The following is a 57,531-nucleotide window of genomic DNA, read 5'->3' as shown; positions in this document are numbered from 1 at the left end:
GACCCGTGCCCCCAGCGCGCCCAGCCGCGGGTCCGTGTACGCGACCCCTCCGGCGAAGGCCCGGGCGGCGCCGGGCTCGTCCGGCAGGCCGAGCCGCGCCAGGGCCGCGGGGCCGAACGCGGCGGCGACGAGATGGTCGTCGCCGCGGTCCTCCAGGGCGACCTTGGAGCGCAGCTTGTACATCTTGAGGCGGCGCATCAGGTCGCCGCGGCGCGGCGCCTCGACGTCCAGCAGCACGGCGTCCGGCGCCGCGATCACGAAGAAGTCGTGGAGGTACTTGCCCTGGGCCGTGAGGAACAGGGTGTAGAGCGCCCGTTCCGGCCCGGCGGCGCGGACGTCGTTGGACACCAGCCCCTGGAGGAAGGTCACCCGGTCCTCGCCGGTCACGGCCACCAGCCCGCGCTCCTCCAGCACCGTCCACACCGCCGTTCCGTCACCCATGCCGGCCTCCATCCCGATCGTCGCGTCGTTCGTGGTAGAAGGTGTGCGGGTCGCGACGTCGGGGCAAGGGTGATTGCATCCGGCCGCCGCCGCGGCGCCGCTTTCCGGTGCGCAATGGGGGCTTCCCTTTTCCCGGGGGATCGCGGCAGAGTGCGCCCGCGACACCGCAGACGTCACGGATCCGCCAGCACCATGCCCCCCGCATCGAGCGCACACCGCCCCATCGTTCCGGTCCTCCTTTCCGGCGGCTCCGGCTCCCGCCTGTGGCCGATGTCGCGGGAGCTCTATCCCAAGCAGCTCCTGCCCCTGTGCTCCGACCGCTCGATGCTCCAGGACACGGTGCGCCGGGTCGCCGACGCGGACCGCTACGCGCCGCCCCTGGTGGTGTGCAACCACGAGCACCGCTTCGTCATCGCCGAGCAGCTGCGCCAGATCGGCGTCGCTCCCGGTGCCATCGTGCTGGAGCCGGTGGGGCGCAACACCGCCGCTGCCTGCGCGGTGGCGGCGCTGGCCGTCACCGACCCCGAGGCGCTGCTCCTGGTGCTGCCGGCCGACCACCTGATCCAGGACACCGCCGCCTTCGCCGAGGCCGTGGACCGCGCCGCGGCCGCCGCCGGCGATGGCCTCCTCGTCACCTTCGGCATCACCCCGACGGCGCCGGAGACGGGCTACGGCTACATCCGGCGCGGCGCGGCGCTGGACGGTCACGCCGGGGTGTTCCGCGTCGACGCCTTCGTCGAGAAGCCCGCGCTCGAACGCGCGCAGGCCTTCGTCGCCGACGGCGCGCACGCCTGGAACAGCGGCATGTTCCTGTTTCCCGCCAAGCGCCTGATCGAGGAGCTGGAACGCCACGCCCCGGCGATCCTCGCCGCCGCCCGCCGGGCGCTGGAGGGCGGGGCGCGCGACCTCGACTTCCTGCGCCTGGAGTCCGCGGCCTTCGCCGCCGCGCCGTCGCTGTCGATCGACTACGCCGTGATGGAAAAGACGGCGGCGGCGGCGGTGGTGCCCTGCGACCTCGGCTGGACCGACGTCGGCGCCTGGTCGGCGCTGTGGGAGATCGGCGCCAAGGACGGCCAGGGCAACGTCGCGGTGGGCGACGTCATCACCGAGGACGCCCGCAACTGCTACGTCCGCTCCGACAACCATCTGACGGCGGTGGTCGGGCTCGACGACGCGGTCGTCGTCGTCACCGACGACGCCGTCCTGGTGGCCAGCCGGGAGCGCGTGCAGGAGGTCAAGGCGGTGGTCGAACGCCTGAAGGCGGCCGGCCGGCCGGAGCCGGTCAGCCATCGCACCGTGCACCGTCCCTGGGGCACCTACCGCTCGCTGGACACCGGCCATCGCTTCCAGGTGAAGTGCCTGACCATCGCCCCGGGGGCGCGGCTGTCCCTGCAGATGCACCACCACCGCGCCGAGCACTGGGTCGTGGTTCAGGGCACCGCCCTGGTGACCCGGGGCGAGGAGACGCTGATGGTCTACGAGAACCAGTCCATCTACATCCCCATGGGGACCGTCCACCGCCTCGAGAACCCGGGCAAGCTGCCGCTCTCGATCATCGAGGTGCAATCCGGCGCGTACCTCGGCGAGGACGACATCGTGCGTCTGGAGGACACCTACGGCCGCGGCTGACGACGCCGCGAAAAGCGGCATATGCCCGTGAGTCGTGCGGCGCCGGGGATGTTGACGGGGGGCATGGGCGCCGGACTACTGTACCGCTGACGCTGGCACGACGCTGGCATTGCCGGGTCGCCCTCCGGCCCCACCCCCACGCCAGGACCGTGCCGCCCTTGTCCCCCGAGCCTCCCCATTCCGGGCCATCACCCGCCGACCCGCCAGCCGTCCCTCCGGCCCCCCCGGCGGCCCCCCCGGCGGCCCCCCCGCCGGCCGCCGCGTTGCCGCCCGCGGCGCCGATCCCGCGCCTTGCCCTGCGGGGCATCACCAAGCGGTTCCCCGGCTGCCTCGCCAACGACTCGGTCGACCTGACCCTGCTGCCGGGCGAGATCCACGCGCTGCTGGGCGAGAACGGGGCGGGCAAGAGCACGCTGGTCAAGATCATCTACGGCGTGCTGCACGCCGACGCCGGTGGCATGGCGTGGGAGGGCGACGAGGTCGCGGTGGCCGACCCGGCGGCGGCGCGGGGCCTGGGCATCGGCATGGTGTTCCAGCACTTCTCCCTGTTCGACACGCTGACGGTGGCGGAGAACGTGGCGCTGGGCCTCGACGGCGCCGGGCCGATGAAGGCGCTGGAGGAGCGCATCCGCAGCGTGTCCGAGCGCTACGGCCTGGCGCTCGACCCGCGGCGCCACGTCTTCGACCTGTCGGTGGGGGAGCGCCAGCGGGTGGAGATCGTGCGCTGCCTGCTGCAGGACCCCCGGCTGCTGATCATGGACGAGCCGACCTCGGTGCTGACGCCCCAGGAGGTGCAGCGGCTGTTCGAGACGCTGCGCCGGCTGGCCGCCGAGGGCCGCACCATCCTCTACATCTCGCACAAGCTGGAGGAGATCCGCACGCTGTGCGACCGCGCCACGGTGCTGCGCGGCGGCCGCGTGGTCGCGGCCTGCGACCCCCGCGCCCGCAGCGCGCGCGAGCTGGCGGAGATGATGATCGGCGCCGAGCTGTCATCGCCGGAGCGCGCGCCCTTCGTCGCCGACGGGGCGGGGGCGGCGCCGCGGCTGGAGGTGCGCCATCTCGCCACCACCTCCGACAACCCGTTCGCCACCAACCTCAAGGACGTCGGATTCTCGGTCCGTGCGGGGGAGATCTTCGGCATCGCCGGGGTGGCGGGCAACGGCCAGGCGGAGCTGCTGGCGGCGCTGAGCGGCGAGGCCCTGGTGGCCGACGAGGGGGCGGTGCGCATCGACGGCCGCGCCGTCGGCCATCTCGGTCCGCGCGGCCGGCGCGAGCTGGGCCTCGCCTTCGTGCCGGAGGAGCGGCTGGGCCGCGGCGCCGTGCCGGAGCTGAGCCTGTCGGAGAACGCGCTGCTGTCGGGCTACGCCCGCGAGCCGCTGGTGCGCCGCGGCATGGTGCATTTCGGGCGGGCCCGCGGCTACGCCGAACGCATCATCGAGCTGTTCGACGTGGTCGCCCATGGCCACCGCGCCGAGGCGCGGTCGCTGTCGGGCGGCAACCTGCAGAAATTCATCATCGGCCGCGAGATCCTGCAGAAGCCGCGGCTTCTGGTGGTCGGCCAGCCGACCTGGGGGGTCGACGCCGGGGCCGCGGCGGCGATCCACCAGGCGCTGATCGACCTGGCGCGGGGCGGGGCAGCGGTGCTGGTGGTCAGCCAGGACCTCGACGAGCTGTTCGTGTTGAGCGACCGCATCGCCGTGCTGTTCCACGGCCGCCTGTCGGAGAGCCGGCCGACCCACGCCACCAGCGTCGAGGAGATCGGGCTGCTCATGGGCGGCCTGTTCGGCGGGACGGACCACGGGAGCGAGCCATGAGGGTGGGGGGGTGTCGGCGATGAGTCTGGTCCGACTGGAGGCGCGCGGCCAGGCCTCGCCGCTCATGGTCTATCTCACGCCGCTGCTGGCCGTCGGGCTGACGCTGGCCAGTGGCTTCCTGCTGTTCCTTGTGATGGGGTTCGACCCGCTGGACGCGCTGCACGCGTTCTTCATCCAGCCGGTGAGCAGCCTGCGCGGCGTGGGCGAGCTGGTGGTCAAGGCGACGCCACTGGTGCTGATCGCCGTCGGCCTGGCCATCGGCTTCCGTGCCAATGTCTGGAACATCGGGGCGGAGGGGCAGCTCACGCTGGGCGCCATCACCGGGGGCGGGCTGGCGCTGGCCTTCTACGGCGAGGGCGGCTGGTGGCTGCTGCCCCTGATGATCCTGGGCGGCATCGCCGGCGGCATGCTGTGGGCGGCCATTCCGGCCTTCCTGCGCACCCGGTTCAACGCCAGCGAGATCCTGACCAGCCTGATGCTGACCTATGTGGCGGTGCTGCTGCTGCAGTACCTCGCCCATGGCCTGTACCGCGACCCGGACGGCTACTCCTTCCCGGAGTCCCGCCTGTTCGAGGACGACGCGCTGCTGCCGGTGATCGTCACCGGCACCCGGGTCCACCTCGGCGCCCTGTTCGCCCTGCTGGCGGTCGCCGCGGGCTGGGTGCTGATCGCCCGCACCTTCATCGGCTTCCAGATCCGCGTCATCGGCCTGACGCCGGCGGCCGCCGGCTACGCCGGGTTCAAGGAAAAGCGGATCATCTGGCTGAGCCTGCTGATCTCGGGCGGGCTGGCCGGGCTGGCCGGGCTGGGCGAGGTCGCCGGGCCGATCGGCCAGATCAACCCGACCGTCTCCCCCGGCTACGGCTTCACCGCCATCATCGTGGCCTTTCTCGGCCGCCTGCACCCGGTCGGCATCCTGCTGGCCGGGCTGCTGATGGCCCTGTCCTTCATCGGCGGCGAGGCGGCGCAGATCGCGCTCGGCCTGCCCAAGGCGATCACCGGGGTGTTCCAGGGCATGCTGCTGTTCTTCCTGCTGGGCTGCGACGTGCTGATCCGCTACCGCCTGCGGCTGGGCCGGCGGAGGGTGGCGGCATGACCGACCTGCTCATCCTCGGACCGGTCCTGGCCTCCATGGTGGTCGCGGCGACCCCGCTCCTGTTCGCGGCGCTGGGGGAGCTGGTGGTGGAGAAGTCCGGGGTGCTGAACCTGGGCGTCGAGGGGCTGATGCTGACCGGCGCGGTGTGCGGCTTCGCCGCCGCCTATGGCAGCGGCAGCGTCACCGTGGGGGTGATCGGCGGGGCGGCGGCGGGGGCGGCGCTGGCGGCGCTGTTCGGCGTCCTGGTGCTGCACCTGATGACCAACCAGGTGGCGACCGGCCTGGCGCTGACCCTGTTCGGGGTCGGCCTGTCGGCGCTGATCGGGCAGGATTTCGTCGGCATCCCCCTGGACAAGGCGGCGGAGATCCGCGTGCCGCTGCTGGCCGACATCCCGGTCCTCGGCCCGGCCCTGTTCGAGCACGACGCGCTGGTCTACCTCGGCCTGCTGGCGGTGCCGGCGGTGGCGTGGTTCCTCTACGGCACGCGGTCCGGCCTGGTGCTGCGCGCGGTGGGCGAGAGCCACACCGCGGCCCACGCGCTGGGCTACAAGGTGCTGCGCATCCGCTTCCTGGCGATCCTCTTCGGCGGCGCCATGTGCGGCGTCGCCGGCGCCTACCTGTCCTTGATGTACACGCCGATGTGGGCGGAGAACATGACCGCCGGGCGCGGCTGGATCGCGCTGGCCCTGGTGGTCTTCGCGACGTGGCGGCCGGCGCGGGTGCTGCTCGGCGCCTGGCTGTTCGGCGGCGTGACCATCATCCAGCTGCACGTCCAGGGGCTGGGCTTCGACGTGCCGTCGCAACTCTTGTCGATGCTGCCATATCTGGCTACCGTCGTCGTTCTGGTGGTGATCTCGCGCGATGCCACACGCATCCGCCTGAACGCCCCGGCCAGTCTCGGCAAGGTGTTCCATCCCGACGCTTGACGGCCCGCCCCGCGGGGGCCGGCGCCACAGTGCATCCATCCCGCAGACCTAACAGGGAGCAATCACGTGAAGAGACGGACGTTCGGGACGGCGGTCCTCGGGCTCGCGGCGGCGGCGGTCGCGCTGCCGATGGGCGTTGCCGGCTTCGCCGGCGCGGTGGCCGCGCAGGAGAAGGAGAAGCTGAAGGTCGGCTTCGTCTATGTCGGGCCGGTCAGCGACCACGGCTACAGCTACCAGCACGACCTCGGCCGCCGCGCCCTGGAGAAGGCGCTGGGCGACCAGGTCACCACGACCTTCGTCGAGAACGTGCCGGAGGGGGCCGACGCCGAGCGGGTGATCGACCAGCTCGCCGCCAGCGGCCACGGGCTGATCTTCACGACCTCGTTCGGCTTCATGAACCCCACCCTCAAGGTGGCCAAGCGCTACCCCGATGTGAAGTTCGAGCACGCCACCGGCTACAAGCGCGCCGACAACGTCGCCACCTACTCCGCCCGCTTCTACGAGGGCCGCACGGTGGTCGGCGAGATCGCCGCCAAGATGACCAAGAGCAACGTCATCGGCTACATCGCGTCCTTCCCCATCCCCGAGGTGGTCAGCGGCATCAACGCCTTCACCACCGCGCTGCGGCGCATCAACCCGCAGGCCGAGGTCCGGGTGGTGTGGGTCAACTCCTGGTACGATCCGCCCAAGGAGGCGGAGGCCGCCAAGGCGCTGATCGACCAGGGCGCCGACGTCATCGTCCAGCACACCGACAGCCCGGCGCCGATCCAGGTGGCGCAGGAGGCCGGCAAGTGGGCGGTCGGCCAGTCGTCGGACATGACCCGCTTCGGGCCGAAGGCGCACCTCACCGCCATCGTCGACGAGTGGGACGTCTACTACATCGAGCGTGCCAAGGCCGTGCTCGCCGGCACCTGGGAGCCGATCGACACCTGGGGCGGGCTCAAGGACAAGATGCTCTACCTCGCCCCCTACAACCCGGCGATTCCCAAGGACGTGGTGGAGATGGCGGAGAAGACCCGCATCGACATCATGGAGGGGCGCCGCCATTCCTTCGAAGGCCCGATCAAGGACCAGTCGGGCAAGGTGATGATCGCCGAGGGCAAGCACGCCACCGACGAGGAGATCCTGAAGATGGACTGGTTCACCGAGGGCGTGGTCGGCAAGCTGCCGAAGTGACGGCGGCCGGGGGAGGCGGCTGCGCCTCCCCCGCGCGTTCAACGGTGCCATGCGGCACCGGCCCGGAACGGCCGGTGGTTCCCACGGTTGGAGACGCGACACCAACCGAAGGAGGCGCTGCCATGGCAGCCGAACTGGACAAGCGCACCGTCGCCGTGCTGGCGACCGACGGGGTCGAGCAGGTGGAGCTGACCGAGCCGGTCAAGGCCCTCCGGCAAGCCGGCGCGACGGTGCACGTGGTGGCCCCCGCGGCGGGGACCATCCAGGGATTCAACCACCACGACAAGGGCGACGCGATCCCGGTGGACGCCACCGTCGGCTCCGCCGACGCGGCGGCCTACGACGCGCTGGTGCTGCCGGGCGGGGTGATCAACCCGGACGCCCTGCGCCTGGTGCCGGAGGCGGTCGCCTTCGTCCGGGCCTTCGCCCAGGCCGGCAAGCCGATCGCCGCGATCTGCCACGGGCCGTGGACGCTGATCGACGCCGGCGCCGTGACGGGCCGCCGCATGACCTCCTGGCCGTCGCTCAGGACCGATCTCGCCAACGCCGGGGCGACCTGGGTGGACGAGACGGTGGTCACCGACAACGGCCTCGTCACCTCCCGCAAGCCCGACGACCTCCCGGCCTTCTGCCGCAAGATGGTCGAGGAGTTCCGCGAAGGCCGGCACGCCGGCCCTGCTGCTGCGGAGTGAGCCGCGGCGCGTGACGCCTACACCCGGCGCAGCACCAGGTAGAGGGCGAGCCACAGCCCGCCCAGCGCCGCCAGGGCGGCGCCGGTCAGCAGCAGCGGCCCGGCGGTGAGCCGGCCCGCCGGCAGCACCAGCCAGGCCACCTCGACGGCCCGCGCCAGCAACACCCCGGCGGCGATCGTCTTGAGCGCCGCCGGGCTGTTCTGGACCGGCCGCCACGGCAGGGCCAGCACGGGCACCACCCCCTGGAGCACGGCGACGGTCCAGAACGCCAACTCCCACCCGCCGTCCTGGCGCGCCAGGTACCACGCCGCGCCGTCCGGCAGGTTGCCCGACCACACCACCAGATACTGCATGTAGGCGAGATAGCTCCACGCCAGCGCCCCGGCCAGCAGCAGCCCGGCCAGGGAGCGGAGCTGGTGCGGCGTGGCGTGGTCGAGACGGGCCACCACCATGGCGAAGGCGAAGGCGGACAGCAGCTGGTGGACGATGAAGCACAGCGCGAATTCCGAGGAATTGAAGGCCGGGTCGCGCGACAGCAGCCAATCCACGCCGGCGAAGGACGCCGCCAGGGCGTAGAGCACGAGGCCGGCGGCGGCCGGTGTGCGGCCGGCGTCGCGGCGCAGCCAGACCAGGCCGCCCAGCCACACGAGCACGATGGCGACGGCGCGCAACGCGAAGAACGGCTCGTTCAAGTAGGCCGTGCGCAGCGGGTTGGCCTCGGCCCACGCCGCGGCCGTCCAGGGATAGATCCGGTCGGCCAGCACCACCAGGGGTACGAACAGCAGCGCCGTCGGCAGCAGCGTGCGCGCGGCGTCCGCCAAGGGGCGGTCCACCACCAGCACCCAGCGCCCGTTGAACAGGCGCGCCGCCATCAGCATTGCCACGGCGCCCGCGGGCAGCGCGCTGAACGCGGCCAGCGCCGCCAGGTACGCCGCCGCCGCCGTGGCCGGGGCGGCGACCCCCAGCGTCACCAGGACGCCGCCGCCGCCCAGGCCGACGGCCAGCGCCGCCGCCGCCGCCCAGCCCGCGCCCCCCGGCAGCCGCGCCGTGCCCCCGCTCACCGCGGCACCTCGCCGATCCACACCGCGCCCAGCGCGTCGAGGCGGGCGTGCGTGGCGCTGCGGTCGTAGCGCGCGTCGGTGGCCGCCACGGCGATCAGGAACCCGCTGCCGGCCGCACCGGCGAAACGGTCCATCGCGAACAGGGGGTGGTGGTAGCGGGGCAGCCGGCACAGCACCAGCAGGGCGAGCAGCGCGCACACCGTGGCGCTGGCCACCCCGACCAGAATGCCGGGCAGGGCGAAGGCGGTCCAGGCGGCCAGGGCGCGGCCACCGACGTTCAGGGGGTAGTCGACGGCGTTGGCGTACCATTGCACCGTCAGCCCCAGCGCGCCGCCCAGCACGCCGCCGGCCGCGGTGATGGCGCCCAGCGGTGGGGTGGCCAGGCCCAGGGGGGCCGCCAGCTCCTCGACGGGGAAGGGGGTGAAGGCGTCGACGGCGCGGTAGCCGTCCTGCCGCAGGGCGGTGGCCGCCCGCACCAGCGGTTCGGGGCCCGGGAACTCGGCCAGCAGGCCCCAGGCGCCGCCGGGGGCGCCAGAGTGGGGGGCGGCGGTGGCGTGGGCGGCGGTGGGGACGGTGGCCATCGACGGACCTCGCGGCAGGGAGGTGGGCAGGGAGAACGCGCACCGGGACGTCAGCACAACGCCGACGGCGGCCCGAGGTTTCCCCGTTCCGTGCGGGCGCCGCGCTGGCGCGGCCCTGTCCGAGCGCCGCGCTGGCGCGGCCCTGTCCGAGCGCCGCGCCCGGCGCGGCCCTGCTACCGCCGCGCCAGCGCGGCCGCGCCGAGCATCAGGCCGCCGACCACCAGGGCCCCGGTGGCGGCCAGGGCGGCGCGGGCCGCGACCGCGGGCGCCGCATGGCCGGGCAGGGTGTCGCGAAACGGCCCGTCCACCGCGTGCACCCCCGGCACCGGGTCGAACAGGTTGTCGCGGTAGCCGGCCGGCAGGGGCTCGCGCCGGAACTGTCCGTCCCAGGCGCGCCCTGCGAGGATGCGGTCCATCAGCGACGGCGCCACCATCTGGCCGAGGATGGTCTGGAAGGTGGAGCGGCCGACCCACAGCTCCCGCGGGCCGTGCTCGGCCGCCCGCACGATGGCCCGGGCGGCGCGTTCCGGCGCCAGGGTCGGACCGGCCGGGGCGGGGCGGCGGTGGAAGCGGGTGCGGGCCCACTGGAATTGGGGCGTGTTCATCGCCGGCATGTGGACCACCGTCAGCCGCACGGCGCTGTTGTCGTGCCGCAGTTCGCAGCGCAGGCTGTCGGTGAAGCCGACGATGGCGTGCTTGGCGGCGCAATAGGCGGATTGCAGGGGGATGCCGCGGTAGGCGAGGGCGGAGCCGACCTGGACGATGGCGCCGCGGTTGCGCGGCCCCATCCGGCGCAGCGCCGCCATGGTGCCGTGGACACAGCCGAAGTAGGTCACCGCGGTGACCCGGTGCAGCTCGTGGGCGGCCAGCGCGTGGACCGGCGAGAAGACGGTGGTCATGGCGTTGTTGACCCACACGTCGATCGGGCCGAACGCGGCCTCCACCGCATCCGCGGCGCCGTCCACGGCGCCGAAATCGGCGACGTCGGTCGGCAGCGCCAGGGCGCGCGCGCCCAGCCGCTCGACCTCGCGGGCGGTGTCGGTCAGGGCGCCGGGGTGGCGCGCCAGCAGGCCGACCCGCGCGCCGCGCCGGGCGAAGGCGTGCGCGGCGGCGCGCCCGACGCCGGCCGAGGCGCCGGTGATGACGACGGTCGGGGTGTGCTTCATGGTTCCTGCCGCTCCCTTCCTCGTGGCGGCCCGCAGGCGCGGACCCTGCCAGGGATAACGGGCCGCGGCGCCGCCCGTTGCCGGCGGAACCGCGGGAGCGCCCCGCCGGTTGTCGGGCTGCGGCACCGCCGGTGCCGCCGACACGCAAGGAGGACCCCCATGCCCGGACCGATCGGCAAGACGCGCTGGGCCATCGCCGAGGGTTACATTCCCGGCTGGAGCCACGGACCGGCGCCGGCCATGGAAAGCCACGAGGCGGTGTGCATCCTCAACGCCGGCGACGAGGAGGCCCATGTGCGGATCACCGTCTTCTACGCCGACCGCGAGCCGGCGGGACCCTACCGGGTGACGGTCCCCGGCCGGCGCACCCGTCACATCCGGTTCAACGAGCTGTCCGATCCCGAACCGATCCCGCGCGAGACCTCCTACGCCAGCGTCGTGGAGTCCGACCGGCCGATCGTGGTGCAGCACACCCGCCTCGACAGCCGCCAGGCGGAGAACGCCCTGCTCAGCACCCTGGCCTTCGCCGCCGAGTAGGGATGCCGCCGCCCCCGGGGGGGAGGGGGGCGGGCGGCGCGGTCATTCGCAGCGGTAGGCCGCGACGTGATCCTCGGCCGGGGCCAGGGGGTCCGCGCCGAAGCCGATGAGGCCGCTGCCGGACAGCTTGGTGGCGTCGCGTTTCAGCACCAGCGGCAGCGAGGCGCCGGTGCGCACGAAGGTGCCGTTGGTCGACTGGTCGGTGAGCAGAAAGCTCTCCCGGCTGAAGTCGATGGTGGCATGGTGGCGTGACGTCTGGCGCGACGGGATGCGCAGGGTGCAGGCGTCGCCGCGCCCCACGGTCAGCCGCGGCTGCTCGCGGTCGACGACGAGCCGCTGGCCCTTGTAGTCGAGGTGCAGCCGCATGGCCGCCGCAGCCGGCAATCCCACACCGGTCATCGTCAGGCCGATGGTGGTGCTGTCCATCGGCTCCTCCTCCGCCGCCCGGGCGTCGCGCAGCTGGTGGATGCGCAGCGGCGCCGTGCGGCCCTTGACGGAGACGGCGTTGAGCAGCTTCGCGCGCTGCCGCAGGCGGGGCTCGAGGAGCTCGACGAAGGCCTCGGTCGCCAGCACCTCGCCCGGGCGGGCCAGCCCCTCGACCCGGGCGGCGACGTTGCAGGCGTCGCCGTAGAGATCCTCCGGGCGCCGCACCACCGGCCCGTAGTGCAGCCCGATGCGCAGGCGCAGGCCCAGCGTCTGCTGGAACTCCATCATCGAGCCGGCGGCCCAACCGGCGTCGTCGGCGCTGGGGAAGGCGCCCAGAAGGCCGTCGCCCAGCAGCTTGACCACCGTTCCGCGATGGCCATCGATGGCGGTGCGCAGCAGCAGCAGCATCTTCTGGGTCAACGCCGCCGCGCGCGTGTTGCCGATCCGCTCGTAGAGCTGCGTCGAATCGGCGATGTCGACGAACAGGATGGCGAGGGGCGTTTCCATGATGGGCGTGTGGCGGCCGGCGGGGCTGGGCGACGCTCCGCCCAGCCCCGGTGATACCACAGCGCCGGTGATCCGGTCACGCCGTTGGCGGCCGGGGTCTCAAAAGCGCTTGATCTCGATGTTGTGCTTGCGCAGGGCGTAGCTGACCTGGCGGGTGGTCATGCCCAGCAGGCGGGCCGCCTTGGCCTGCACCCACCCGGTGCGGTCCATCGCCCAGATGAGCCGCTCGCGCAGGGTCCCCGACTCGGGTTCGCCGGCGTCGTTCAGCGCCAGATCGTCACCGCCGTCCTCGGCTGCCGCGGGGGTCGCCGCGGGGGTCGCCGCGGCCCCCGGCCCGGCGGCGGGGTGGGCGGCCGCCGGCTGCGCGGCCGCGGGTTGGATGGTGGCGGGCTGGATGGTGGCGGGCTGGACGGCGGCCGACTGGCAGGGCTGTCCGGGACCAGCCCCACAGGTGGAACAGCCCGCCGGCGGGGCGACGTGCGGGGCGCCCGCTGGGACGGCGTGCGGTCCGGTCGGGCCGGCGCCGGGGGTGTGCACGGCCGGGGCGAGGCCGCCCACCGCCATGCCGGCGGTCCGGTACTGCAGCAGGACGGACGAATTGCAGAGGTTCTGGGTGCAGGACAGGTCGGCGATGCCGATGGTGCCGGACCGGCACTGGGTCGCCGCACGCTCGATGCAGTTCTCCAGTTCGCGCACGTTGCCGGGCCAGGTGCAGCGCGACAGCACCTCCAGGGCGGCTTCGTCCATGCTGACGTTGAGGCCGTTGTCCTTGGCGAACTTGGCGACGAAATACCGGGCCAGCGGCGCGATGTCGCTGCGCCGCTCGCGCAAGGGCGGCAGGAAGACGCTGACCACGTTGATCCGGAAGTAGAGATCGGCGCGGAACTTGCCGTGGCCCACCGCCTCCTCGAGATTGAGATTGGTGGCGCAGATCAGCCGGACGTCGGTCTTGATCGTCTTGGTGCCGCCGATCCGCTCGAACTCCTGCTCTTGCAGGACGCGCAGCAGCTTGGCCTGGAAGTTGGACGAGATGTCGCCGATCTCGTCGAGGAAGAGCGTGCCGCTGGAGGCCAGCTCGAACCGGCCCTTGTGGTCCTTCTGGGCGCCGGTGAAGGCCCCCTTCTCGTGGCCGAACAGCTCCGACTCCAGCAGCGATTCCGGCAACGCGGCGCAGTTGACGCGGATGAACGGGGCGTCCTTGCGCGGCGACAGGTTGTGGATGGCGCGGGCGATCAGCTCCTTGCCGGTGCCGCTCTCGCCGCGGATCAGCACGCTCGACTTGAAGGGGGCGACCCGGTGCACCTGGGCCAGCACGTCCATCATGTTGGGGCTGGAGCACACGATGTCGGCGATCGGCTGCGGCGGCCGCGTCTCCTTCTGGATGCGGAAGGTCTCGCGCATCATGTGCCGCCGCTCGTCGGCCACGGTGCGGTGCAGGCGCACCGTCTGGCCGATCAGGTTGGCGACCATGGTGAGGAAGCGCACGTCGCTGCCGAAATGGGTCGTCGGTCCGTCGTCGCTGACGCGGTCGATGGTCAGCACGCCCACCACGCTGCCGGCCACCTTGACGGGCACGCCCACCAGGGACGCCACGACCTCGTCAAGGTCGTCGCGACCACCCGTGCGGTTCTGGAACAGGGGCTCCTCGGCCAGGTTGGGCACGACGGCGGGCATGCCCGTCTTGACGATGCGCCCGATGATCCCTTCGCCCTCGCGAAACTCCACCGGGGCGCGGTCGTCGACCGCATGGCCGGTCTTGGCCACCAAGCGCATGACGGTGTCCTCGCCCAGAAGCCACACACGCCCGCGGTGCATCTGGAGCTGATAGGACAGAACCCGCAGAACCTCCCGCAGTGTCTGCTGAAGATCGAGCGACGAGCCGAGAATCTTGCTGACCTCGTAGATCGCCAGCAGTTCCAGGTTGGACGTGGCATGGCGCGACGCTGCGGGCATCCGTGTCACCTCACTCTATCCACCCAATCGCCAAGACCGGATCGCCGTGACCGACGATCCACCCTGCCGCCGCACCGAGGCGGCGGTCGCCTGTTTCCCGAGCGGACTCCTGCCCTTCACATCGGACGCCCGGCCCCGCGCCGTGGGGCCGGGACCGCGCATCTGCATCGTCCCTGCGATGCCTGGCCCCGGTGGGCGGCGCGTGCCGTTCCGAGGTCCCGATGCCGCCCCGACGGCGCCGGCCCGGCGTGCGGACCTGACCGTCGTCGAACGTCGGGTCAAATACCCTTTGAGCGGACGGGGGGAATTTTCCGAGACATCGCGTGCGAACGCAAGTGCTTTTACAAAAGATTGACGCAGCGCAATATTGCCGCACCTCCTCCTGCGATTCCAGGATCTTGGCACAGAGGCGGGCGGTGCGGCGGCGGGCCTGGCGCACCCGCCGCCGGGGCGTCTCAGCGGGTCAGGCCGATCAACGCCTGGACGGCGTTGGCGGCACCGTCGGCGATCTGCGAGACGGAGGCATCGAGCATGTAGCAGGGCGACGTGACCAGCTTGTGGGCACGGTCCACCACCACCTCGCAATGGGTGGTCGCGGTGTGGCGGGCGCCCATCGCCTCCAGGGCGCCGGCGGTCTCGGCGTCGGAGCCGATGGTCAGCTCGACCCCGTCGCGGCCGAGCAGGCGGGCCAGGATGGCCGGGGCGATGCACAGGGCGCCGATCGGCTTGTCCGCCGCGCGCATCGCCCGGACCGCCGCCTCGACGGTGGGCTGGACCACGCAGTCCGCGCCCTTGAAGGCGAAGTCGCAGAGGTTCTTGGCAGCCCCGAAGCCGCCGGGGAAGATCAGCGCGTCGACGTCGTCGGCGGAGAAGGTGGCGAGGTCGACGATCCTGCCGCGGGCGATGCGCGCCGCCTCGGCGAGGACGTTGCGGCGCTCCGCCATGACCTCGCCGCTGAGATGGTTGATCACATGGGCCTGGTCGATGTCGGGGGCGTAGCACGCGGCCTCGGCGCCGGCCCGGTCGATGGCCAGCAGCGTGCAGACCGCCTCGTGGATCTCCGCGCCGTCGAACACGCCGCAACCGGCGAGCACGACGCCGAACCGGAGCGTCCTGTCAGCCATGGGTCCCTCCTCCCGGTGGTTTGAGCAGCCGTCGTGGGCCGAAGCGTAGCGCACGCCCCGGCCCCGGTCACGGGAGAAGCGGCCCGACTCAGGCGGTCGCCAGCCCGCCGGCGCGGGCGCGCATGATCGCCCAGACCGCGCTGATGCCGGCGAGCTTGGAGGCCAGCGCCACCGCCCACACCTCCGGTGCCCAGATGCCGATCATGCCGAAGAAGATGGCGGTGTCGACCGGCACCGAGAGGGAGGAGCTGATCCACAGGCGGTCGCGCAGCGGCCGGCGGGTGACCGAGAAGACGCCCCAGTCGATCAGCTCCGACACCGCGAAGGCGGTGACGCTCGCCAGGGCGACGTAGGGATCAGCCAGGGCGTAGGAGGCGGCGCAGGCCACCACCATCGCGGCCAGCGACCAGTGGCCATAGCGGACCTGCACCATGTCGCGCAGGATGAAGATGAGACCGGCCCAGCAGGACCACAGGATGTCGAGGTGGGGGGCGGCGCTGAACGCGATGTTGATCGCGACGACGCTGCCGATGTAGGCGGCGATCCAAAGCATGTCCGAGTTCCTCGTTGCCACCCGCCTGAACGCGGGCGCGACACGTCAAGATGGGGCGGGCCCGCCTGATCGCGGGTGCCCCGGCGACACCCGCCGCCCCCGGATCGGGGCGGCGGGACTTCCTACGACCGCTTCCAGGTGGTGCCCTGCGGCCCGTCCTCCAGGACGATTCCCTGCTCCGCCAGCTCCCGGCGCACCCGGTCGGCGGTGGCGAAGTCCTTCGCCTTGCGGGCCGCCCGGCGCTCCTCGATCCGGCGCTCGATGTCGGCGTCGGTGAGCCCGGCGGCGGCACCCCTGGGGGCCCAGCGGAACCACGCCTCGGGGTCCTGCTCCAGCAGGCCCAGCAGCCCGCCCGCCGCCAGCAGCGCCCCCTTGGCCGCCGCCTTGGCGCCCAGGGTGTCGGCCTTGTGGACGGCCGAGGCCAGCTCGTGCAGGTGGGCCACCGCCAGCGGCGTGTTGAGGTCGTCCTCCAGCGCCGCCAGCACGTCGAAGGGCACCCCGGCCGCCGCAGGCTCGGGGTCGCCGCGCAGCGCCTGGTACCAGCGGTCCAGCGTCGCCTTGGCGTGGCGCAGCCCGTCGCGGGTGAAGTCCAGGGGCTGGCGGTAGTGGGCCGACAGCAGGGTCAGGCGGATCGCCTCGCCGGGGTGATCGTCCAGCAACTCGTGCACGGTGAAGAAGTTGCCGAGCGACTTCGACATCTTGTCGCCCTCGACGGTGACGAAGCCGTTGTGCACCCAGTAGCGCGCCAGCGGCGCCCCGGCGTGGGCGCAGCGGCTCTGGGCGATCTCGTTCTCGTGGTGGGGGAAGATCAGGTCGAGACCGCCGCCGTGGATGTCGAAGGTGGCGCCGAGGTGGCGCTCCGACATGGCCGAGCACTCGATGTGCCAGCCCGGCCGGCCGCGGCCCCACGGGCTGTCCCAGCCCGGCACGTCGTCGGCGCTGGGCTTCCACAGCACGAAGTCCTGGGGGTCGCGCTTGTACGGCGCGACGTCGATCCGGGCGCCGGCGAGCAGCTCGTCCGCGGCGCGGCGCGACAATTGCCCGTACTCGGGCATCGACGGCACGGAGAACAGGACATGGCCTTCCGCCGCGTACGCGTGCCCGGTGTCGATCAGCCGGGCGATCATGGCGACCATCTCGCCGATGTGGTGGGTCGCCCGCGGCTCGACGTCGGGCCGCAGCGCGTTCAGGGCGTCCATGTCCGCGTGGTAGAGCCGGGTCGTCCGTTCGGTGAGCGCGGCGATGGACTCGCCGGAGTCGCGCGAGCGGTCGATGATCTTGTCGTCGACGTCGGTGATGTTGCGCACATAGGTGACCGTCGGGTACAGGCGCAGGAGCAGCCGGTACAGCACGTCGAACACAACCACCGGGCGGGCGTTGCCGATGTGGGCCGTGTCGTACACCGTCGGACCACACACATACATGCCCACCGCGTCCGGGGTCAGCGGCTCGAACCGCTCCTTGCGACGGGTCAGCGTGTTGAAGAGGTCCAGCGGCATCGGTGCGGCTCCGTTCCGGAAGGGGCCATCGGGCGATTCGGCCAAGCGGCGCAAGGCGCCCAGGGGTAGCAGGTTCGGCCGTGGCGGTCCAGTTCGCGGGCGCGCCGCGCTCAGCCCGCCGACGGGTCGGCGGCGAAGCCGGGGTCCTCCAGCCGGTGCAGGCGTCCGGCGGCGGCCAGCGCCGCGCGCAGCACCAGCGTGCGCCGTCGCGCCGCGGCGAGCCTGGTCACCGGCGCATCGCGCAGCAGGGCCGCGCCGAACGCGTCGGCGACGAACAGCCCGCAGTCGTCCGGCAGCATCGCCGTCGGGAACGCCTCGTCCACGGCGAAGTAGAAGGCATCGCACCAGTCCCGGTACTCCGGCCATTTCTGGTCGGAGCGGAAGTCGGCGACGCCGCTCTTGACCTCGACGATCACGACCGTGCCGGACGGGTCCACCGCCAGCACATCGGCCCGCCGCCCGGTGGCGAGGCGGAATTCGGTCAGGGTGGCGAAGCCGCGCTGGGCCAGCGCGCGGCGCACCCCCCGCGTGATGGCGGCGGCACCCGCCACGGCGGCGGGGGAGGGGGGCGCGGTGTCGGGCGGCACGGACATGACGGGGAACATGGGCGGCGCCGGCCGGCGCCGCCAGGGGCTGGCGCCGCCGGCGGGCCGGACTCGGTCGAAGGCCAGGGTTGCGGAATCGCCCCAGATCCATAGGGTTGCTGGACGCGCGATCAACTTCGGGGACACGGAGGCGGAGCGGGTGCACGGGGCAGACGGCAAGGACGACGGCGCCACCCACGGACCATCGGCGGGCGGAGCCCCGCGGGACGCCGCCGGATCGGCCGGCAGCGGCGGCGCGCCCGGCGTGCTGGTGTTCGACCGCGACGGGCGGCTCAGCGCGTGGAACGGCGCGGCGGCGGCGCTGCCGGCCTTGGCGGGGGCGCTCCATACTGGAGCGGGGCGGGCCATGCTGATCGCCCGCCTGGCCGGCGCGGTGACGGCGGAGAGCGCGCTGGGCAACGGCCAGACCGTGTGCGTGGTCGGCGCTGGCGCTGGTGCTGGTGCTGGCGGCGGCGGCGGCCTGTCGGCGGAACGCGGCAGCCGCCTGTTCGCGGCGGCCAGCCATGATCTCCGCCAACCGCTGGCGGCCCTGTCGCTTCTGGTCGGCGCCCTCGACGGGCGGGTCCGCGAGGCCGCCGCCCGCGAGGTGCTGCAGGCCATGGCGGGGGCGATCCAGTCCATGAAGACGATGGTGGACGGCCATTTCGACCTCGCCCGTCTGGAGGCCGGCCTGATCGAGCCCGAGCCGGCGGTCAGCGCGGTGAACGGCATTCTCACCCGCCTCGCGCTGGAGTTCGCCCCGCGCTTCGAGGCGCGCCGCGTGCGCTTCACCGTGATGCCGTGCTCCGCGATGATCCGGTGCGACGCGGTGCTGCTGGAGCGCCTGCTCCAGGCGCTTCTGGCGCACACGCTGCGCCATCTCGGGCGGGGCCGTGTGCTTCTGGGATGCCGGCGCCACGGCGACGGGGTGCGCATCGGCGTCTGGGACAGCGGCCGCGGCCTGCCCCCGGCCGAGGTGCTGGCGCTGCGCGCGGCGATGGAGCGGCCGTCGCTGGCCGACGCTGGAGGGCGGACCCTGGGCCTCGGCCTGACCCTGGCGGGCCGGCTGGCCGAGCGCCTCGGCCTGGTCCCCGTGGTGGAATCCGCGCCGGGGCGCGGCTCCCTGTTCGCCGTGGTGGTGCCGCGGGCGAGCGAGGCGCCGGCCGAGGCCGAGGCGGCGTTCACCGCCGCGCCGCCGCCCGAGGCCGATGTCAGCCGTGCCCGCGTTCTGGTGATCGAGGACGACCGCATGGTGCTCGACGCGCTCACCGTCCTCCTGGGGCAGTGGGGCTGCGCGGTGGTCGGCGCGGACTCCTACGACGCGGCCATGGAGCGGCTGGGCCCGAACCCCATGGCCCCCGACCTGATCGTCGCCGACCTGCGCCTCAAGGGGGCCGCGAACGGCATCGTCGCCATCCGCCAGATCGCCAAGGCGGTCGACGCCACCATCCCCGGCCTGGTGCTGACCGGCGACACGGACCCGACCCGTCTGCGCGAGGCGCGCTTGAGCGGATACCCGGTCCTGCACAAGCCGGTGTCGCCGCTGGCGTTGCGTGCGCTGTTGGGCAAGCTGCTGGGGCGCGGCCGTCTCGGGCCGTGACCGCGGGATTCGATCATTCTCCCCCTGGCAAATCGAACCGCGGCGCGGCTTTCTTCGCAGGCACATGAATTCAAGTGCTGTTGTGTGATATGCGAGAAATCACTCGTCGCCGCACCGCCGTCGTGGTCGCGCCGGCGCCGTGGTCCGTGGAAACTTGTTCGCCGGGAACGGCCGTTCTGGTAGAATACGACACCCGACACTGGTGAGTTTTGCGGAGGACGAGCCGAATCATGCCATTCGGTGGGCTTCGCAGGCGGACCGGATCACTGGCCATTCCCGCGTTGGTGACAACGGGGGCGATCCTATCGGCGGCGTTGTTCGTGTTTCTGCAGGTGCAGGCGCGCGACGCGACCCGAACCCTGCTGGAACGGACGGCGGTGCAGTACCGGCAGGCTCTGCAGGAGCGTCTCGACGACGCGGTGTTCCTGCTGACCGCGTTGCACGGCGTGGTGGTGCGGACGCCTGCGCTGACGCAGGGGGTCCTCGCCGCGGCGGCCGACCCCTTGCTGTCCCTGTCGCCCGGCCTGACGGCCGTCGGATGGGCGCCCCGCGCCGCGCCCGGCGGCGGCTTCGCGCTGGCGATTCGGCATGCCCCGGGGGGCGACGGGGCGGCGCCCGGCGACGCCGACTCCACCGAAAGCGCCACCGGCCGGGACGCGGTGGGGGGCGCCATCGGCGCTCGCCCGGGCGAGCGCGACGCCATCGGCCGCTCCTGCGCCACCGGGACCGTCGCCGCCGCCCTGCCGGACGGCGACCGCCTCCGGCTCTTCCTGCCGGTGCACCGGGCGGCGTCCGCCCCGGACGATTCGGCGCGCTGCGCCACCGTCGACGGCGTGCTGATGGCGGAGGTGTCGGTGCCGCGCATGGCGGCGCTGGCGATGACCGCACTGCCGGCGCCGCGGCCGGACGTGCTGCTGCTGGGGGGCGCCGCCGACGGCGGGCGCCGGGTGCTGGCGTCCAGCGCTCCGGCGCTTGCCGCGGCGGGCGACGCCGAGGAGCGGGTCGATGGGCGGGCGATGGTCACGCGGGTGCTGCCGGTCGGCGGCCAGCGGTGGGAGGTCGCCGTCCCCTTCCCCGGCGGGCCGCTGCTGCCGGGGGCTGGCGCGGCGTGGGGCTCGCTGGGCATCGGGCTGCTGCTGACCGGGCTGCTGGCCGTGCATCTGCTGCGCGAGGAGCGGGCGCGCGCCATGCTCCAGGCGGAGGCGCGCGCCCGTGCGGCGATGGCGCGGATGCTGCGCGAAAGCGAGGAGCGGTTCCGCCTGGCGTTGCGCTACTCCCACGTCTCGGTGTTCAGCCAGGACCACGAGCTGCGCTACGTCTGGGTCTACAACCCCCAGCTCCCGGTGCCGGCGGAGCGGTTCATCGGCCGCCGCCACGCCGAGATCTTCACGCCGGACGAGGCGGCGAGCCTGGACGCGATCAAGTGCCGGGCGATGGCGTCGGGGGTCGGCGCGCGCCAGGAGGTGGCGCTCACCGCCGGCGGGCGCGAGGTGGTGGTCGACCTGGTGGTGGAGCCGCTGCGCGACGACACCGGCGCGGTCACCGGGGTGATCTGCGCCTCCATCGACATCACCGAGAGCACCCGCATCAAGAAGGCGCTGGCCGAGGCCCGCGCCGAGGCGGAGCGCGCCGACCGCGCCAAGAGCCGGTTCCTCGCCGCGGCCAGCCACGACCTGCGCCAGCCGTTCCAGGCCATGAGCCTGTTCCACCACATCCTGATGGCCAAGCTGACGGATGACGGCCAGCGCGAGATCGCCGACAAGCTGGGCGAGGCGCTGGGCGCCGGCAACGCCCTGCTGACGGCGCTGCTGGACACCTCCGCGCTGGAGGTGGGGAACGTCACGCCGCGCCTCGTCACCTTCCCCTTCAGCGCCATCGCCGAGCGGCTCGCCAACGAGTTCGCCGACCAGGCCGCCCAGAAGGGCCTGCGCTTCCACCTCGCCGTCGCCGATGCGGCGGTGCGCAGCGACCCCGTGCTGCTGGAGCGCATCCTGCGCAATCTCCTTGTCAACGCCCTTCGCTACACCCGCCGCGGCGGCATCCTGCTGGGCTGCCGCCGGCGCGGTGGCCGGCTCAGCGTGGAGGTCTGGGACACCGGCCCCGGCATCCCGCCCGACCAGATGGAGAGCATCTTCGAGGATTTCTACCGCGGCACCGCCGACCGCGCCGACGGCGGCCGCGGCCTCGGCCTCGGCCTCTCCATCGTCCGCCGCACCGCCCAGATCCTCGACCACCCCGTGGCGGTGCGCTCGCGGGTCGGCCGCGGCACCGTGTTCACGGTGTCGGTGCCGATAGCCTCGCCGGACCATGCCGCGGAGTCGGCGGTGCCCGGGGACACCGCGGCCCCGCCGCGGCTGGTCGACGCCGCGGCGCCCCGTGCGGAGAGCAAGCTGGCGACGTGAAACCGGCCCCGCCTCCGCCCCGCGGCGCGATCCCGCCCGCCGCCCGGGCGTTCGACGCCCGCCGATTGACCTGCATCAACACGGACCCGGGCCGGCGGCGGTACACACGTCCTGCCACGTCCCGGAGCGCCCGCTCCGACCTGGCGGCCCCCCGGCCCCGGTGTCCAGACCGGCGCCCCGGAGTCGGGGGGGCGCCGCCAGGCCCTCATCCGTGCACAGGCGTCGTGCGCCGCGCCGGCGGTTCGTCCGGCGTGGGGCCCGGCCGTGACGCGCACGGGCGGGTTCGGGATCGGCCGGGATGCCGTCCGGGGGTGTCACGCCGGTGTCATCGTGCTTCTGTAGGACAGGGGCATGCCGGGGCGGCCGGGCCCCACCCGCGGCTTCGGCCGCACCGCGCCACCGCGCGCCCACGCCTGCCGGCGTGGTGGCGCGGCGGACGCCAAGAAACAGAACGCGCCACCGGCGCCGTCCCCCGTGCCGCGCCGCCGGCGCATCGCGGGGGCGGGCCGGCGGAGGGGAGGATACGGCCAGGACGACCCGAGCCGCATCCCGAGGAGCACGGACGCCATGGACATCGCCATCGACACCGGCAAGGCCGGATCCGCCGCCATGATTGAGAACCTTACCTTCGACGAGATCGAGATCGGCCGGTCGGCGAGCCTGTCGCGCCGGCTGACCATGTCGGACATCGAGCTCTTCGCCACCGTGTCGGGGGACATCAATCCCGCCCACCTGGACGAGGAGTATGCCGCCGACAGCCTGTTCCACAAGGTGATCGGCCATGGCATGTGGTCGGGCGCCCTGATCTCGGCGGTGCTGGGCACCCTGCTGCCGGGGCCGGGGACGATCTACAAGGGCCAGGACCTGCGGTTCCACCGTCCGGTCGGCGTCGGCGACATCATCACCGCGACGGTGACGGCCAAGGCCAAGCACACGGGCAAGAACGTCGTCGTGTTCGATTGCCTGTGCGTCAACCAGGACGGCGCCGAGGTGGTGTCCGGCTCCGCCGAGGTGATCGCCCCGACCACCAAGGTGCGGCGGGCCGCCCATGAGCTGCCCCAGGTCCAGTTCCTGCGCCACGACAAGCACGAGTTGCTGCTGAAGAAATGCGAGGCCCTTCCGCCGGTGCCCACCGCCGTGGTCCACCCCTGCGACGAGAGCTCGCTGAAGGGTGCGGTCGAGGCGGCCCAGGCCGGCCTGATCGACCCGGTCCTGGTGGGGCCGGAGGCGAAGATTCGCGCGCTGGCCGAGTCCTTCGGCCTCGACCTCGCGCCCTACCGCATCGTCGACACGCCCCATTCCCACGCCGCGGCCGAGGCCGGAGTGGCACTCGCCCGCAGCGGCGCGGCTGAGGCGGTCATGAAGGGGTCCCTGCACACCGATGAGCTGATGGGCGAGGTGGTGCGCAAGGAGACCGGGCTGCGCACCGCGCGCCGCCTCAGCCACGTCTTCGTCATGAACGTGGCGACCTACCCCAAGGCCCTGATGATCACCGACGCGGCGATCAACATCTATCCGACCCTGGAGGACAAGGTCCACATCGTCCAGAACGCCATCGACCTCGCCAGGGTGCTGGGGGTCGAGACGCCCAAGGTGGCGATCCTGTCGGCGGTGGAGACGGTCAACCCCAAGATCGCCTCGACCCTGGAGGCCGCGGCCCTGTGCAAGATGGCCGACCGCGGCCAGATCAAGGGCGGCATCCTCGACGGACCGCTGGCCTTCGACAACGCCATCTCGGCGGAAGCCGCGCGCACCAAGGGCATCGTCTCCGCCGTTCCCGGCCAGGCCGATATCCTGCTGGTGCCCGACCTGGAGGCCGGCAACATGCTGGCCAAGCAGCTGTCCTTCCTGGCCAACGCCGACGCCGCCGGAATCGTGCTGGGGGCGCGGGTGCCGATCATCCTGACCAGCCGCGCCGACAACGTGCGCACCCGGCTGGCGTCCTGCGCGCTGGCGGTGCTGATGGCCGCCGCCCGCCGCCGCGGGGCGGCCGGCTCGGCCGCGGAGTGACGGCCATGCAGATGTCGACCGACCAGGCGATCCTCGTCGTCAACGCCGGCTCCTCCAGCCTGAAGTTCTCGGTGTTCCGGGGGGCGGGGGAGGATCTGGCGGCCGCCCTCAACGGCCAGATATCCGGCATCGGCACCCAGCCGCGGTTCGAGGCCAGGGACACCGCGAAGGCGCCGCTCGCCGACCGCGCCTGGGCTCCGGGGGAGGCCACCGACCGCACCGCCCTGCTGTCGTTCCTGCTGGACTGGATCGAGGACCATCTCGACGGGGCGCGGCTGATCGCCGCCGGTCACCGGGTCGTGCACGGCGGCGCGGTCCACTCCGCGCCGACGCTGATCGACGACGCGGTGCTGGCGGAGCTGGAGCGCTTCGTGCCGCTGGCGCCGCTGCACCAGCCGCACAACCTGGCGGCCATCCGGGCGCTGGCCCAGGCCCATCCGGAGCTGCCGCAGGTCGCCTGCTTCGACACCGCCTTCCACCGCAGCCAGCCGTGGCAGGCCCAGACCTTCGCCCTGCCGCGCGCCATGACCGAGGAGGGCATCCGCCGCTACGGCTTCCACGGGCTGTCCTACGAGTACATCGCCCGGCGCCTGGCCCAGGTGGCGCCAGAGCTGGCCGCCGGCCGCGCCGTCGTCTGCCATCTTGGCAGCGGGGCCAGCATGTGCGCGATCCATGACGGCGCCAGCGTCGACAGCACCATGGGGTTCACCGCCGTCGACGGCCTGCCCATGGGCACGCGCACCGGCACCCTCGACCCCGGCGTGTTGATCTACCTGATGCGCGAGAAGGGGATGGACGCCGACGCGCTGGAGGCGCTGCTCTACCACAAGTCCGGTCTGCTGGGCGTGTCCGGGATCTCCAACGACATGCGGGTGCTGCTGGAGTCCGGCGATCCCCACGCCGCCGAGGCGGTGGAGCTGTTCTGCTTCCGCGTCGCCAAGGAGACCGGCGCGCTGGCCGCGTCCATGGGCGGGATCGACGCCCTGGTGTTCACCGCCGGCATCGGCGAGCGCTCGGCGCCGGTGCGGGCGCGCGTCGGCGAGAAGCTGGCCTGGCTCGGCGTCGCCATCGACCCCGCCGCCAACGCGGCGAACGCCATGCGGATCAGCAGCGATGACAGCCGGCTGCCGGTGTGGGTGATCCCGACCGACGAGGAGCGGATGATCGCGCTGCACACCCATGGGCTGATGGGCGCACGGCCCTGACCGCCCGGCGCGGCGGCGGCCGGCGCTACTCCGTCGGCGTGAGCCGCACGTTGAGCGCCTGCCCGTCGCCGAGCAGGACCGACCCGTCGGCCAGGAGGAGCGCGAACGCGTCCCCCTCGAGGGAGCCCTCCGCCGCCAGGTGGACTCCCCGCGGCGGCGCGGCGGGCGTGACCGGCGGCGTCAGCGCGCGCGCGGCGGCCAAGGTCTCCTGCGCCACCGGATCGAATCCGTCGGTGACCTCCAGCGGCAGGCAAGCGCCGGCCCCGTCGGCGCACAGCCGATCCGCGGTGATGGTCAGGCGTCCGCCGGGCTGGCGGACCGGGAAGCGGCTGAACGGCGGCAGGTCGGCCGGCCCCCCCGTCCACCGCCACCGGCCGTGCAGCCACGGCGGGACGCGGGTGTCCGTCTGCAGCTCCACATGCTCTTCGATGAACGGCACGGCGGTCGCGAAATAGGCGCCGGCCGCCCCCCGCGCCACCGCCGCCGCGTCGGCCGGCGCCAGGCCGTGGCGGCTGATCAGTGTCGCCTCCCAATCCCGCAGCGCCCGGGCGAGCGCCGCCTGGAACCGTGCGGGCCAGGCGGTGCCGACCCAGTAGGGGTTGCTCCAGGACCCGATGGCCGCGGTGGTGGTGGCGAAGCCGCCATCGTCGCGAAGGCCAAGCGGGTCGACCGCCGCCTGGAGGCGGGTGACCTCCAGCGACCGTCCGACGGCCGACCGGTAGGTTCCGGTGCGGCCGTAGGCGGTCATCAGCATGGGATCGAGCAGGGCCTGCACGGCCTGCCACGCCGGCGCGTCCAGCAGGCCGGGGTCGGGGGGGCAGTCGGGCATCGGCGTCGCCCCGTCGGCCGAGGAGCCGTACATCGCCCCGACCGCCGCCCATCCCGCGGCGCCGTGGCGCATCACCACGAAGCATGGCATCGCCATGTCGTGGATGTCGTTCACCAGCCGCAGGGCGCTCAGAAATCCGGCGTCGGTGGCGAGGGGCTCGCTGGCGGCGATCTCCGCCGCGAAGCTGCTGTCCAACGTGGCGATGGCGTTGGACAGGATGAGGTTGGCCGCCGCGGGGTCCGGCCGCCCCGTGTAGCGCCGGGCGTAGGCGAGCCACGCCTGGCCGAGCGGGCCGCGCCGTTCGGCCAGGGACCGGGTCGCCGCGTCGGGGGTGTCGGCCAGGCCACGGACCACGTCCGCCACCGCCTGCCGGGCCGGCGCGACGCTCGCGTCCAGGCTCTGCGCCCGTTCCTCCATCACGCCGGTCAGGCACGCCCCCGGCGCCGGATGACGGGCGCAGCCGTTGCGGACGGTGGTGAGCCAGGCCTTCTGATCGGCGCGGGCGCGCCCGCGCCCGGCGTCGTCGGCGAGGCCGAGCAACTCCCCGTAGGCGTCGGCGATGCGCTGGTCGCGGTCCGCAAGGGCGGGATCGGCGCAGATCGCCCGCTCCACCGGGGTCGACGCCGCCCGGCAGTCGAAGGACGGCGCGCCCGCGGCCGGCCCGGCCAGCAGCCCCGCGACGCTCGCGGCGGCAACCGCGACACCGATCATCCGCACGACGCGCACCTTTCCCACAAAGCCGCCGCCCGCCGTGCCGGGCGATCCCTGCCGACGGACCGCGCCGCCGCGGTCAGCCGCTTCCGCTCTGCAGGTACTCCAGCAGCTTGCGGCCGTAGAACGGCTGCGGCGACTGGTAGCGGGCCACCAGCCCGTGCTCCTCGTCCTGGCGCACCACGATGCCGCGGCACTGGAAATCCACGGTCTCCTCGCCGGACTGGAAGGCAATGCGGAAATCGAACATCTGCCGGGCGATCAGGTCCCCTTCGTAGGGGCGGATGCGGAACGACCCCATGGCGAACTCCGCCGCCTGATACTCGTGCCGGTCGATGATGATGCGCGGCAGCGGCGCCGAACCGGCTTTCCGGGTGACGGCCCCCGGGGCGGCAGCTTTGTTCCGTCCGCGAAACTTCGAAAGCAACGACATGGAGACTCGACCTCGTGAGCCTGACGGCGGTTCAACCATGAACCAATGATCGCAGTGTCCATGCCTTTGGGTTGAGCAACCGTTAACGACGCGCGCCGATTGTCGGGTTGCGCGAGAATACGCATGCGAACGCCCGGCCACCGGCGGGGATCGCGGCGAATTTGTCGCATGCCGTGCCGGCATGCCGTCCATGCCGGCCGCGACACGCGGCGCCCTCGTCGTCTCCGGTCAAAGGGACTAGGATTGCCAGTCAAGGCGTCCAGTCCCCGCGGCATCCGTGCAAGACGATCCGCGGTCGCCCGCCGCTGCCACCCCGTGTTCCGGTTGGGGCGGAAGGTGGCGTGCGGCGTGAAACCCGACGAGGTCGCCGCATTTCAACGCTTGCATTTAGGGAAGCCGCCGGTGCGGCCGGTCGCGGCACGTCCCGGCCAAGCAAAGGAGAGCCGCCATGTTGCACCGCAACGTCGGGGATCTGCTGGACAGCCAGCGCGTCGTCACCCTGCCGCCCCGCGCCACCGTTCGCCAGGCCGCCCAACAGATGGCCGCGGCGCACGTCGCGTCGGTGGTCGTCGCCGCCGCCGAGGCGGGCGGACCGGAGGGCATCTTCACGGAACGCGACCTGACCGAGCGGGTGGTGGCCAGCGGCCTCGATCCCGACGCCACCCCTCTGGCGACGGTCATGACGCCCCGGCCCATCACGGTCGACCGGGCCACGACCCTGCACGACGCCCTGCGCCGGATGGCCCGCAACGGCTTGCGGCACCTGCCGGTGGTCGAGGCGGGACGGGTGGTCGGGGTGCTGTCGATGCGTGACGTCATGGCCGACGAACTGGCCCGCCTCGACCGCGAGAAGGAGCTGGAGGACAGCCTGACCGAAGTGCCGTGACGGGCGAGTCCGGGCCGGAGCGGAGGCCGAGCCCGGGGCGGGGCGCCCCGGGCGTCACCGCCCGAAGGCGCGGCGGCGCGCCTCGACCTCGTCGTCGGGCACGATCTCCATGCCGATGGGCCAGAGGGCCAGCCCGGCCAGCTTCAGGTGGGCCCAGGCAAAGGGCAGCCCGATGATCGTCAGCGCCAGGGCGATGGCCGTGAAGAGGTGCCCCAGCGCCAGCCACCAGCCGGCGAAGACGAACCACAGGATGTTGCCGATGGCGCCGAGCGCCCCGGTGCCGAGGTCCTCGCGCCCGCGATGGTCGTCGCGGCGCACCGCCTGCTGGCCGAACGGCAGCAGGGTGTACCAGGCGATCGTGAAGGCCGAGCGGGCCCAGGGAATGCCGATGATGGTCACGACCATGACCACGCCGGCGATCAGCCACCCGACCGCCATCCAGATCCCGCCGGTCAGCACCCACAGGACGTTCAACACCAAGCTCAGCAAGGACATGTCTTCACCTCCCGTTTGCCCCACATGTGGGGAGGCGGCGGGCGCGGAACCAGACCCCGCCCGGGGGGAGGACGCATGAACGGCAACGAAACCGGGATCCCCGACGCGGCGGCGGCGCGAAGTCTGTGGCGGCTGGGCGACGGCGTGGCCTACCTCAACCACGGCGGGTTCGGGGCGACGCCGGGGGCGGTGCTCGACGCCCAGCAGGCCCTGCGCGACCGGATCGAGGCGGCACCGGGCCCGTTCCTCACCCACGAGTACCCCGATCTGCTGCGCGCCGCGGCCGGCGTGGTGGCCGCCTGGCTGGGCGCCCGCGGCGACGACCTGGTCTTCGTCGACAACGCGACCGCCGGGATCAACGCCGTCCTGCGCTCCTTTCCCCTGCGGCCCGGCGACGACGTGCTGGTGACCACCACCTCCTACGGTGCCGTGCGCAACGCCGCCCGCGCCGCGGCGGCGGCGGCGGGAAGCCGCGTCGTCACGGCGGCCCTGCCGTTTCCCCCGACCGGCCCGGAGGCGGTGGTGGCGGCGCTGGAGGCGGCCGTCACGCCGCGCACCCGCCTCGCCGTGATCGATCACATCGTTTCCGAAACGGCCCTTGTCCTGCCGGTTGCGGCGATCGCCGCACGCCTCAAGGCGCGCGGCGTCACCGTGCTGGTGGACGGCGCCCACGCGCCCGGCCAGGTGCCGGTTTGCCTCGACGCGCTCGGCGTGGACTGGTACGCGGGCAATCTGCACAAATGGGCGTTCGCGCCGCGGTCCTGCGGTGTCCTGTGGGCGGCGCCGGGGCGCCAGGATGGGCTCCGTCCCACCGTGGTGTCGTGGGGGTACGGCCATGGCTTCACGGCGGAATTCGCCTGGATGGGCACCCGCGACCCGACCCCGTGGCTGGCCGCGCCGGCCGGCATCGCCGTCCACGAGCGGCTCGGCGGGCCCCGCCTCATGGCCGCGAACCGGAGTCGGGTGCTGGCCGCCGCCGCCGTGCTGGAGGAGGCGTGGAGCGTGCGCGCGCCGGCACCGCCGGGCATGACCGCGTCCATGCGCCTGGTGCCCCTTCCGGGCGAGCCCCCGGCCGACCCGGAGGCGGCCGCGGCGGCGGCCGGGGCGCTGCGCCGCAGCCTGTGGCACGGCGACCGGATCGAGGTGCCGGTGCTGGCGCTGGAGGGGCGGCTGTGGGTGCGTCTGTCCGCCCAGGCCTACACCACCGCGGCGGATGCGCGGCGGCTCGCCGGCGCGATCGCCGACCGGCGCGGCGGGGCCCGATGATTGCACGACAAACGGTGCAAATTTATTGAAGACTTGTCTCGAACTCCCTACCTTCGGTAGGTGGATGCCGTCACCGCATACAAGAAGAACGACGGCCGTTCGGGGGGGCGTGCGGATGCGCGGGGTCGTCGACGCGGGCCAGGGGCCGGCGCCAGCCAGGAGTGCGGCCGGGCGGGAGGCCGGGCGGGAGGCCGGGCGGGAGGGCGGTCAGGAGGCTGGCTGGACGCCGGGGTCCGCTCCCGCCGTGCCGCCCAGCCGCTGGATGCTCAACCTTCTGCAGAGCCTGCCAGTGGCCACGTTCGTGATCGACGCCGATCACCGGGTCACCCATTGGAACGCGGCGTGCGAGGTGCTGGTGGGGGTCCCGTCGGCCCGCATGATCGGCACCCGCGACCAGTGGCGCGCCTTCTATCCCGAACCGCGCCCGGTGCTGGCCGACCTGATCGTCGACGGCCTGACCATGGGCGGTCCCGCCGATCGCCCTGTAGACCGCCCTGCCGACCGCGCCGGCGACGCCCTCATGACCGCCCATTACGCCGACCGCTGGACCCGCTCGTCCCTGATCGAGGGGGCCTACGAGGCGGAAGGGTATTTTCCCCACGTTCCCGGTGGTGGCCGCTGGCTGTCCTTCACCGCCGCCCCCCTGCGCGGCGGCGACGGCCGCATCGTCGGCGCCATCGAGACCGTGCAGGACATCACCGCCCGCAAGCGGGCCGAGGCGATGGAGCGCGAGCGCGACGCCGACCTGCGTCTGGCGGAGGTGGTCCGGAGCAACCCGTTCCCGACCTTCGTCATCGACACCGACCACCGCGTGGTGCTGTGGAACCGCGCCTGCGAGGCGGTTCTGGGCGTGGCGGCGGCGGAGGTCGTCGGCACCCGGGGCCATTGGCGGGCCTTTTACGCCGTCGAGCGGCCGGCCCTGGCGGACCTCGTGCTCGACGGGGTGGCGGAGGCGGCGGTCGCCGCCCACTACCCCGGCAAGTGGCGACGCTCGCGGGTCATCGACGGGGCCTACGACGCCGAGGACTTCTTCGCCAGCTGCCCCGGCGGTGGCCGCTGGCTGTCGTTCACCGCCGCGCCGATCCACGACGCGGACGGGCGGGTCGTCGGGGCCATCGAGACCCTGCACGACGTGACCGAGGCGCGGCGCGCCTCGGAGTCCCTGCGGCTCTACCAGCGCGCGGTGGAATCGACCAACAACGGGATCATCATCTCCGACCTGCGGGCCCCCGACAACCCGGTGGTCTACGCCAACCCAGCCTTCGAGCGGATGACCGGCTACGCCGCCGCCGAGGTGATCGGGCGCAACGCCCGCTTCCTGCTGGCCGGGGATCGCGACCAGAACGACCTGGAGGCGATCCGGTCGGCGCTGCGCCAGCGCCGTCCCGGCAGCGGCGTGCTGCGCAACTACCGCCGGGACGGATCGCTGTTCTGGAACGAGCTGTTCGTGGCCCCGGTCCGCGACGGCGCGGGGGAGGCCACTCATTTCGTCAGCGTAATGTCTGACATCACCGAGCGCCGGCGGTACGAGCAGGCGCTGGAGCACCAGGCGAACCACGACGCCCTCACCGGGCTGGCCAACCGCAACCTGATGATGGACCGGCTGGAGCACGCGTTGGTGTGGGCCCAGCGCTCGCACGGCACCGTGGCCACGCTGTTCGTCGACCTCGACAACTTCAAGACCATCAACGACACCCTGGGTCACGCCGTCGGCGACCGCCTGGTGCAGGCGGTCGCCGGGCGGCTGGTCGCCTGCCTGCGCGACGTCGATACGGTCGCCCGCATCGGCGGCGACGAATTCGTCATCATCGTCGACGCCCCCCGTAACGAAGACGAAACGACCCAGGTGATCCGCTCCCTCATGGACAGCCTCGGCGCCCCGTTCCGGATCGACGCGGCCGAGTTGCACGTCACCTGCTCGATCGGCGCCGCCCTCTACCCGCGCGATGGCGGCGACGTCGCGACCCTGCTCAAGCACGCCGACGCCGCCATGTACCGGGCCAAGGAGAAGGGCCGCGCCGGCTTCCAGTTCTTCACCCGCGAGATCAACGAACGGGTGTCGGAGCGGATGGCCATCGAACGCGAGCTGCACGGGGCGATCGCCCGGGGCGAGCTGAGCCTGGAGTACCAGCCGCAGGTGGACGTGCGCAGCGGGGTCATCCTGGGGGCCGAGGCGCTGCTGCGCTGGCGCAACCCGCGGCTGGGGCAGGTGTCCCCCGGCCGTTTCATTCCGGTTGCGGAAGAAAGCGGATTGATCCTGGCCATCGGCCAGTGGGTGCTGGAGACGGCGTGCCGCGAGTCCCGCCATTGGATCGACGGCGGATGGGCCGCGGCGCGGCTCTCGGTGAACCTGTCGGCCCGCCAGTTCCGCCAGCCCGACCTCTACCGCCACATCGCCGAGCTGCTTCAGGACGCCCGCCTCTCCAGCCTGGTGCTGGAGCTGGAGCTGACCGAGAGCATGGTGATGCAGAACCCGGAGGCGGCGATCGGCACCATGCGCGCCCTGAAGGACATCGGCCTGCGCCTGGCCATCGACGATTTCGGCACGGGCTATTCGTCGCTCAGCCACCTCCGCCACTTTCCCCTGGACATCCTCAAGGTCGACCAGAGCTTCGTGCGCGACATCTCCGCCCACGCCGACGGCGAGGCGATCGCCGCCGCGGTGGTCTCCATCGGCCATGCGCTGGGCAAGAAGGTGGTGGCGGAGGGGGTGGAGCAGGACGCCCAGCTCGCCTTCCTGCGCCAGCACGGGTGCGACGAGTACCAGGGATTCCTCTACAGCCGCCCTGTCGGCGCCGACCGCTTCCGCACGCTCCTGCGGGACAACGGGCGCCTGGCACCGGCCGGGTAGCGCCGGGCGGGGGTCTGTCGCCCCGCACCGGCGCCGTCAGCCTGCCGGGTCGCCGGCCGGCCGGGGGAGGGGCGGGGGCGCCGCCCCCTCGTCCTTGAGGCCGACGCCGGTCAGCCCCAGCCGCCGCGCCCCGTTCATCAGGCGGAGCAGGGTGTCGGCCGCCTCCTCGTGGCCCAGGCCGTCGGGGGGATGGATGTTGGAGATGCAGTTGCGCTCGGCGTCGCTGCGCCCGGGACGGGGCGCCCAGGTGAGATAGATGCCCAGGCTGTCGGCGGCGCTGAGCCCCGGCCGCTCGCCGATCAGCACCGCCACCATGGCCGCCCCCAGCCGCGCGCCCACGGCGTCGCCCAGGGCGACGCGCGCCTGGCGTGCCAGCACCACCGGGGCGACCCGCCAGCCGGCGAGGCGGCGCAGCGCGGCCGTCAGCACCGCCGCGGCGTGGTCGTGCACGGCCGCCGCCGACAGGCCGTCGCCGATCACGAAGGCCACGTCCCAGGCGCCCGGACGGAGCGCCGCCGCGCTGTCCGGCGCCAGCCGGCGGCCGAGGTCGGGGCGCTGCAGGTAGGTGGCACGGTCGGGGGCGGCGCTCGCCACCTCCACCACCTCGAGGCCGCCCAGGGCGGCGGCCACCGCCGCCATGTCGAAGGGGGTGTGGACGGCGTCGCGGGCGCGGGCGTGGGCGAGCTGGAAGTCGAGCAGCGCCTCCGTCGGCAGGCCGTCGCCGCTGCGTCCCAGGCCGATGCGGGCGCGGGTGGCGGGGCGCAGGCGGGCCCAGGGATCGCTGGTGGGGAGCGCCATCACGCGGCCCCGGCGCTGCTGAGCAGGGCCTGGAGCTGGGGCGGCGGCAGCTCGCGCACCCGGCCGTCCGCTCCCAGCAGCCCCATGCCGTCGAGCCAGGCCTCGAACTCCGGGGCCGGGCGCAGCCCCAGCGCGCTGCGCAGGTAGAGGGCGTCATGGAACGACGTGCTCTGGTAGTTCAGCATGACGTCGTCGGCCCCCGGCACCCCCATGATGAAGGTGACGCCGGCGACCCCCAGCAGGGTGAGCAGGCTGTCCATGTCGTCCTGGTCGGCCTCGGCGTGGTTGGTGTAGCAGACGTCGACCCCCATGGGCAGGCCCAGCAGCTTGCCGCAGAAATGATCCTCCAGCCCGGCGCGGGTGATCTGCTTGCCGTCGTAGAGGTATTCCGGGCCGATGAAGCCGACCACCGTGTTGACCAGCAGCGGGTGGAAGGCGCGGGCGACAGCGTAGGCGCGGGCCTCGCAGGTCTGCTGGTCGACGCCGTGGTGGGCGTCGGCGGACAGCGCCGAGCCCTGGCCGGTCTCGAAATACATGACGTTGTCGCCGACCGTGTGGCGGCCCAGCGACAGCGCGGCGTCGCGCCCCTCCTTCAGCACGGCGAGGTCGATGCCGAAGGCGCGGTTGGCGGCCTCGGTCCCGGCGACGGACTGGAACACCAGGTCGACCGGGGCGCCGCGCTCGATGCAGGCCAGGGTGTTGGTGACGTGGGTCAGGACGCAGGACTGGGTGGGGATGGCGTAGCGCCGCCGCACCTCGTCGATCAGGACCAGCAGGTCGGTGGCGGCGGCGACGCTGTCGGTGGCGGGGTTGATGCCGATGACGGCGTCGCCGCAGCCCATCACCAGCCCGTCGAGGATCGAGGCGGCGACGCCGCGCGGGTCGTCGGTGGGGTGGTTGGGCTGGACGCGCACCGACAGCCGGCCGGGCAGGCCGAGCGTGTTGCGGAAGGCGCTGGTCACCCGGATCTTGCGGGCGACCGCGATGAGGTCCTGGTTGCGCATCAGCTTCGACACCGCCGCCGCCATCTCCGGGGTCAGCCCGGGGGCCAGCGCGTGCAGCGCGGGGCCGTCGGCCGCATCCGACAGCAACCAGTCGCGGAACGCGCCGACCGTGAGGGCGGCCACCGGCGCGAAGGCCGCGCGGTCGTGGCTGTCGACGATGAGGCGGGTGACCTCGTCGTCCTCGTAGGGCACCACCGCCTCGACCAGGAAGGTGGCCAGCGGCAGGTCGGCCAGGACGCGCCGCGCGGCGATGCGCCGCTCGTCGCTTTCGGCGGCGACCCCGGCCAGCGCGTCGCCGGAGCGGAACGGCGTGGCCGCGGCCAGCACGGCCTTGAGGTCGGTGAAACGGTGCCGGGTGTGGCCGAGGGTGGCGGCGTACATGGCTCAGTCCCCGCGGCCGGAACGGCGCTGCGCGCGGCCGATCCCGATCCCGTTCCCCGGCTGGTGGTCCATCCCCGCCTCCCCTCCGGATTGCGCAGTGCACACAGGGAGTGTGGCGGCGTCGGCGCCGTCTGTAAAGCCCGCGGCCGCCGCCGTCAGGGCGCCGCCGCCCCGGCGATGCCGTGCTTGTGCAGCTTGGCGTAGAGGTTGGTGCGCGACAGGCCGAGCGCCCTGGCCGCCGCCAGCTTGTTGCCGCCGGCCTCGTCCAGGGCGGCCAGGATCAGCGAGCGCTCCAGGGCGTCCATCGCCGCCGCCAGCGGCCGGGCACGGCCGGGCCGCGGCGCCGCCGGCGCGTCGGGGAGGATGCCGGCCAGGTCCTCCGCCGCGATCCGCGGCCCGTCGGTGCGGGCGTAGGCCTGCTCGATCACGTTGGCGAGCTCGCGCACGTTGCCGGGCCAGTCGTGGCCGCGCAGCGCCTCCAGCGCTGCGGGCGCGAGGTCGCGGATGGGCTGGTCGAGGGCCGCCGCGGTGCGTTCCGACAGCGCCGCGGCGAGGATCTCCAGGTCCTCCTTGCGCTCGCGCAGGGGCGGAAGGTGGACGGGGAAGACGTTGAGCCGGTAGTAGAGGTCGGCGCGGAAGGCGCCGGCCCGGACCATGTCGGCCAGCGGCCGGCTGGTCGCGGCGACGATGCGCACGTCCACCCGGACGAGCTGGTTGGAGCCGAGCGGCTCGACCTCGCGCTCCTGCAGCACGCGCAGCAGCTTGGCCTGGAGCGGCAGCGGCATGTCGCCGATCTCGTCGAGGAACAGGGTGCCGCCGTCGGCGAGCTGGAACTTGCCCGGGCGCGGCTGGCGCGCCGCGCCGGTGTAGGCGCCCGGCGCCACGCCGAAGAATTCGGCCTCCAGCAGGGTCTCCGGGACGGCGGCGACGTTGATGCCGACGAAGGGGCGGTCGACCCGGTCCGACGCGGCGTGGATGGCGTGGGCCACCACCTCCTTGCCCGTGCCGGTCTCGCCCAGCAGCAGGACCGCCGAGGTGATCTGCCCGGCCTTGCGCACCAGGCGCTTGACCTCGCGCATCGCCGGGCTGAAGCCGACCAGGTTCTCCACCGTGTGCTTGGCGGTGCGCCGGGCGGCGACCTCGCGCTCCATCCGCGCCAGGCGGGATTGCAGCTTGCTGAAGCGCTCGGCGATGGGGCGCAGGTAGGTCAGGCTGTTCTTCAGGGCGAAGGCCAGCGCGCCGATGATCGTCCCGTCCTCGTCGCGCAGGGGCAGCCGGCTCACCAGCAGCGTGTGCTCCCCGTACTGCATGATGTCCAGGGGGAGCGGGCGTCCGGTTTCGACCACCTCGCGCATCCGGCTGTGCGGGATCACCCGCTCCACCGGCCGCCCCACCAGGTCCGCCGAGGACCGCAGGCCGAGCAGCGCCATCCGCTTGTCGGTGAACCAGACGTGCTTGTCGTTGGACCAGATGATCCGCGCGTCCGCATCCACCAGGACGGCGCCGTCGATCATCTCGTCGATCATCACCATCAGCGCCCGTGCCGTCGCGAACCGCTCCTCCCGCCCCGTCACCTTATCCCGGTCCATCCCCGCATCGCCCCTCGTGTCACGAAATCGTACACACGTTGTCAGAAATCGGGACATGCCGCCAGCCCGCAAATCCGCGCCCGTCGCCTTCCGGCCGGGTCGTCGCTGTCCGGAATATTGACACAGCCCCCGGGCGGCGGCTGAGCGGACAAAATCTAACACACTGAAAACAAAGACAACGCCTGAATGGCACGGTGCTTGCTAACTGCGGGATCACCAAAATGCGGGCGCCGCCGACAATTGGCGCCACCGCCCACAGGCGGACAAGAACCGGGGGGAGCGACGCGCGGCATGGCACATCACCGCATCGGCATCATCGGCGCCGGCCTCATGGGCCGCGGCATGGCCCAGGCCTTTGCCGCCGCCGGCCATCCCGTCGCCGTCCAGGAGCCGGATCCCGGCCGCCGCGCCGGCATCGTCGAGCGGGTCCGCGACAGCCTGCGGTCCCTCGGGGCGGATCCGGCGGCGGCCGGGCGAATCCACCCGTGCGGCACGCTGGAGGACGCGGTTGCCGAGGCCGACGTGGTGATCGAGGCGGTGCCCGAGGATCTCGAGCTCAAGCGCCGCATCTTCGTCGCGGTGGAGGCGATGGCGCCGCCCCACGCCCTGCTGGCGAGCAACACATCGGCGATCCCGATCGGCCGCATCATGGAGCCGTTGCGCAACCGCAGCCGGGCGTTGGGCACCCACTGGTGGAACCCGCCCCACCTCGTGCCGCTGGTGGAGGTCGTGCAGGCGGCGGAGACCGACGATGCGGCGGTCGCGGCGATGATCGCGCTGCTGTCGTCCATCGGCAAGACCGCGGTGCACGTGCGCAAGGACGTCCCCGGCTTCATCGGCAACCGTCTGCAGCACGCCCTGTGGCGCGAGGCCATCGCCCTGGTCGCCGACGGGGTGTGCGACGCCGCCACGGTGGACACCGTGGTGAAGTCCGGCTTCGGGCGGCGCCTCGCCGTGCTCGGCCCCCTGGAGAACGCCGACCTCGTGGGCACCGACCTGACGCTGGCGGTCCACGAGGAGCTGTTGCCCGACCTCGATCGCACCCCCGGTCCCTCCCCCCTGCTGCGCGACCTGGTGGCGTCGGGCCGGCTGGGCATGGCGAGCGGCTCCGGCTTCCACACCTGGGCCGCGGGAGAGGCCGAGGCGGTGCACCGCCGCCTTGCCGACCACCTCCGCCGGATCGCCGACACCGCGCCCGTCTGATCGTCGCCACCAAGGAGAGCCAGGCATGGCCGCACCGTCGAAGAAGGTCATCATCAGTTGCGCGCTCACCGGGTCGGTCCACACCCCGACCATGTCCGACGCGCTGCCGGTCACCCCCGACGAGATCGTCGAGCAGGGGATCGGCGCCGCCGAGGCCGGGGCGGCCATCCTGCATCTGCACGCCCGCGACCCCGCCACCGGGCGGCCGACGCCCGATCCGGCGACGTTCATGGCGTTCCTGCCGCGCCTCAAGCAGGCGACCGACGCCGTGCTCAACATCACCACCGGCGGCTCGTTGAACATGACCGTCGAGGAGCGGCTCGCCGCTCCGCTGCTGGCCCGGCCGGAGATGTGCTCGCTCAACATGGGTTCGATGAACTTCGGCATCTTCCCCATGGCCGACCGCTACCGCGACTGGAAGCACGACTGGGAGGAGCCGTACCTGCGCGGCACCGACGACTTCATCTTCCGCAACACCTTCCGCGACATCGCCCGCATCCTCCAGAGCCTGGGGGAGGGCTGCGGCACCCGCTTCGAGTTCGAGTGCTACGACGTCGGCCATCTCTACACGCTCGCCCATTTCCTCGACCGCAAGCTGGTGACGCCGCCGCTGTTCGTGCAGACGATCTTCGGCATCCTCGGCGGCATCGGCGCCGAGACCCGCAACATGGTCTTCATGCGCGACACCGCCGACCGCCTGTTCGGCGACGCCTACGAGTGGTCGGTGCTGGCCGCCGGGCGTCACCAGATGCCCTTCGTCACCACCGCCGCCGGCATGGGCGGCAACGTCCGCGTCGGGTTGGAGGACAGCCTCCACCTCGCCAAGGGCCGGCCCGCCCGCAGCAACGCCGAGCAGGTGGCGAAGATCCGCCGCATCGTCGAGGAGCTGTCGCTGGAGATCGCCACCCCGGCCGAGGCGCGCGCCCGCCTCGCCCTCAAGGGCGCCGACCAGGTCGCGTTCTGATCCCCCGGAGACCCCAGACATGAGCCATCGAACCGCCGTCGTCACCGGCGCCACCAGCGGCATCGGCCTGGCCGCCGCCCGCGCCCTCGCCGCCCGCGGCTGCCACGTCATGCTGAACGGGCTGGGCGACCGCGTCGAGATCGAGCGCACCTGCGCCGCGATCGCCGCCGAAACCGGCACCCGCGTGGTCCACTCCCCCGCCGACCTCAGCCGGCCCGAGGAGGCCCGGGCGCTGATCGCGGACGCGGCCCGGCTGCTGGGGCCGGTCGACATCCTGGTCAACAACGCCGGGGTGCAGCACGTGGCGGCGCTGCACGACTTCCCCGACGACAAATGGGACCTGGTGCTGGCCGTCAACCTCTCCGCCGCCTTCCACACCATCAAGGCGGCGCTGCCGGCGATGATGGAGCGGCGCTGGGGCCGCATCGTCAACACCTCCTCGGTGCTCGGCATGGTCGGGGCACCGCACAAGCCGGCCTACGTCGCCGCCAAGCATGGGCTGATCGGCCTGACCAAGGCGGTCGCCATCGAGGTGGCGGAGCACGCCATCACCTGCAACGCGGTGTGCCCCGGCACGGTGATGACCCCGATCATCGAACGCCAGATCGCCCAGCAGGCCGCGGTCACCGGCCTGCCCGAGGACCAGGTCCTGAAGACCGTGTTCCTGCAGCGGATGCCGCTCGGCCGCGCCGTGGCCTGCGAGGAGGTCGCCGAGGCCATCGCCTTCCTGTGCTCCGACGCCGCCGGCGCCATCACCGGCGCCACCATCCCCGTCGACGGCGGCTACACCACCCACTGAGCGCCGCCGCCCCGTCCGCCCAACCCACCAGAAACCACCAACAAAACCGGGAGAGAAACATGCGCACCATCCTGCTCGCCGGCGCCGCCATGGCCGCGGTCGCCGCCGCCGCCCCGTCCGGCCCCGCCCACGCCCAGATGACCGACGGCGTCATCAAGATCGGCATGCTGTCCGACCGCTCCGGCATCTACGCCGACATCAACGGCGAGGGCTCGGCCATCGCCGCGCGCCTCGCCGCCGAGGAGTTCGGCAACACCATCAACGGCACGCCCGTCGAGATCATCGTCGGCGACCACCAGAACAAGGCCGACATCGCCGCCAGCCTGGCGCGCCAATGGATCGACACCGAGGCGGTGGACGTCGTCGCCGACGTGCCCAACTCCGCCGCCGCCCTGGCGGTGCAGGAGATCACCCGGGACAAGAAGCGGATCTTCCTGATGTCCGGGCCGGGGTCGCCCGACCTCACCGGCAGCAAGTGCAGCCCCTACGGCTTCCACTGGACCTGGGACAACCACGCGGTCGCCACCGCGACCGCCCGCGCGCTGGTCGAACAGGGCCGGACGAGCTGGTTCTTCATCACCGCCGACTACGCCTTCGGCCACTCCCTGGAGGCGGAGGCCGCCACCACCGTGAAGGCGCTGGGTGGCACGGTTGCCGGCAGCGTGCGCCATCCCCTGGCGACGCCCGATTTCTCGTCCTTCCTGCTGCAGGCCCAGGGCTCGGGCGCCCAGGTCGTCGGCTTCGCCAACGCCGGCGGCGACACCTCGAACGCCATCAAGCAGTCGGCCGAGTTCGGCCTGCCCCAGGGTGGCCAGACCCTCGCCGCCCTGCTGCTGAACATCAACGACATCCACGCCCTCGGTCTGGAGGCCGCCCAGGGGCTGACCTTCGCCAACTCCTTCTACTGGGACATGAACGAGGAGACCCGGGCGTGGTCGGCGCGCTTCGAGGAGCGGACCGGCCGCAAGCCGTCAATGAACCAGGCCGGCGTCTACTCCTCGGTCAAGCACTATCTGGGGGCGGTCAAGGCCGCCGGCACCGACGATCCCGACGCGGTCGCCGCCCAGATGCGCAAGACGCCGGTCAACGACATGATGATGAAGGACGCGGCCATCGGCGCCAACGGCCGCGTTTTCAACACCATGTACCTCCTGCAGGTGAAGACACCGGCGCAGGCCAAGCATCCCTGGGACTACGCCGAGATCATCAAGACGATCCCGGGCGACCAGGCCTACATCGCCGTCGCCGACAGCGGCTGCCCGCTGGCCAAGTAAGGCCGGCCGCACCGGACGGGACGGCGGTGCCGTCCCGTCCCCCGCCCCCGCGCACCGCAACGGACCTGCGAACATGGACGACACGATCCTGGAGGCCCGGGGACTCACCAAGGAGTTCCAGGGATTCATGGCGGTGCGGGAGGTCGACCTCCGCATCCGCCGCGGTACCATCCACGCCCTGATCGGCCCCAACGGGGCGGGCAAGAGCACCGTCTTCAACCTGCTGACCAAGTTCCTGGCCCCGACCCGCGGGACCATCCACTTCAAGGGTCGCGACATCACCGACCGGAAGCCGGCCGACGTGGCGCTGCTGGGCCTGGTGCGCTCCTTCCAGATCTCGGCGGTGTTCCCGCACCTCAGCGTGCTGGAGAACGTCCGTGTGGCGCTGCAGCGCCCGCGCGGCACCAGCTTTCACTTCTGGAAGCCGGAAGCCAGCCTGCACGACCTGCACGGCCGCGCGCTGGAGCTGATCGAGGCGGTCAACCTCGGCCCCTGGGCGCACCGCGTCGCCGCCGAGCTGCCCTACGGCCGCAAACGCGCCCTGGAGATCGCCACCACCCTGGCGCTCGACCCCGAGGTGATGCTGCTGGACGAACCGCTGGCCGGGATGGGCCACGAGGACATCGCCGGCACCGCCGCGCTGATCCGTCGCGTCGCCGCCGAGCGCACCGTGGTGATGGTGGAGCACAACCTGTCCGTCGTCGCCGACCTGTCCGACACCATCACCGTGCTGCGCCGTGGCGAGGTCCTCGCCGAGGGGCCGTACGAGATGGTGTCGCGCGAGCCCGAGGTCATGGCCGCCTACATGGGCACCGAAGCGGGTGGACACGGGGTCGGCCATGCCTGACGGCCCCATGCTGGACATCCGCGACCTCCACGCCTTCTACGGCGAGAGCCACGTGCTGCACGGCGTCGGGCTGGAGGTGCGCCAGGGCGAGGTGGTCACCCTGCTGGGCCGCAACGGCGCCGGCAAGACCACGACCATGCGGGCGATCATGGGGATCACCGCCCGGCGCACCGGCTCGATCCGCTTCCGCGGCACCGAGCTGACCGGGCTGGCGCCGCACCGCGTGCCGCGGCTGGGCATCGCCTATGTGCCGGAGGAGCGCGGCATCTTCGCCACCCTGTCGGTCGCGGAGAACCTGACCTTGCCGCCCGTCCTCAAGCCGGGCGGGATGACGGTGCCGCAGATCTTCGAGCTGTTCCCCAATCTGCGCGAGCGCGGCGCCACCCCCGGCACGCGACTGTCCGGGGGCGAGCAGCAGATGCTGGCGATCGGCCGCATCCTGCGCACCGGCGCCGACCTGATCCTGCTGGACGAGCCCACCGAGGGCCTGGCGCCGGTCATCATCGAGCAGATCGGGGCGGCCGTGCGCACCTTGAAGCGGCGCGGCTTCACCATCGTCCTGGTGGAGCAGAACTTCCGCTTCGCCGCGACCATCGCCGACCGCCATTACGTCATGGAGGAGGGGCGGGTGGTGGACATGATCGCCAACGACCAGCTCGCCGGCAGCGCCGACAAGCTGCACGCCTATCTCGGCGTCTGACCGACCACCACGGCCAAAGGGGGAGGAGCGCCCGCCCGTGACCACGCTGTTCGACATTCCCGTCCAGGTCCTGCTGGGCCAACTGCTGCTCGGGCTCATCAACGGCTCGTTCTACGCGCTGCTGAGCCTCGGCCTCGCCGTCATCTTCGGCATGCTGAACGTCATCAACTTCGCCCATGGCGCCTTCTACATGATCGGCGCCTTCGTCGCCTGGCTGCTGCTGACCCGGTTCGGCCTCGGCTACGCCTGGGCGCTGGTGCTGGCGCCGCTCGCGGTCGGGCTGCTCGGCGCGGTCGTGGAGCGCACCATGCTGTCGCGCCTCGCCAAGCTCGACCACCTCTACGGGCTGCTGCTGACCTTCGGCCTGGCGCTGATGCTGGAGGGCGGCTTCCGCCACGCCTACGGCGTCTCCGGCCAGCCCTACCCGATCCCGCCGCCGCTCCAGGGGGGGCAGAACCTGGGCTTCATGTTCCTGCCCAACTACCGCGGCTGGATCGTCGCCGCCGCCCTGGTGACGTGCTTCGGCACGTGGTTCGCCATCGAGCGCACGCGGCTCGGCGCCTACCTGCGTGCCGCCACCGAGAACCCGGTGCTGGTCCAGGCCTTCGGCATCAACGTGCCGGCCATGGTCACCGCCACCTACGGGTTCGGGGTGGCGCTGGCCGGGCTCGCCGGCGTGCTGGCGGCGCCGATCTACCAGGTGTCGCCGCAGATGGGCAGCACCCTGATCGTCGTCGTCTTCGCCGTGGTGGTGATCGGCGGCATGGGCTCCATCCTCGGCGCCATCGTCACCGGCCTCGGCCTCGGCCTTCTCGAGGGCCTGACCAAGGTCGTCTACCCCGAGGCCTCCAACATGGTGGTGTTCATCGTCATGGCCATCGTCCTTCTCCTCAAGCCGGCCGGACTCTTCGGGCGGGAGCGCTGACCCATGGCCGCCAAGACCCATGCCCTCGCCACCGCCGGCGGTTCCCCGGCGGGCGGCGTTGCCCGGGCGGGTGGCTGGCGCGTGCTGCTCGCCGCGCTCGCCCTCGTCGCCGCGCTGGCCGCGCCCTTCGTGCTCTACCCCGTGTTCGTGATGAAGGTGCTGTGCTTCGCGCTGTTCGCCTGCGCCTTCAACCTGCTGATCGGCTTCGCCGGGCTGCTGTCCTTCGGCCATGCGGCGTTCTTCGGCGGGGCGGCCTACGTCACCGCCCACGCCGCCAAGGTGTGGGGGCTGACGCCGGAGCTGGCGATCCTCCTGGGAACCCTGTTCGCCGCGGCGCTGGGCGCCCTGTTCGGCGCCCTGGCGATCCGCCGCCAGGGCATCTACTTCGCCATGATCACCCTGGCGCTGTCGCAGATGGTGTTCTTCCTGGCCCTGCAGCTTCCCTTCACCCACGGCGAGGACGGCATCCAGGGCGTGCCGCGCGGCGCCCTGTTCGGGCTGATCGACCTGCGCGACCCGCTGGCCATGTACTACATGGTGCTGGCGGTGGCCCTGGCCGGTTTCGCCCTGGTCTGGCGCACGGTGCACTCGCCCTTCGGCCAGGTGCTCAAGGCGATCCGCGACAACGAGCCCCGCGCCGTCTCCCTGGGCTACCGGACGGAGCGTTACAAGCTCCTGGCCTTCGTGCTGTCGGCCGGGCTGGCCGGGCTGGCCGGCGGCACCAAGGCGCTGGTCTTCCAGCTGGCCTCGCTGACCGACGTGACCTGGCAGATGTCGGGCGAGGTGGTGCTGATGACCCTGCTGGGCGGCATGGGCACCCTGTTCGGGCCGGTGGTCGGGGCGGCCGTCGTGGTCAGCCTGGAAAGCCACCTCGCCGGCACGACGCTTCCGGTGCCGGTGGTGATCGGCGCCATCTTCGTGGTCTGCGTCCTGGTGTTCCGCCGCGGCATCGTCGGCGAACTGGCCCACCGCCTGCGCCGCTGATCTGCCGGGCCGGGGTGGGCCGGGGTCCGCCCCGGCCGGCGATTCCGGGTCCGCCGGCCCACTAATCATTCGTTGCATTTCCGACAACGCGCCCCCATATTCGAAAAGCAAAAAGTGACGATACGCTTGCCGGCCAAATTTTCGCGCCGCGGCGATTTGGCCGGTTCTCAAGAAAACAGCCACGAATGGCCGATTTTTAGATGGCGGGAGGACCTCGCCCAAAGAATCGCCGGCCGCGCGTGGCGTGAAAGGGCGTCCGCTTCCTAAGAGCCGTGGCGTCGACGGGTCCGCCGACGCCGATTGCCGCTCCATCGCCCATGCCGGTGCGGTGGAGGCTGCCGGCCGATCGCACCGCACACGCCGACCACCACCGTCCCCACCACCCCCGCACCCCGCTCGACCGGCGTGCGCAGGAGATCCACATGGCCAAAGAGCAGAAACGCGGCAACCGGGAAATCCGCAAGCCGAAAGCCAGCAAGCCCGTCGCGGCCTCGGCCGCGCCGGTGTCCACCAAGACCGCCTCGGTGCCGCCCGCCCTCCCCAAGAGGAAGGGCTGAGGGCCGGGCCATGGCGGACCGGACCATCGTGACCACGGTCGTCTTCCGGCACCCCTTCACCCTGGCCGCCGTCGACGAGCCGCAGCCGGCGGGCACCTACCGGCTGGAAGCGGACGAGGACGACGTCCATGACCTGTCCTTCCGCGCCGTCCGGCGAACGGCGATGACCCTGCACATCCCCTGCCTCGAAGCGCCCCAAGGGTTCAGCCAGCGCGTGCCGGTGGACCAGGCCGAGCTCGACGCCGCACTGGACAAGGACCGGCGGCAACAGACCGGCTGACCCACGGCCGCGGCCGGTCCCCGTGGCACGGAACCGGCCGCGCGCCGTGAACGCGGCGATCGAGCGTCTGCCGCTCGGCGGCGGGCGCCCGCGCGCCCGCATCATCCGGCGCGCGCATGGTCGTCACCGCGGGACACTGGCCGCCCGGGATCGCCGACCGCGACGGGCCGTCCGACATGGCCGATCATTCCGCAGGCTCACCGCGCGCACGCCGCGCGGCAGAAAGGTCCCATTGAAAGACCGCCTTCGCCATGCCCTCCGGGGCCGGCGCGTGACGCCGCCCTGGAACAGCCGGGAGCCGGTGCGCGAGGAGCTTTTCAGCGTCGAACGGCTGGAGGAGCATGCCCGCAGCCTCGCCGCCGCCCAAGGCGTGGAGCCGAGGCCGGCGGCGGGCCATCCGCTGGCCGGTCGTCTGGCGGACAACGGCGCGGTGCTGCTCGCCGCCTACCGCACGATCGTCACAGCGACCGACGCCGGCGGCGCCATAACCCCGGCGGCGGAATGGCTGATCGACAATTACCATCTCGTCGAACGGCAGATCCGTGAGCTGCACTCCGACCTGCCACCCGGCTACTACCGGCAGCTTCCCAAACTCGCTGCCGGGCCCTTCGCCGGGTACCCGCGGGTGTTCGGCACGGCCTGGGCCTTCGTGGCCCACACCGACAGCCGATTCAACGTCGCCATGCTGCTGCGCTATGTGCGCGCCTACCAGGAGGTGCAGCCGCTGACCATCGGCGAGCTGTGGGCGGTGTCGATCACCCTGCGCATCGTGTTGATCGAAAACCTGCGGCGCCTTGCCGAGCAGATCGTCGACAGCCGCGCCGCCCGGCACCAGGCCGACGCCCTTGCCGATCGCCTGCTGGGGGTGGGGGCGCGCGCGGCGGAGCCGGTGTCGGCGGTGCTGGCCGATCATGAGCGCGACCCGCTCGCCGACGCCTTCGCGGTGCAACTCGTGTACCGGCTGCGGGACCAGGATCCGCGGATCACCCCGGCGCTGACCTGGCTCGACCGGCGCCTGGCGGCGCAGGGCAAGGCGGCCGATGCCGTGGTGCGCGAGGTTCACCGCAGGCAGGGGGCGGCCAACGTCTCGGTGCGCAACGTCATCACCAGCCTGCGCCTGATCGCCGACGTCGACTGGAAGGAGCTGTTCGAGCGCTCCAGCCTGGTCGATGAGGCGCTGGCCGCCGGAAGCGCCTTCCGGGACATGGACTTCCCGACCCGCACCCTCTACCGCAGCGCGATCGAGGTCCTGGCGCGCGGCTCGGGCCGCAGCGAGCTCGACGTCGCACGCGGCGTGGTCGCCGCCGCCGATGCCGTGCGGGCGACGGATGGCGGGGAGGACGCCCGCCGGAGCGATCCGGGCCACCACCTGCTGGCTGGCGGCCGGCCGGCCTTCGAGGCGTCGATCGGCTTCCGCCCGCCCTGGCGCCAGCGATGGGCGCGGCTGGGCCGGGCGTTCGGCGTCGGCGGCTACACCGTCGCCATCGCCACCGTGGCCGTGGCCGTCCTGGCGGCGGTCCTGCTGGTGCTTGCCGGGCATGGCCTGGGCGCGGCGGCCCTGGGCCTGTTCGCGGTGCTCGGCGCCATTCCCGCCATGGACGCGGCGGTGGCGCTGGTCAACCGTGCGGTCAATCTCGGCTTCGGCGCGGCGTCGCTGCCCGCCTTGGAGCTTCGCCACGGGGTGCCGGCGCATCTGCGCACGCTGGTGGCGGTGCCGACGCTTCTGACCTCGCCGGCCGCCATCGACGAGCAGGTCGAGCGTCTGGAGATCCATCACCTCGCCAGCCCCGAAGGCGAGGTGCATTTCGCCCTGCTCTCCGACTGGCTCGACTCCGCGACCGAGCACGCCGGGGGCGACGAGGCGTTGCTGGCGGTGGCGGCCGAGGGGATCGCCCGCCTGAACCGGCGTTACGGCCCGGCGCCCGGGGGGCCGCGCTTCCTGCTGCTGCATCGCCGCCGGGTGTGGAACCCGGGCGAGGGACGCTGGATCGGCTGGGAACGCAAGCGCGGCAAGCTGCACGAGCTGAACCGCCTGCTGCGCGGGGCGACCGACACCACGTTCCTGACTGTCGAGCCGGCGCCGGACCGCCCGCCGACCGGCGTCCGCTACGTCGTCACGCTGGACGCCGACACCAGGCTGCCGCGCGACACCGTGCGCCGGCTGATCGGCAAGATGGCGCATCCGCTCAACCGGCCGCGCTTCGATGCCGCCGCCGGCCGGGTCATGGAAGGCTACGGCGTCCTCCAGCCGCGGGTGACGCCGTCGCTGCCGGTCGGCGGCGAGGGTTCGCTGTACCAGCGCAGCTTTTCGAGCCTCAGCGGCATCGACCCCTACGCCGCGGCGGTGTCCGACGTGTACCAGGACCTGTCGGGCGAGGGGTCCTACGCCGGCAAGGGCATCTACGACGTCGACGCGTTCGAGGCCGCGCTCGCCGGCCGGGTGCCGGATTCGACGCTGCTGAGCCACGATCTGTTCGAGGGCGTGTTCGCCCGCGCCGGCCTGGCCTCGGACGTCGAGGTGGTGGAGGAGTTCCCGGCGCGCTACGACGTCGCCGCCCTGCGCCATCACCGCTGGGCCCGCGGCGACTGGCAGCTCCTGCCCTGGATCCTGGGCTGTCCGCCGCGCCCGGCCGGGGCCGGGCGGGCGCCGGGCGGGGTGCCGGCCGCCGGCCGCGGCAAGATGCTCGACAATCTGCGGCGGTCGCTGTCGGCGCCCGCCGCCGTGCTTGCCCTGCTCGCCGGCTGGACGCTGCCGTTCGGCGCCGCGCTGGCCTGGACCGGCTTCGTGCTGGCGACCCTGGTCCTGCCGACCCTGATCCCGGTGGTGTTCGCGATCGTGCCGCGCCGGCTCGGCCGTGTCACCGTCGCCAGTCACACCCGCGCCTTCGGCGGCGATCTCCGCCTCGCGTCGACCCAGTCGGCGCTGATCCTGGTCTTCCTGGCGCACCAGGCCTGGCTGATGGGCGATGCGGTGGTGCGCACCCTGGTCCGCCTGCTGGTCACCCGCCGGCATCTGCTGGAATGGGTGCCGGCGGCGCAGTCGACCCTGAGCCGCCGGCTCGACCTGCCTGGGGTCTATCGCCGGATGGCCGGCGCGCCGGTCATCGCGGCGGCGGCCGTCGCCGTCGCGGCGGCCGCCGGCACCGGCACATGGGTGCTGGCCGTCCCGGTCGCGGCGGCGTGGCTCGCCTCCCCGGCGGTGGCGCGCTGGGTCAGCCTGTCGCCACGCCGCGCCGGCCGGCGTGCGGCGTCGGCGTCCGACCGGCACGTGCTGCGGCTGACCGCGCGCCGGACGTGGCGGTACTTCGAGACCTTCGTCACCGCCGCCGACAACCGGCTGCCGCCGGACAATGTCCAGGAAGAGCCGGCGCCGCAGCTCGCACGCCGGACCTCGCCGACCAATCTCGGCCTGTACCTGCTCTCGGTCGCGAGTGCCCGCGACTTCGGCTGGATCGCCACCGCCGAGGCGGTCGAGCGCCTGGAAGGCACGCTGGCGACCATGGGAGGGATGGCCCGCTTCCGCGGGCATTTCTTCAACTGGTACGACACGGGCGATCTGCGCCCGCTCGACCCGAAATACGTGTCGTCGGTCGACAGCGGCAATCTGGCGGGGCACCTGATCGCGCTCGCCAACGCCTGCCGGGAATGGCGCGTGGCGCCCCCCGATGCGGCTGCGCGGCTCGCCGGCATCGCCGACGCCCTTGCCCTGACGCGCGAGGAGGTCGGGCGCCTGCAGGACGGGCGGCGGACCCAGACGGTGACCTGGGGCCAGCTCGACGGCGCGTTGGCCGCCCTCGGTGCCGCGGTGCGGCAGGCACCGGCCGCTGGCGACGACCTCCGGGGACGGCTCGCCGGCCTGGCCGGCGAGGCCGAGACCATGGTCGACATGGCGTCGGCGCTCGCCCTGGAACGCGGCGACGACACCGGCGCCGACATGCTGTTCTGGGCGCGGGCCAGCCTGCGCACCCTCGTGGCCCACCGCGACGACCTGCGGCCGGGATCGACCGGCGCCGCCGTTCTCGGTGCGCGCCTGTCGGTGCTCGAGGACACCGCCCGCTCCATGGCGATGGCGATGGAGTTCGGTTTCCTGCTCGATCGTGACCGCGATCTTCTGTCGATCGGCTACCTGGTGCCGGAAGGCACGCTCGACCCCAACTGCTACGACCTGCTGGCGTCGGAGGCGCGGCTCGCCAGTTTCTTCGCCATCGCCAAGGGCGACGTTCCGGCCCGCCACTGGTTCCGGCTCGGCCGGGCCGCGATGCCGGTGGCGCACGGCGCGGCGCTGGTGTCGTGGTCGGGGTCGATGTTCGAGTACCTGATGCCGTCGCTCGTCATGCGGGCGCCGGACGGCAGCCTGCTCGAACAAACCAGCCGCCTGGTGGTGCGGCGCCAGATCGCGTACGCCGCGGCGCGGCACCGGCCCTGGGGCATCTCGGAGTCGGCCTACAACGCCCGGAACCTCGAATTCACCTACCAGTACTCGAACTTCGGCGTTCCCGGCCTGGGCCTGAAGCGCGGGCTGGGCGACAACTTCGTCGTTGCGCCCTACGCCACCGCGCTGGCCACCATGGTCGACCCGCACGCCGCCACCGCCAACCTGGCCCGTCTCGTGGAGGCCGGAGCGCGCGGGCGCTACGGCTTCTACGAGGCGCTGGATTACACCCCCGCCCGGGTGCCGGCGGGGGACGGTGTCGCCGTCGTCCGCGCCTTCATGGCGCACCACCAGGGCATGACCATCGTCGCCATCGCCGACGCAGTGCTGGACGGCGCCATGCGGGCGCGCTTCCACGCCGAACCGATCATCCAGGCGACCGAACTGCTGCTCCAGGAGCGCACGCCGCGCGACGTGGCGGTCGCCCGACGGGTCGCGGAGACCGCGTCGACGGTCAAGGTCCGTGACGGCGAGCTCTCCGGCGGCCGGCGCTTCGCGTCGGCCCACCAGGCGACCCCGGCCACCCATCTGCTGTCGAACGGGCGCTACGCCACGATGCTCACCGCCGCGGGTTCGGGCTACAGCCGCTGGGGCGACCTGGCGGTCACCCGCTGGCGCGAGGACGCGACCTGCGACGATTCCGGCTCCTACCTCTATCTGCGCGACGTCCGCAGCGGCGCGGTGTGGTCGGCCGGCTTCCAGCCCAGCGGCGTCGAGCCCGACTTCTACGCCGTCACCTTCAACGAGGACCGCGCCGAGTTCGTGCGCCGCGACGGCACGCTGACCACGACGCTCGAGGTGATCGTCTCGGCCGAGGACGATGCCGAGGTGCGCTGCGTCTCGGTCACCAACGCGGGACACGGGGTGCGCGAGCTGGAGATCACCTCCTACGCCGAGCTGGTGCTGGCCCCCCACTCCGCCGACGCGGCGCACCCGGCGTTCTCCAAGCTGTTCGTCGAGACCGAATACCTGTCCGACGTGGGGGCGATCCTGGCGACGCGGCGCCACCGCACGCCGACCGAGGCGGCCATCTGGGCGGCCCACCTCGCCGTGGTCGAGGGCGACGCGGTGGGGCGGGCCGAGGTCGAGACCGACCGCGCCCGCTTCCTCGGCCGCGGTCACGGTGCCCGCACCCCGATCGCGGTGATCGACGGCCGGCCGCTGTCGAACACGGTGGGCACCGTGCTCGACCCGATCTTCGCCCTGCGCCGCCGCCTGCGGGTGGCCCCCGGCGCCACCGTGCGCGTCGCCTTCTGGACGATGGTCACCGCCAGCCGGGCGGATCTGCTGGACAGCATCGACAAGCACCGCGACACCACCGCCATGACCCGGGCATCGACGCTGGCCTGGACCCAGGCCCAGGTGCAGCTCCATCATCTTGGCATCACGGCGGGCGAGGCCGGGCTGTTCCAGCGCCTCGCCGGGCACGTGATCTACGCCGCGCCGGCCCTGCGCCCGGCCTCGGACGCCATCCGGCGCGGCGGCGGCGCGCAGTCGGGGCTGTGGGCGCAGGGCGTCTCCGGCGATCTGCCCATCGTGCTGCTGCGCATCGCCGACACCGAGACCCTCGACATCGCGCGCCAGTTGCTGCAGGCGCACGAGTACTGGCGGATGAAGCAGCTCGCGGTGGATCTGGTGATCGTCAACGAGCGCCAGTCCTCCTACATCCAGGACCTGCAGATCGCCATCGAGACCCTGGTCCGCACCAGCCAGTCGCGAACGCCGGCCGGCGGCGGCGGGCCGGCGGGCCGCGTCTTCGTGCTGCGGGCCGACCTGGTCCCGGCCGAGACGCGGGCGCTGCTGGCCGCGGTGGCACGCGTCGTGCTGGTGGCGCAGCGCGGCAGCCTGTTCGACCAGCTCGAGCGCAACGCCGAGATGGCGGTGCCGGCGCCGGTGCCGGTGCCGGCCCTTCCGGCCCCGGTCCCGTCCGTGCGCCTGCCGCTGCCGCCCCCCGCCAAACCGGAGCTGGAGTTCTTCAACGGGCTGGGCGGCTTCGCGGCGGACGGCACCGAGTACGTGACCATCCTGGGGCCCGGCCAGTCGACGCCGGCGCCCTGGATCAACGTCGTCGCCAACCCGGCCTTCGGGTTCCAGGCGTCGACCGAGGGCGGCGGCCACACCTGGTCGGTGAACAGCCGCGAGCACCAGATCACCCCGTGGTCCAACGACCCGGTCGCCGACCGCCCGGGCGAGGCGGTCTACCTGCGCGACGACGACACCGGGGCGGTGTGGGGGGCGACGGCGCTGCCCATCCGCGACGAGGCGTCGACCTACGTCGCGCGCCACGGCCGGGGCTACAGCCGCTTCGAGCACACCGCGCACGGCGTCGCCTCCGAACTGCTGCAATACGTTCCGGTCGACGATCCCATCAAGATCTCGCGCCTGACCCTGCGCAACCGATCGGACCGGCCCCGGCGCCTGTCGGTAACCGTGTACGTCGAATGGGTGCTCGGCACGTCGCGGGCTGCCTCGGGTCCGTTCGTGACGACGGAGGTCGACCCCGGCACCGGCGCCCTGTTCGCCCGAAACCCGTGGAACGCTGCCTTCGGATCGCGGGTCGCCTTCCTCGACCTCGGTGGCCGGCAGACCGAGTGGACCGGCGACCGCCGCGCCTTCATTGGCCGCAACGGCACCCTGGCCCACCCGGCGGCGCTGTCCGCCGGCGGCCCGCTCTCCGGCCTGGTCGGAGCGGGGCTCGATCCCTGCGGTGCCCTGCGCGCGGTGGTCGAGGTGCCGCCGGACGGCAGCGTAGAGATCGTCGCCTTTCTCGGCGACGCGGCGAGCGGCGACGCGGCGGCAGCCCTGGTCGCGCGGTACCGGTCGGCCGATCTCGACGCGGCGTTGGCCGCGGTCGGCCGCCAGTGGGACGAGATCCTGGGCAGCGTCACGGTGCGGACGCCCGACCGCTCGATGGACATCATGCTGAACGGCTGGCTGCTCTACCAGTCGCTCGCCTGCCGGGTGTGGGCCCGCTCGGCGTTCTATCAGGCGAGCGGCGCCTACGGCTTCCGGGACCAGCTCCAGGACGGCATGGCGCTCGCCGGCGTGCGCCCGGCGATGACGCGCGAGCACCTGCTGCGCGCGGCGGGACGCCAGTTCGCCGAGGGCGACGTGCAGCATTGGTGGCTGCCGCATTCCGGCCAGGGTGTGCGCACACGGATTTCCGACGATGGCGCGTGGCTCGCCTACGCCATCGCCCACTATGTCACCGCCACCGGCGACACCGCGGTGCTCGACGAGCCGCTGCCGTTCCTCGAAGGGCAGCGGCTGGACCCGGGCGAGCATGACAGCTTTTTCCAGCCGGCGGTGTCCGACGAGACGGCGACCCTGTTCGAGCATGGCGCCCGCGCCCTCGACCACAGCCTGGGGCTCGGGCGTCACGGGCTGCCGTTGATCGGTACCGGCGACTGGAACGACGGGATGAACCGGGTCGGCGCCGGTGGCCAGGGCGAGAGCGTCTGGCTGGGCTGGCTGCTGCACACGGCCCTGACGGCGTTCGCCGCGCTGGCCGACGGGCGGTCGGAGACGGCCCGCGCCGCCGCGTGGCGCGCCCACGCCGCCGGGGTGCGGGACGCGCTGGAGCGCGAGGGATGGGACGGCGAATGGTACCGGCGCGGCTTCTTCGACGACGGCGCCCCGTTGGGCGCTGCCGACAGCGACGAATGCCGGATCGATTCCATCGCGCAGTCCTGGGCGGTGCTGTCGGGTGCGGCGGCGCCGGAGCGGGCGGCCCGCGCCATGGCCGCGGTCGAGCGCGAGCTGATCCGGCCGGAGGACAGGCTGGCGCTGCTGTTCGCGCCGCCGTTCGACAAGACGCCGCGGGATCCCGGCTACATCAAGGGTTACCCGCCCGGCATCCGCGAGAACGGCGGCCAGTACACCCACGCCGCCCTGTGGTCGGTGATGGCGTTCGCCGCGCTGGGCGACGGCGACAAGGCGGCCGGGCTGTTCGCCCTGCTCAATCCGGTCAACCACGCCCGCACGCGGGCCGACGTCCACCGCTACAAGGTCGAGCCCTACGTCGTCGCCGCCGACATCTACGCCCGCCCGCCCCATGTCGGGCGGGGCGGCTGGACCTGGTACACCGGCTCCGCCGGCTGGATGCAGCGCGCCGGCATGGAGAGCATCCTGGGGCTGCGCCTGGAAGCCGGCGTCCTGCATCTCGATCCCTGCATCCCCAAGGCATGGCCTGCCTTCGAGCTGTCGCTCCGCCATGGCCAGGCCCGCTACGACATCCGGGTCGAGAACCCCGGCGGCGTCAGCCGCGGCGTCGCCTTCGCCACCCTCGACCACAGCGTGGTGACGGAACGGCCGCTGCGGCTGGCGCTGACGGCGGCCGAAGCGACTCACCGGCTGCTTGTCCGCCTCGGGTGATCCCCCGAAGTCCGCCCCGGTGACTGCGTCAGACCCAGGATGTCGTCAAGACGGACCAATTTTTACTGCTTACGAAGAAATTAATATTCATATGTCAGTCACCATCTGAAAGTCATATGGAAAGCAAGGTGTGAAACACCCATATCTTCAATAGAAGATGAAACGCTCCGGTACTCTGCGGGGAATACCTGCGGGGCATACGATAGGCGCCGAGCAAGCGGCGGACAGGCGGTGGTCCGGGCGTTCGACTTCCAGCTTTTCTTGGCATTCTGCGCAGATGGCCCCGGGCGGCGCTCGCTCCGGACGCCCGTCCAGCCAAGGGCCACCCGGCGGCGCCTGTGTTCGGTCATCGATCCTTGAGGGGACAAACCATGAAGCCCGTTCTTTTGGCCGCCACGCTCGTCCTGTCGCTGATGGCGCTGGCGGCGTGCGGCAGCAGCACCGCGGATCGCACCGTGAGCGGCGGCGGCATCGGTGCCGGTGTCGGCGCGGTTGGCGGGGCGCTGCTCGGCGCGCCGGTCCAGGGCGCGCTGATCGGCGGCGCGGTCGGTGCGGGCGCCGGCGCCCTCACGGATGAGAACGACATCGATCTCGGCAAGCCGCTCTGGCGCTGAGCCGAACGCCCGCGTGCCCGGGGCGGGGTGTCCCGTGATCCTTGATCATGCCGCCCGCCCCGCCGGCGCCCAGCCGTGCGGCCACCGCCCGTGCGGTCAGTCCGTCACAAACCAAGGAGTACCGTGATCATGAACGCCCGCCTGTCCCGTGCCGTCGGCACGGCCGCCTTCATCCTCGGCGTGGTTCTTCTGGTGTTCGCCTACAACGCGTCGAACGCGCCGATCGACCAGATCACCAATTCCCTCACGGGACGGTATTCCGATCAAACCATGCTGTACTTGCTGTTTGGCATCGTCTCCACCGTCGTGGGCGGGGTTCTGATGTCGGGGCGGCGCCTGTTCTGACCGGGTGACTCTGGCCGGGTGACGGGCGGCGCTCACGCAACGGATCACACAACGGCCGCTGCCGCGGGCCACGGCCCGACGGCGGCGCCGTTCGCCATGTCCGCGGTGGCGCCGTTCACCTCACCGTGTCCGGCGTGCGCCATGTCCGGGCGAGGGCTGGGTCAAGCCCAGCCACGTCCGCCCGGAGGCCGGGCGGTTCACGGCGCCGCGGCCACCGGGCGGACGTCGCCGCTTGCCATGTCCGTGGCTTTCGGTGCGGACGCCGGGGCGACCACGGCCCTGCGGCGCACCGGCTGCAGGGCGTCCAGCCGCAACTGCTCGGCCCACGGCGACGGATAGGCGTCGCGGCCGAACGACCAGACCGTGTGGACCTCCTCCCCCAGCGGGCACAGGCGGACGCTGGCGTCGTGACCATCCTTGCCGGCCTGGTGCGCGGCCTGGACGGCGGCCACCAGGGCGCCGTTGCGACCGCCCTGGATGGGGCCGGCGTGGGTCTGTTCGAAGCTGATGAACCATCCCGTCTTCCGTTCGGCGACGAGGTAGTGGGCATGCGCCATGTGGCTGCTCCTTCAGAGACCGGGCAGTGTCCCAAATGGCACGTCCGCGGTGGCCAGTCTCCATCTGTCATATGGATCATATCTCTAATTTTTCAAGGGTTCATCCCCCGAAGCTGCAAATAAGATTGAAGACAAGTCCGGGAAATCGCCCGCATTCATTCCACAATATGCCGTTTGTCTCGCGCCATGCCCAAAGCATAGGGGTAGGGGGATACTCGAGGAACGGGCCGATCCTCCGGGGCTTCACGGTGCTCCGGCCGGTTTGCGCTTGCACGGGCTCCAGCGGGGGCACCGCCGCCATGGGCCGGCCCGCCGGCCCGCCGGCCCGCCGGCCCGCCGGCCCGCCGCGGCCGGATCGTTGATGCCCCCGCCTCCCGGTCGTCGGATGACATGTTCGCGAAAATCACGGTGTTGGACGCCCCGTTCCATGATTTTCCGAAAAGTGAACTTATATAGTGATGCAGTTCGTTGAAATATTAACCGAGGCTCTCGTCATGGCCCTGCGCGTCGAATACAGCCTGCACCATTCGGATCTGGGCGATTTTTTGTGTGCCCCGGTGTGGGAGGAGGCGAACGGCGCCTCCCTCACCGTCCTGTCGGCGCTGGCGCGCCTCGACATCGACCCTTGGGCGGAGTCCGCCCGTCTGGCCGAATTGCCGAGGGCCGCGGCGGGATCGGCGCTCGCCGCCATCCTCCGCCGGCTTCCCGAACCGCGCTCGGAGGCGTCGGACGTCTCCGCGATCGCCGATGGGCTGGTGATGCTCCTGCCCAAGGGAGGCTCCGCCACCTCGGCCAACGGCGGCCCCCCGGCGGTGGGGAGCGGGGCCCCCCGGCCCGGCGGGCGGTCGATGTCCCTGGGCCTCTGGCTTCTGCTGGCCCTGACCGGGGTCTTTGTCGTGACCACCCTGTTCCCGCTTTGACGCCGGCCGGGCGGCGGCGCGCCTGTCATCGGCACCGGCACCGGCACCGGCACTGATCGTCGCGGCCTCGGGGGGTGGCTCAGCCGCGGGACGGCAGCAGCAGGCGGGCGCAGCGGTCGCGGGCGGCGTCGAAGGGGGCAGCGGAGTGGTCGTGGACCAGCAGCCCGTCCCCGAACACGAAGGCGTAGAGCAGGTAGGCGCGGGCGAAGGCGTCCTCCGGAGAGAGGCCCATGGCGGCGAACAGCTCCGACACGCAGGCCAGGCGCTCGCGGTCGACCTCGGCCACCACCGCGGCCGCCGCCCCGTCGTGGCGGGCCCAGTCGCGCACCGCCAGCTCGATCGCCATGCCGCGCGGGTTCGCGCGGTCGAGGTGGAGGGAGATCAGGGCGCGCAGCCGGTCTTCCGGTGCGGCGCCGTCGAGGCGGGTCTGGGTCTTGATGGCGGCGATGCGCCGCTCCTTCCAGGTCTCCAGCAGGGCCGCCAGCAGGGCGGCCCGGTCGCGGAAATGCCAGTAGAAGCTGCCTTTCGTGACGTGCAGCCGCTTCGCCAGCACCTCCACCCGCACCCCCTCGACGCCGCCCCCGGCCAGGGCGGTGAAGGCGGCGCCCAGCCATGCCTCGCGGGTCTTCGCCTTGGCCTCGGCAGCCTGCTCGTCGACGGACATGGCGGTGCTCTCCGTGCGGTGGGCGGGTGTGGGGCCGTTCCTAGCCCGTCCGGGTGGTGCACCGCAAGATCGGGAGGCGAGGCGGCGGGGCCGGGTGGTCGCGACGGACTCCCGCCCGGCCCCGCAGCCCCAACTCAGCCCAGCGCCTCCGTCAGCTCCGGCACCGCCTTGAACAGGTCGGCGACAAGGCCGTAGTCGGCGACCTGGAAGATGGGCGCGTCCTCGTCCTTGTTGATCGCGACGATCACCTTGCTGTCCTTCATGCCGGCGAGGTGCTGGATGGCACCGGAGATGCCGACGGCCAGGTACAGGTCCGGCGCCACGATCTTGCCGGTTTGCCCGACCTGGTAGTCGTTGGGCACGAAGCCGGCGTCCACCGCCGCCCGGGACGCCCCGACCGCGGCGCCGAGCCGGTCGGCCAGCGCCTCCAGAAGGGCGAAGTTCTCGCCCGAGCCCATGCCGCGGCCGCCCGAGACGACGATGCGGGCCTGGGTCAGCTCCGGCCGCTCCGACTTGGTCAGCTCCTGGCCGACGAAGGTGGCGCCGCCGGCGTCGGCCGGGCCGGACACCGCCTCCACGCTGGCCGAGCCGCCGTCGGCCGCCGCCGCCTCGAAGGCGGTGGCGCGCACGGTGATGACCTTCACCGGGTCGGCCGAGCGCACCGTGGCGATGGCGTTGCCGGCGTAGATCGGCCGGGTGAAGGTGTCCTCCCCGACCACCGACAGGATGTCGGAGATGGCCGCCACGTCGAGCAGGGCGGCGACGCGCGGCGCCAGGTTCTTGCCGAAGCTGGTGGCCGCCGCCAGCACGTGGCCGGCCCCGCCCCGGGCGATCTCCACCACCAGCGGCGCCAGCGCCTCGGGCAGG

General features: G+C 72.7%; 47 protein-coding genes (1 of these 47 only partly in view). 28 read left to right on the top strand and 19 right to left on the bottom strand.

Translation table 11 applies throughout. The annotated features are described in order from the left end of the window. Positions 1–441, bottom strand: the 5' portion of a protein-coding gene (gene ygfZ / locus AC6H2I_RS16060; protein ID WP_497501678.1) for a CAF17-like 4Fe-4S cluster assembly/insertion protein YgfZ. 477 nt of this gene lie to the left of the window's left edge; only the first 441 of its 918 coding nucleotides appear in the window; it begins with the start codon at positions 439–441; its stop codon lies beyond the left edge, outside the window. A gap of 192 nt (positions 442–633) precedes the next feature. On the opposite strand from ygfZ, the gene AC6H2I_RS16055 reads away from it, so the two are divergent. The 6 genes from AC6H2I_RS16055 to AC6H2I_RS16030 all read left to right on the top strand — a co-directional run bounded on the left by AC6H2I_RS16055 (position 634) and on the right by AC6H2I_RS16030 (position 7,774). Beyond that, positions 634–2,070, top strand: coding sequence for a mannose-1-phosphate guanylyltransferase/mannose-6-phosphate isomerase (locus AC6H2I_RS16055; RefSeq protein WP_497501677.1), 1,437 nt, complete (start codon positions 634–636; stop codon positions 2,068–2,070). A 263-nt stretch (positions 2,071–2,333) separates the two neighbouring features. Beyond that, positions 2,334–3,884 carry an ABC transporter ATP-binding protein gene (locus AC6H2I_RS16050; RefSeq protein WP_497501676.1) on the top strand — a complete coding sequence of 517 codons (1,551 nt, stop codon included), beginning with the start codon at positions 2,334–2,336 and terminating at the stop codon, positions 3,882–3,884. 19 nt (positions 3,885–3,903) lie between these two features. Then, a complete protein-coding gene (locus AC6H2I_RS16045; protein WP_497501675.1) occupies positions 3,904–4,980 on the top strand; it encodes an ABC transporter permease in 1,077 nt (358 codons plus the stop codon). Further along, positions 4,977–5,906 carry an ABC transporter permease gene (locus tag AC6H2I_RS16040; RefSeq protein WP_497501674.1) on the top strand — a complete coding sequence of 310 codons (930 nt, stop codon included), beginning with the start codon at positions 4,977–4,979 and terminating at the stop codon, positions 5,904–5,906. The genes AC6H2I_RS16045 and AC6H2I_RS16040 overlap by 4 nt, the downstream gene beginning before the upstream one ends. Before the next feature lie 129 nt (positions 5,907–6,035). Continuing rightward, complete coding sequence (locus AC6H2I_RS16035; RefSeq protein WP_497501773.1) at positions 6,036–7,082, top strand: BMP family ABC transporter substrate-binding protein; 1,047 nt, start codon at positions 6,036–6,038, stop codon at positions 7,080–7,082. A gap of 122 nt (positions 7,083–7,204) precedes the next feature. Continuing rightward, positions 7,205–7,774, top strand: coding sequence for a type 1 glutamine amidotransferase domain-containing protein (locus tag AC6H2I_RS16030; protein WP_497501673.1), 570 nt, complete (start codon positions 7,205–7,207; stop codon positions 7,772–7,774). Positions 7,775–7,791: 17 nt separating this feature from the next. Here AC6H2I_RS16030 and AC6H2I_RS16025 read toward each other — a convergent pair whose 3' ends face one another. The 3 genes from AC6H2I_RS16025 to AC6H2I_RS16015 all read right to left on the bottom strand — a co-directional run bounded on the left by AC6H2I_RS16025 (position 7,792) and on the right by AC6H2I_RS16015 (position 10,582). After that, complete coding sequence (locus AC6H2I_RS16025; RefSeq protein ID WP_497501672.1) at positions 7,792–8,835, bottom strand: hypothetical protein; 1,044 nt, start codon at positions 8,833–8,835, stop codon at positions 7,792–7,794. Continuing rightward, entirely contained in the window at positions 8,832–9,416 is a 585-nt protein-coding gene (locus AC6H2I_RS16020) for a DUF3341 domain-containing protein (protein ID WP_497501671.1), read from the bottom strand. The genes AC6H2I_RS16025 and AC6H2I_RS16020 overlap by 4 nt, the downstream gene beginning before the upstream one ends. 173 nt (positions 9,417–9,589) lie before the next feature. After that, the gene (locus AC6H2I_RS16015) at positions 9,590–10,582 is read right to left on the bottom strand and encodes an SDR family oxidoreductase (RefSeq protein ID WP_497501669.1); all 993 of its coding nucleotides are present in this window, start codon (positions 10,580–10,582) and stop codon (positions 9,590–9,592) included. A 159-nt stretch (positions 10,583–10,741) separates the two neighbouring features. Here AC6H2I_RS16015 and AC6H2I_RS16010 point away from each other — a divergent pair, with 159 nt between their 5' ends. After that, entirely contained in the window at positions 10,742–11,119 is a 378-nt protein-coding gene (locus AC6H2I_RS16010; RefSeq protein ID WP_497501668.1) for a sensory rhodopsin transducer, read from the top strand. 42 nt (positions 11,120–11,161) lie between these two features. On the opposite strand, the gene AC6H2I_RS16005 is transcribed toward AC6H2I_RS16010, so the two are convergent. The 6 genes from AC6H2I_RS16005 to AC6H2I_RS15980 form a co-directional block, all read right to left on the bottom strand. Further along, the gene (locus AC6H2I_RS16005; RefSeq protein ID WP_497501667.1) at positions 11,162–12,052 is read right to left on the bottom strand and encodes an adenylate/guanylate cyclase domain-containing protein; all 891 of its coding nucleotides are present in this window, start codon (positions 12,050–12,052) and stop codon (positions 11,162–11,164) included. A 99-nt stretch (positions 12,053–12,151) separates the two neighbouring features. Next, entirely contained in the window at positions 12,152–14,005 is a 1,854-nt protein-coding gene (nifA, locus tag AC6H2I_RS16000; RefSeq protein WP_497501666.1) for a nif-specific transcriptional activator NifA, read from the bottom strand. A 455-nt stretch (positions 14,006–14,460) separates the two neighbouring features. After that, a complete protein-coding gene (elbB, locus tag AC6H2I_RS15995; RefSeq protein WP_497501665.1) occupies positions 14,461–15,129 on the bottom strand; it encodes an isoprenoid biosynthesis glyoxalase ElbB in 669 nt (222 codons plus the stop codon). A gap of 88 nt (positions 15,130–15,217) precedes the next feature. Then, positions 15,218–15,682, bottom strand: a complete 465-nt coding sequence (locus tag AC6H2I_RS15990; RefSeq protein WP_497501664.1) for a VUT family protein — start codon at positions 15,680–15,682, stop codon at positions 15,218–15,220. A gap of 122 nt (positions 15,683–15,804) precedes the next feature. Next, the gene (cysS, locus tag AC6H2I_RS15985; protein ID WP_497501663.1) at positions 15,805–17,181 is read right to left on the bottom strand and encodes a cysteine--tRNA ligase; all 1,377 of its coding nucleotides are present in this window, start codon (positions 17,179–17,181) and stop codon (positions 15,805–15,807) included. Between the two features lie 110 nt (positions 17,182–17,291). Beyond that, positions 17,292–17,786 carry an MmcB family DNA repair protein gene (locus AC6H2I_RS15980; protein WP_497501662.1) on the bottom strand — a complete coding sequence of 165 codons (495 nt, stop codon included), beginning with the start codon at positions 17,784–17,786 and terminating at the stop codon, positions 17,292–17,294. Positions 17,787–17,925: 139 nt separating this feature from the next. Here AC6H2I_RS15980 and AC6H2I_RS15975 point away from each other — a divergent pair, with 139 nt between their 5' ends. From AC6H2I_RS15975 to AC6H2I_RS15960, 4 genes are all read left to right on the top strand, one after another. Beyond that, positions 17,926–19,365, top strand: coding sequence for a hybrid sensor histidine kinase/response regulator (locus AC6H2I_RS15975; protein ID WP_497501661.1), 1,440 nt, complete (start codon positions 17,926–17,928; stop codon positions 19,363–19,365). Between the two features lie 320 nt (positions 19,366–19,685). Continuing rightward, positions 19,686–21,767 (top strand): sensor histidine kinase, encoded by a 2,082-nt coding sequence (locus AC6H2I_RS15970; RefSeq protein WP_497501660.1) that lies wholly within the window; start codon positions 19,686–19,688, stop codon positions 21,765–21,767. Positions 21,768–22,334: 567 nt separating this feature from the next. Then, a complete protein-coding gene (locus AC6H2I_RS15965) occupies positions 22,335–23,777 on the top strand; it encodes a bifunctional enoyl-CoA hydratase/phosphate acetyltransferase (RefSeq protein WP_497501659.1) in 1,443 nt (480 codons plus the stop codon). 5 nt (positions 23,778–23,782) lie between these two features. Next, a complete protein-coding gene (locus AC6H2I_RS15960) occupies positions 23,783–24,982 on the top strand; it encodes an acetate/propionate family kinase (RefSeq protein ID WP_497501658.1) in 1,200 nt (399 codons plus the stop codon). Positions 24,983–25,007: 25 nt separating this feature from the next. On the opposite strand, the gene AC6H2I_RS15955 is transcribed toward AC6H2I_RS15960, so the two are convergent. After that, positions 25,008–26,522 (bottom strand): lysozyme inhibitor LprI family protein, encoded by a 1,515-nt coding sequence (locus AC6H2I_RS15955; RefSeq protein ID WP_497501771.1) that lies wholly within the window; start codon positions 26,520–26,522, stop codon positions 25,008–25,010. Positions 26,523–26,601: 79 nt separating this feature from the next. Continuing rightward, positions 26,602–26,955 carry a hypothetical protein gene (locus AC6H2I_RS15950; protein WP_497501657.1) on the bottom strand — a complete coding sequence of 118 codons (354 nt, stop codon included), beginning with the start codon at positions 26,953–26,955 and terminating at the stop codon, positions 26,602–26,604. A 448-nt stretch (positions 26,956–27,403) separates the two neighbouring features. Between AC6H2I_RS15950 and AC6H2I_RS15945 the strand changes: the two genes are divergently transcribed. After that, complete coding sequence (locus AC6H2I_RS15945; RefSeq protein WP_497501656.1) at positions 27,404–27,841, top strand: CBS domain-containing protein; 438 nt, start codon at positions 27,404–27,406, stop codon at positions 27,839–27,841. A gap of 54 nt (positions 27,842–27,895) precedes the next feature. Here the strand turns inward: AC6H2I_RS15945 and AC6H2I_RS15940 are convergent, their stop codons facing one another. Then, positions 27,896–28,336, bottom strand: coding sequence for a YccF domain-containing protein (locus AC6H2I_RS15940; RefSeq protein WP_497501655.1), 441 nt, complete (start codon positions 28,334–28,336; stop codon positions 27,896–27,898). A 75-nt stretch (positions 28,337–28,411) separates the two neighbouring features. On the opposite strand from AC6H2I_RS15940, the gene AC6H2I_RS15935 reads away from it, so the two are divergent. Both AC6H2I_RS15935 and AC6H2I_RS15930 read left to right on the top strand, forming a co-directional pair. Continuing rightward, positions 28,412–29,602 (top strand): aminotransferase class V-fold PLP-dependent enzyme, encoded by a 1,191-nt coding sequence (locus AC6H2I_RS15935; RefSeq protein WP_497501654.1) that lies wholly within the window; start codon positions 28,412–28,414, stop codon positions 29,600–29,602. Positions 29,603–29,717: 115 nt separating this feature from the next. Continuing rightward, complete coding sequence (locus tag AC6H2I_RS15930; RefSeq protein ID WP_497501653.1) at positions 29,718–32,453, top strand: sensor domain-containing protein; 2,736 nt, start codon at positions 29,718–29,720, stop codon at positions 32,451–32,453. 36 nt (positions 32,454–32,489) lie between these two features. Here the strand turns inward: AC6H2I_RS15930 and eutC are convergent, their stop codons facing one another. The 3 genes from eutC to AC6H2I_RS15915 all read right to left on the bottom strand — a co-directional run bounded on the left by eutC (position 32,490) and on the right by AC6H2I_RS15915 (position 36,225). After that, positions 32,490–33,251 (bottom strand): ethanolamine ammonia-lyase subunit EutC, encoded by a 762-nt coding sequence (gene eutC, locus AC6H2I_RS15925; RefSeq protein ID WP_497501652.1) that lies wholly within the window; start codon positions 33,249–33,251, stop codon positions 32,490–32,492. After that, positions 33,251–34,636 (bottom strand): ethanolamine ammonia-lyase subunit EutB, encoded by a 1,386-nt coding sequence (locus AC6H2I_RS15920; RefSeq protein ID WP_497501651.1) that lies wholly within the window; start codon positions 34,634–34,636, stop codon positions 33,251–33,253. Before AC6H2I_RS15920 ends, eutC begins: the two co-directional genes overlap by 1 nt. Before the next feature lie 155 nt (positions 34,637–34,791). Then, on the bottom strand, positions 34,792–36,225 hold the full coding sequence (locus AC6H2I_RS15915) for a sigma-54 interaction domain-containing protein (protein ID WP_497501650.1): 1,434 nt from the start codon (positions 36,223–36,225) through the stop codon (positions 34,792–34,794). Between the two features lie 291 nt (positions 36,226–36,516). On the opposite strand from AC6H2I_RS15915, the gene AC6H2I_RS15910 reads away from it, so the two are divergent. The 13 genes from AC6H2I_RS15910 (at position 36,517) to AC6H2I_RS15850 (ending at position 54,523) form a co-directional block, all read left to right on the top strand. Then, on the top strand, positions 36,517–37,428 hold the full coding sequence (locus AC6H2I_RS15910) for a 3-hydroxyacyl-CoA dehydrogenase family protein (RefSeq protein WP_497501649.1): 912 nt from the start codon (positions 36,517–36,519) through the stop codon (positions 37,426–37,428). Positions 37,429–37,453: 25 nt separating this feature from the next. Continuing rightward, positions 37,454–38,392, top strand: coding sequence for a 3,5-dioxohexanoate:acetyl-CoA acetone transferase (kce, locus tag AC6H2I_RS15905; protein ID WP_497501648.1), 939 nt, complete (start codon positions 37,454–37,456; stop codon positions 38,390–38,392). 19 nt (positions 38,393–38,411) lie between these two features. Then, positions 38,412–39,191: a 3-hydroxybutyrate dehydrogenase gene (locus AC6H2I_RS15900; RefSeq protein WP_497501647.1), complete on the top strand. Its 780-nt coding sequence runs from the start codon at positions 38,412–38,414 to the stop codon at positions 39,189–39,191. Positions 39,192–39,250: 59 nt separating this feature from the next. Then, positions 39,251–40,465 carry an ABC transporter substrate-binding protein gene (locus tag AC6H2I_RS15895; RefSeq protein WP_497501646.1) on the top strand — a complete coding sequence of 405 codons (1,215 nt, stop codon included), beginning with the start codon at positions 39,251–39,253 and terminating at the stop codon, positions 40,463–40,465. A 73-nt stretch (positions 40,466–40,538) separates the two neighbouring features. Continuing rightward, entirely contained in the window at positions 40,539–41,312 is a 774-nt protein-coding gene (locus tag AC6H2I_RS15890) for an ABC transporter ATP-binding protein (RefSeq protein ID WP_497501645.1), read from the top strand. After that, positions 41,305–42,012, top strand: a complete 708-nt coding sequence (locus AC6H2I_RS15885) for an ABC transporter ATP-binding protein (protein ID WP_497501644.1) — start codon at positions 41,305–41,307, stop codon at positions 42,010–42,012. The genes AC6H2I_RS15890 and AC6H2I_RS15885 overlap by 8 nt, the downstream gene beginning before the upstream one ends. Positions 42,013–42,049: 37 nt before the next feature. After that, a complete protein-coding gene (locus AC6H2I_RS15880) occupies positions 42,050–42,937 on the top strand; it encodes a branched-chain amino acid ABC transporter permease (RefSeq protein WP_497501643.1) in 888 nt (295 codons plus the stop codon). A gap of 3 nt (positions 42,938–42,940) precedes the next feature. Next, the gene (locus AC6H2I_RS15875; RefSeq protein ID WP_497501642.1) at positions 42,941–43,921 is read left to right on the top strand and encodes a branched-chain amino acid ABC transporter permease; all 981 of its coding nucleotides are present in this window, start codon (positions 42,941–42,943) and stop codon (positions 43,919–43,921) included. A gap of 422 nt (positions 43,922–44,343) precedes the next feature. Next, complete coding sequence (locus AC6H2I_RS15870; protein ID WP_497501641.1) at positions 44,344–44,478, top strand: hypothetical protein; 135 nt, start codon at positions 44,344–44,346, stop codon at positions 44,476–44,478. 10 nt (positions 44,479–44,488) lie between these two features. Then, complete coding sequence (locus AC6H2I_RS15865; protein ID WP_497501640.1) at positions 44,489–44,758, top strand: hypothetical protein; 270 nt, start codon at positions 44,489–44,491, stop codon at positions 44,756–44,758. A 271-nt stretch (positions 44,759–45,029) separates the two neighbouring features. Continuing rightward, complete coding sequence (locus AC6H2I_RS15860) at positions 45,030–53,564, top strand: GH36-type glycosyl hydrolase domain-containing protein (protein WP_497501639.1); 8,535 nt, start codon at positions 45,030–45,032, stop codon at positions 53,562–53,564. A 371-nt stretch (positions 53,565–53,935) separates the two neighbouring features. Then, positions 53,936–54,178, top strand: a complete 243-nt coding sequence (locus tag AC6H2I_RS15855) for a YMGG-like glycine zipper-containing protein (RefSeq protein ID WP_497501638.1) — start codon at positions 53,936–53,938, stop codon at positions 54,176–54,178. 129 nt (positions 54,179–54,307) lie between these two features. After that, positions 54,308–54,523, top strand: coding sequence for a DUF3185 family protein (locus tag AC6H2I_RS15850; protein WP_497501637.1), 216 nt, complete (start codon positions 54,308–54,310; stop codon positions 54,521–54,523). Positions 54,524–54,720: 197 nt separating this feature from the next. On the opposite strand, the gene AC6H2I_RS15845 is transcribed toward AC6H2I_RS15850, so the two are convergent. After that, positions 54,721–55,080 carry a hypothetical protein gene (locus AC6H2I_RS15845; protein WP_497501636.1) on the bottom strand — a complete coding sequence of 120 codons (360 nt, stop codon included), beginning with the start codon at positions 55,078–55,080 and terminating at the stop codon, positions 54,721–54,723. A 494-nt stretch (positions 55,081–55,574) separates the two neighbouring features. Here AC6H2I_RS15845 and AC6H2I_RS15840 point away from each other — a divergent pair, with 494 nt between their 5' ends. Then, the gene (locus AC6H2I_RS15840) at positions 55,575–56,000 is read left to right on the top strand and encodes a hypothetical protein (protein ID WP_497501635.1); all 426 of its coding nucleotides are present in this window, start codon (positions 55,575–55,577) and stop codon (positions 55,998–56,000) included. Between the two features lie 79 nt (positions 56,001–56,079). On the opposite strand, the gene AC6H2I_RS15835 is transcribed toward AC6H2I_RS15840, so the two are convergent. Next, a complete protein-coding gene (locus AC6H2I_RS15835; protein ID WP_497501634.1) occupies positions 56,080–56,664 on the bottom strand; it encodes a TetR/AcrR family transcriptional regulator in 585 nt (194 codons plus the stop codon). A 134-nt stretch (positions 56,665–56,798) separates the two neighbouring features. Beyond that, the coding region (locus AC6H2I_RS15830; RefSeq protein WP_497501633.1) for an electron transfer flavoprotein subunit alpha/FixB family protein at positions 56,799–57,531 on the bottom strand (733 nt) is incomplete at its 5' end.

Source organism: Azospirillum sp. NS33, assembly GCF_059703765.1.
The sequence above is the reverse complement of the archived record's forward strand: the minus strand, read 5'-3'. Positions and strand labels throughout refer to the sequence as shown.

Coding starts and splice junctions, on each gene's coding strand:
- AC6H2I_RS16055 (WP_497501677.1), top strand. CDS start 634: ATGCCCCCCGCATCGAGCGCACACCGCCCCATCGTTCCGGTCCTCCTT.
- AC6H2I_RS16045 (WP_497501675.1), top strand. CDS start 3,904: ATGAGTCTGGTCCGACTGGAGGCGCGCGGCCAGGCCTCGCCGCTCATG.
- AC6H2I_RS16040 (WP_497501674.1), top strand. CDS start 4,977: ATGACCGACCTGCTCATCCTCGGACCGGTCCTGGCCTCCATGGTGGTC.
- AC6H2I_RS16035 (WP_497501773.1), top strand. CDS start 6,036: ATGGGCGTTGCCGGCTTCGCCGGCGCGGTGGCCGCGCAGGAGAAGGAG.
- AC6H2I_RS16030 (WP_497501673.1), top strand. CDS start 7,205: ATGGCAGCCGAACTGGACAAGCGCACCGTCGCCGTGCTGGCGACCGAC.
- AC6H2I_RS16020 (WP_497501671.1), bottom strand. CDS start 9,416: ATGGCCACCGTCCCCACCGCCGCCCACGCCACCGCCGCCCCCCACTCT.
- AC6H2I_RS16015 (WP_497501669.1), bottom strand. CDS start 10,582: ATGAAGCACACCCCGACCGTCGTCATCACCGGCGCCTCGGCCGGCGTC.
- AC6H2I_RS16010 (WP_497501668.1), top strand. CDS start 10,742: ATGCCCGGACCGATCGGCAAGACGCGCTGGGCCATCGCCGAGGGTTAC.
- AC6H2I_RS16005 (WP_497501667.1), bottom strand. CDS start 12,052: ATGGAAACGCCCCTCGCCATCCTGTTCGTCGACATCGCCGATTCGACG.
- nifA (WP_497501666.1), bottom strand. CDS start 14,005: ATGCCCGCAGCGTCGCGCCATGCCACGTCCAACCTGGAACTGCTGGCG.
- elbB (WP_497501665.1), bottom strand. CDS start 15,129: ATGGCTGACAGGACGCTCCGGTTCGGCGTCGTGCTCGCCGGTTGCGGC.
- AC6H2I_RS15990 (WP_497501664.1), bottom strand. CDS start 15,682: ATGCTTTGGATCGCCGCCTACATCGGCAGCGTCGTCGCGATCAACATC.
- cysS (WP_497501663.1), bottom strand. CDS start 17,181: ATGCCGCTGGACCTCTTCAACACGCTGACCCGTCGCAAGGAGCGGTTC.
- AC6H2I_RS15980 (WP_497501662.1), bottom strand. CDS start 17,786: ATGTTCCCCGTCATGTCCGTGCCGCCCGACACCGCGCCCCCCTCCCCC.
- AC6H2I_RS15965 (WP_497501659.1), top strand. CDS start 22,335: ATGGACATCGCCATCGACACCGGCAAGGCCGGATCCGCCGCCATGATT.
- AC6H2I_RS15960 (WP_497501658.1), top strand. CDS start 23,783: ATGCAGATGTCGACCGACCAGGCGATCCTCGTCGTCAACGCCGGCTCC.
- AC6H2I_RS15955 (WP_497501771.1), bottom strand. CDS start 26,522: ATGATCGGTGTCGCGGTTGCCGCCGCGAGCGTCGCGGGGCTGCTGGCC.
- AC6H2I_RS15950 (WP_497501657.1), bottom strand. CDS start 26,955: ATGTCGTTGCTTTCGAAGTTTCGCGGACGGAACAAAGCTGCCGCCCCG.
- AC6H2I_RS15945 (WP_497501656.1), top strand. CDS start 27,404: ATGTTGCACCGCAACGTCGGGGATCTGCTGGACAGCCAGCGCGTCGTC.
- AC6H2I_RS15940 (WP_497501655.1), bottom strand. CDS start 28,336: ATGTCCTTGCTGAGCTTGGTGTTGAACGTCCTGTGGGTGCTGACCGGC.
- AC6H2I_RS15935 (WP_497501654.1), top strand. CDS start 28,412: ATGAACGGCAACGAAACCGGGATCCCCGACGCGGCGGCGGCGCGAAGT.
- AC6H2I_RS15930 (WP_497501653.1), top strand. CDS start 29,718: ATGCGCGGGGTCGTCGACGCGGGCCAGGGGCCGGCGCCAGCCAGGAGT.
- eutC (WP_497501652.1), bottom strand. CDS start 33,251: ATGGCGCTCCCCACCAGCGATCCCTGGGCCCGCCTGCGCCCCGCCACC.
- AC6H2I_RS15920 (WP_497501651.1), bottom strand. CDS start 34,636: ATGTACGCCGCCACCCTCGGCCACACCCGGCACCGTTTCACCGACCTC.
- AC6H2I_RS15915 (WP_497501650.1), bottom strand. CDS start 36,225: ATGGACCGGGATAAGGTGACGGGGCGGGAGGAGCGGTTCGCGACGGCA.
- AC6H2I_RS15910 (WP_497501649.1), top strand. CDS start 36,517: ATGGCACATCACCGCATCGGCATCATCGGCGCCGGCCTCATGGGCCGC.
- kce (WP_497501648.1), top strand. CDS start 37,454: ATGGCCGCACCGTCGAAGAAGGTCATCATCAGTTGCGCGCTCACCGGG.
- AC6H2I_RS15900 (WP_497501647.1), top strand. CDS start 38,412: ATGAGCCATCGAACCGCCGTCGTCACCGGCGCCACCAGCGGCATCGGC.
- AC6H2I_RS15895 (WP_497501646.1), top strand. CDS start 39,251: ATGCGCACCATCCTGCTCGCCGGCGCCGCCATGGCCGCGGTCGCCGCC.
- AC6H2I_RS15890 (WP_497501645.1), top strand. CDS start 40,539: ATGGACGACACGATCCTGGAGGCCCGGGGACTCACCAAGGAGTTCCAG.
- AC6H2I_RS15885 (WP_497501644.1), top strand. CDS start 41,305: ATGCCTGACGGCCCCATGCTGGACATCCGCGACCTCCACGCCTTCTAC.
- AC6H2I_RS15875 (WP_497501642.1), top strand. CDS start 42,941: ATGGCCGCCAAGACCCATGCCCTCGCCACCGCCGGCGGTTCCCCGGCG.
- AC6H2I_RS15870 (WP_497501641.1), top strand. CDS start 44,344: ATGGCCAAAGAGCAGAAACGCGGCAACCGGGAAATCCGCAAGCCGAAA.
- AC6H2I_RS15865 (WP_497501640.1), top strand. CDS start 44,489: ATGGCGGACCGGACCATCGTGACCACGGTCGTCTTCCGGCACCCCTTC.
- AC6H2I_RS15855 (WP_497501638.1), top strand. CDS start 53,936: ATGAAGCCCGTTCTTTTGGCCGCCACGCTCGTCCTGTCGCTGATGGCG.
- AC6H2I_RS15850 (WP_497501637.1), top strand. CDS start 54,308: ATGAACGCCCGCCTGTCCCGTGCCGTCGGCACGGCCGCCTTCATCCTC.
- AC6H2I_RS15845 (WP_497501636.1), bottom strand. CDS start 55,080: ATGGCGCATGCCCACTACCTCGTCGCCGAACGGAAGACGGGATGGTTC.
- AC6H2I_RS15840 (WP_497501635.1), top strand. CDS start 55,575: ATGGCCCTGCGCGTCGAATACAGCCTGCACCATTCGGATCTGGGCGAT.
- AC6H2I_RS15835 (WP_497501634.1), bottom strand. CDS start 56,664: ATGTCCGTCGACGAGCAGGCTGCCGAGGCCAAGGCGAAGACCCGCGAG.